Source organism: Planktotalea arctica (genome assembly GCF_002105285.1).
Lineage (GTDB): Bacteria > Pseudomonadota > Alphaproteobacteria > Rhodobacterales > Rhodobacteraceae > Planktotalea > Planktotalea arctica.
The window spans coordinates 1-41,993 of the sequence record NZ_MUHR01000017.1; the positions used below are offsets into that span (position 1 = coordinate 1).

Consider the following 41,993-nt stretch of genomic DNA (forward strand, 5'->3'; position numbering starts at 1 on the left):
CAAGCGCTTTTTTCAGGAATTGATCAAAAAGTTCGCTTTTCCTATTTAACGAACGAAAACAACAATTTGAAGGGTGATTTGGGCAAGATGATTGCGCGAACATGTGAAGCGGCTTGGTTGACGTAAGCCTAATGTGGATAAACCCCCGTGTTATCCACAGACTCAACCCATACGCCATCTTGGAAGGGCGAATTTTTTACTCGGAATCCGTAGTGCAAGCAGGATCAGAACGATTCCCATATAGATCAGTGGTTCTAACTGAAGCCCTTTGGAGAGCATGATGAAGTGCAGAGCTCCAAGCACGGCTATTCCATAGGTTAGTTTATGAAGCTTGCGCCAACGCACCCCCATTCGACGCACACTGTATGCGTTTGAGGTCACCGCCAGCGGTATCATCAGCGCGAACGCACCCATGCCGACAGTTATATATGGGCGCTTCACAATATCCGCCCAAATCTGACTGGCGATCTGCACATCAAGCACAAGCCACACCAGCAGATGCAGCGCCACATAGACAAAGGTCATGATACCGATAGCGCGGCGGAACTTCAGAAGGTTCACGCCTAGATATTTGCGCAAAGGCGTGATGCACAGCCCGGCAACCAGCAGCTTCAATGCGAATTCACCTAACTCATGCTCCAATGCTTTGATCGGCTCTGCCCCAAGGCCACCGCTCAAACCAAGAAAGAGAAAGTACCCCGCAGGCAAAATGCCAAGAACATAGACGAGCCACGCAGGAACGCGGCGCGCCGTTTGGTTTACCCTGTCTTTAAGCATCAGAAGTTTTTACTCAGATCCATACCAGTATACAGGCTGACCACCTCATCTTCATAACCGTTCATCATCAGCGTCGGAATGCGCTTGGAAAAAAGGCCGCCACCGATTTTGCGCTCGCTCGCCTGGGACCAGCGCGGATGATCCACCTTTGGGTTCACATTAGAGTAAAATCCGTACTCGCGCGCGTTGGCGACATTCCAGCTTGTCGGCGGCTCTTTATCCATAAGGGTGATCTTCACCACGGACTTGATCGACTTGAACCCGTATTTCCACGGCACCACCAAACGAAGCGGCGCGCCGTTCTGGTTGGGCATGTCTTTACCATAGATGCCGCTTGCCATGATCGTTAGCGGGTGCATCGCCTCGTCAAGGCGCAGACCCTCTACATAAGGCCATTCCAACACGGGGAAGCGTTGACCGACCATTTCCTCGGGGCGGTAAAGCGTTTCGAACGCCACATATTTCGCACCCGATTGCACACCCGCAAGCTCCAGCATGTCTTTCAACTCGAAGCCGTTCCAAGGCACCACCATCGACCAGGCCTCGACACAGCGGAACCGGTATATGCGTTCCTCGATCGTCATCTTCGCCATGATATCGGCGAAATCATATTCACCGGGCCTGTCCACCAGACCGTCGATCGTGACGGTCCAAGGCGTCGTCGTCAGCTTGCCGGCGTTCTTGACAGGATCGTCCTTGCCCGTGCCAAACTCGTAAAAGTTGTTATAAGTTGTAATGTCCTCGAAGCTGTTAGGCTCAAGCGCCTCCTTTGCCAGCGCAGCGCGCGGACCACCTATGGCTGCGGCAAGGCCCAGACCCGCTGCAACCGCCATGATCTGACGGCGGTTCAAGAACACCGATTGCTCCGTTACGTCCGAGTCTTTCAGTGTATTCTTCCAGCGATAGGCCATTGGGGCACTCCTTTGTTGCGATCGACATAGACGCAGAGCGATCACAGACCAATGGCACGGCTTTCACGATGCCGTGCTGAGACTGCAACAAACGCCCTTTCCCTTGGCCAAAATCCGATGCACTCTGATCGACGAAGGACAATATTATGAACGACAGACCTTTAGGAGCATTGGTTCCGAACTGGACACCGCCCCCAGCACCTGAGCCAATGACACTTGAGGGGCGCTATTGCCGCCTTGAGCCGTTAGATGCAGAAAAGCATGCAGCACTGCTGTTTAATGCGTTCCAAGGGCATGATGCACACTACGACTATCTTCCCACAGGGCCATTTCATTCAGCGGCGCAATATCATCGCTGGGTCAAGGATGTGACGTCCGACCCGGGCAACCTGTTTTTCGCGGTCTTCGATCTGCGCGCTGGCGCTTATCTTGGCGTGCTGAGCTATCTGCGTATTGCGCCCGAAGCCGGCTCGATCGAGGTGGGCAACATCAACTTTTCCAGCGCTATGCAGCGCAGCCCTGTTTCGACCGAAGCGATCTATCTGACGATCAAGTGGGCGCTCGACGCAGGCTATCGCCGGTTCGAATGGAAATGCAACGCGCTCAACGCACCCTCGCGCCGCACGGCGCAGCGACTTGGTTTCAGCTTCGAGGGCGTGTTCCGGCAAGCGCTCGTGGTCAAAGGGCGCAATCGCGATACCGCATGGTTCGCAATCATCGATGCGGAATGGCCTGCGCTGAAAGAGGCCTATCGCGTCTGGCTTGATCCCGCGAACTTTGATTTGCAAGGACAGCAGCGCGAACGCCTGGGCGATTTGACCGGCCTCGTGCGCGCTGCGAGCGATCCCACGCTCTAGATCACCATTTGCGCCGTGACCCGTTGGCGTACCAAACCGGCAAGGCGCGCTTGATGGCTGTGAATCGTTCTGCCTTCTGCACGCGCACGCGATAGGCGCCGCGCCGCGCGGCTGAGCTGATCGTCTTGCGCACTTTTTGCCACGCCCTGAATGAACTGCGCCACATAATCGAGCGTTTTCATATCCGCCTCGGCCGTCAGCATTTCGGCGGCGTGGGCCATATCATCGCGATACGCCATCGGATCAGGCTCGACCTGCTCGTCAGTGATCGCTCGCAGGCCCACCGGGCGCATTTCTTCGGGAACCGCAGACAAGACCGCAGATTGAAACACCGATAGTGACGATAGCGGCTTGGCTATGAAGCCGTCCGCCCCCGCCGCCATGGCGATCGCTTCATTCATATCATCGCCACTAATCGCCAGAATTGCGGAAATGCGTGGTTCGACCTGCGAAAGCTCGTGGATAAGGCCCGCGCCCGATCCATCGGGCAGGCCAAGGTCGATGATCACCACACTAGGGCGATATACCTGTAAATGACGGCGCGCTGAGCGCAGGGAATCCGCCCGCCGGATGCGCGCACCGCTGCGCAGACACAAAAGGCGCATCGCATCGCATGCAAAACGGCTGTCTTCCACCACAAGTATCGTCAGGCCAAGCAAAGGGCGCGTCGCCGTCGGCGCAGGTGTCAGCAACGTGTAATCCAACTCATTCATGATATCCTCGCAACATTAGCATCTCTGAATGAAGCTAGGGCAACGATCCTAACAAGCCGTTAAGCTGCACGCACATGTCTTCCCCCCCCGCGTCTTTGCGCCGCTTGCCCAGATCAATGCACCGCTCCATATAGAACGCAAAGAAATGTGAACCGGAGATACCCAATGATCGGACGATTGAACCACGTTGCCATTGCTGTGCCTGACCTCGTCGCCGCCGCTGAGCAATATCGCGGTGCCCTTGGCGCAAACGTCGGTGCACCGCAAGATGAGCCTGACCACGGCGTCACGGTGATTTTCATCGAATTACCCAACACCAAGATCGAATTGCTCTATCCGCTCGGGACAGACAGCCCGATCAACGGCTTTCTGGAAAAGAACCCCTCGGGCGGAATTCATCATGTCTGCTATGAGGTCGATGACATCATAGCTGCGCGCGATAGTCTGGTGGCGTCGGGCTTGCGCGTGCTTGGCACTGGCGAACCAAAGATCGGTGCCCACGGCAAACCCGTTATCTTCCTGCACCCCAAAGATATGAATGGCGTTTTGACAGAGCTGGAGCAAGTCTAATGGGCATTACATCCGCACTCGTCCTCTTCGCCGTGATCTGGTTCATGACATTCCTAATCGTGATCCCAATCCGCCTGCAAACCCAAGGCGATGTCGGCGTCGTCGTGCCCGGCACCCATGCCGGATCACCCGAACATCACAATCTCAAGAAAAAGGCGTGGATCACCACAGCTATCAGCTTCGTTTTGTGGTGCATTATCGCAGGCACCATCACTTCAGGCATGATCAGTGTACGCGATCTGGACTGGTTCGACCGGATGAGCGAGCCGGCTGTGTCGCGTGAAACAGATGAGTAAAGGTCGCCGCGCCTAGGATCGGAATAAAAAGGTTCAAAAGGGGCACCGTCAAGGGCACCGCCATGAAGCACCCCGCGAGCCAGATTTTACCGAAGTTCTCTTTGCGTGCCTGCTTTGCGCCTGCGCGGCCCAAGCGGCGCATGGCGGCGATCTGGAAATATTCGCGTCCAAGCAGGAAACCGTTGAGCGCCCAGAATATGAAGATCGCCGCAAAGGGCAGCATGATGTAGACCAAGATCGCAAGGATATTGGCGCCGATCAGAATGCCCAGAAAATTAAGCGTGTCGCGCAGGGATTCATAAAGCGGGATCGGCGTAGCGCTTGGCAAGGTCGGGTAGTGCTTTGCCTCCACCGCTGACGCGACTTCGTCCAGAAAAAGCGATGTGATCGCGGAGGCGACAGGCACCATCAAGAAGGTCGACAAGAACAGCATCAGGAACAGCGACCCCCAACTGAGCAAATCGCCGAGCCAGTTGACTTCGCCGACAATAGGCAAACTCAGCCCGCCGTCGAGGGATTGATTCATGATCGTCAGGAACAGCGCGTAAAAGCCCGCAAGCAGCGCGATTGTCAGCGCGACACCCAGAAACAGCACGCGGCGAAAGCGGGGATCACCCATTTGCCCGAGCGCTTTGAAAAACGAAACAAGGATCATGTGTCGGTCCAATCTGTGATCGCATCCAGATCAGGGCGCGGACGCTCGGGCGGCACGGCTTTTTCCGTGCCGATGTGAATGATGCCCGCGACGCGCTCTTGCGCACCAAGGCCGAGGCCAGCCTGCACAAAGCTGCGATCATGCGAGGGCCAGCCAGACAGCCAATTCGCACCCCAGCCGCTTGCCAAGGCTGCGTTCAAAAGTGCAAGGCAAACGCCGCCCACTGCATAGGTCTGCTCGATCGCAGGCACCTTTTCAGAGGGCTTTTGCACTTCGATCACCGCAACCGCCAATTCGCCCGTAACGAACTGTGCCGCGCCCTTTTCGATTTTTTCCACGTCATAGCCTAGCTCTGCACCGCGCAAGCGAGCCAGCCCAGCCAAACGATCCATCGCGCCACCTTGTAGCACGATAAAGCGCCAAGGCTCCAGCTTGCCATGATCCGGCGAACGCGCAGCGGCGCTCAGGATCGGCAAAAGTTCGGCCTTGCGCGGAACGGGCGCTTGCAGGGTCTTCGCAGGACGCGAACGACGAGTCAGCAAAAACTCCATCGCGGCTGGATTTGGATCGGGCACATGCGCCTCCTTACTGGGTGAGGTCTACATCACCACGAACCGTGCAAAATTCAACCGCAAACCCGTACATCAAAGCGCAAGCGCGCGGCGCATCTGTGCGATCTCGCCGCTGACGAAGCGCTGATGCGCGGCCCCCGGTTGCCGCTTTTCATAAAGCGCAGCCATGGGATCCGGGGCATCTATGCGACTGCCGCTCAATTCCTGCATCACCGCGTGACCGCAAAACGGCACATAGGCCTCCGAATACCCACCCTCATGCGACATCATCAACCGCCCGTCGCAGATATCATCGGCAAGGTGCATCACCTGCTTGGTCATCTGGCGAAATGTATCAACTGTCGCCATCATCCGCCCAAGCGGATCGATGAGTGCGGCGTCGAAACCACAAGCAATGATGATCACATCGGGCGCGTAGGCACGAAGCTGCGGCAGGGCGATATGCTCCATCGCCTCGAGGTAACTGTTGTGTCCAGCCCCCGGCGGTAACGGAATGTTGAGGTTGAACCCCTCTCCCGCACCGGACCCGCGATCTTCAAAACTGCCTTTATCAATGGGAAAATTATTCTCCTGATGAATGGAAATCGTCATTACGTCCGCGCGCTCGTAGAAGATCGCTTCCGTGCCGTTGCCGTGATGCACGTCCCAATCAAGCACGGCGACACGTTTTGCCAAGCCACCCTCAAGCGCCGCTTCAATCGCGATCGCGATATTAGCCATCAGGCAAAACCCCATCGGTTGATCCTGTGTGCAATGATGCCCAGGCGGGCGCGACAGCGCATAGGCATTGCGCAGCTCGCCGCGCAGTACGGAGGACAAGGCACCCATGCTAAGCCCGACCGATTGCGCTGCAATCTCGTAGCCACCAGCGCCGAACGGACAGCGTAGCCCGATTTCACCGCCCCCCGCATCCGACATCGCCTTGAAGTGATCAAGCATGACAGCAGGATGTACGCGCAGCAAATCCTCGCGGCTAGCAGGCACCGCCCCTTGCATCGCCAACTCGCGGGACAGCCCCGTGATATCAAGCAGGTTCTTGAAACGCCGCTTGCTTTCGGGACTTTCCGGCAGGCCACCGTTCACCATCGGCTGCACCAGCCCTTGCACAGGCATCATATTGGCGTAATTTCCGCCTCCGTGCCAGAAACAGCTTTCGTCCCAGAAAAATCCCGTTGTCATATTTTCCACCTTACGCTTTTTCGTCACTCTCCCGATCAGGGCGCACACGATACACGCCTTCGGGTAAATCCAGCGCTGCGGCCAGATCGCGCAATTGCTCCATGCTCAGTGTGATCTTTTCCGCTTGCCCAAGACGCGGATTGAATTGCTCCAGCGTGATACACTCCGCATAAGCGTTGATGACCACATCCTCTTGCAGCGCCGCTGCGCCGTCATCGACAAGCGTGATCACCGATGCGTCAAATTCGTGTTCAATGCTAAACATAAGTCCAGCTTAGGGCGCACGCCGATCGCGGGCAACGCCAATCCGCGCGATTTCGTGACTGGTATTGACCTTGCCACGCGCTTATCTTGTACCTTGAAAGATCACCTGAAGGCAGACCTTTATCTATGAACATCCGTTTTCTGGCTCCGCTGCTCGCCCTCGCCTTGGGCGCGTGTAGCATCGCACCCAGCACACCCTCGGTCCCCAGCCCTGCGACACAGCCCGCGCCAGCCGCGCAGCGTGACGCCGCCACGACCCTGAGCGCAGAGCGCGCCGCGCGCCAGTTCGTAAGCGTAGTCAAAACTGTCGAGCCGGTGGCAGAAGCCGAATGCCGCGCTCGCACCAGGGGCATGAACTGCGATTTCAACATCGTCGTAGATGATCGCCCGGGCCAGGCCCCGAACGCCTTTCAAACGCTGGACAAGGCAGGACGCCCTGTGCTCGCCTTCAACATCCCGCTGATCGCGACGGTCAAAAACGCGGATGAACTCGCCTTCGTCATGGGCCACGAGGCCGCACATCACATCGAAAGTCACATAGCGCGCCAGCAGCGAAACGCGACTGCGGGCGCCGTGATTTTCGGCAGCATCGCCGCGATTACCGGTGGCGGAGATCAGATGGTGCAATCCGCGCAAGAGGTCGGTGCTTCGCTCGGCGCGCGCAGTTACTCCAAGGATTTCGAACTGGAGGCAGACCGCCTCGGCACGATCATCACCCATAAGGCCGGATATGATCCGGTGCGCGGCGCTGCATTTTTCACCACGATTGCCGATCCCGGCAACAGGTTCCTCGGCACGCACCCGCCCAACGCCGCACGGATCGAGATCGTGCGCAAGACTGCGGCCACGCTGAAATAGTGTTCCAGATCGCCCATGTGATCACCGATCGCGGCTCGAAATATGCAGTCAGCGGCGCACCTGCCCGCAGCAAATCGGACGCGCTGGCGCTGCTCAAGGATCTCAAGCGCAACAAGCGTTTCGTCAAAGCAACGCATAATACATGGGCCCTGCTTGCCACGCACGGCGGGCCGATCAAAAATGACGACGGCGAAAGCGGTGCAGGCGCGATCATCCTGCGCATGCTCGAGCGCGCGGAACTGAGCGATCATCTGATCATCGTCACGCGCTGGTACGGCGGCACGCATCTTGGCGGGGATCGCTTTCGCCGCGTTCAAGACTGCGTCAACGCCTATTTCGCCGCCGCGCCAGACCTGCCAGATCGCACACGCAGCGCAAAACTGATCTAAATCAAAGCGCGCCTTACTGATCTGACTAGTCTCCTCCTCGAGCTAAGCACAGGGATAGTTATGACAGATCGCACGTCACTCAAGAAACACGCCGCATTGCTAGACACCATGTCCAGCACACGCGGCATCGATCTTCAAAGCCGCGCGCTTGCCGGCGATGTGTCCATCGACGAAATCACGGATGCGGTCTTTGCCTGCACCAACTGCGCCTTTCCCGGGGCATGCGGTAAATGGCTGGCTGCACACAAAGGCGGCACTTCGCATTCGCCAAGCTATTGTGAAAACACCGATCTCCTTGCGCGCCTGTCGGTTTAGCGCGCTACTTAACGCTGCAAATTGATTGACAAAAGTCGCGTGTCGCCCCCTCCTGTCAGAAAATCTTTGGGAGGAGATGCCAATGCTAGGGCAAATGATGCAAGGCCGCTTGCTGATCTCGGCGCTGTTGGATCACGCGGGCACATATCACGCGAAAACTGAAATCACCTCGGTCGAAACCGATGGCAGCGTCACCCGCTCCAATTGGGGCGAGGTGCAGCGCAACGCCAAAAATCTGGCCAGCGCGCTCACAAAAATGGGCCTGAAGCCTTCCGCACGCTGCGCCACGATCGCATGGAACAACCGCCGCCATCTGGAGATCTATTTCGGCGTGTCCGGCGGACAGTTCGTCTGCCACACGATCAATCCACGTCTGTTCCCAGAACAACTGGTCTACATCGTGAACCATGCCGAGGATGAAGTGCTCTTTATCGACGCAACCTTCCTGCCGCTTGCCACTGCGCTGCGCGATAAAATGCCGACGCTTAAGGCGATTGTTCTGATGGGTACTCGCAACGAATCCGCGCTGGAACAAATCCCTGAACTGCAATTCTACGACGAGTTGATCGAGACCGGCGATGATGATTACGCTTGGCCCGATTTCGACGAGAACACGGCGTCCAGCCTGTGCTACACTTCAGGCACGACGGGCAATCCCAAGGGCGTGCTATACTCCCACCGCTCTACGATGCTGCATAGTTTCGCTTCTGCGCTGCCCGATTGCATCGGCTTTTCTGCGCGCGATATCATCTTGCCCGTCGTGCCCATGTTCCACGTCAACGCATGGGGCACACCTTATGCGGCAGCCATGGTCGGCGCACAATTGGTGATGCCGGGGCCGGGGCTGGACGGCTCCAGCCTGTTGAAACTCATTGATCGGGAAAAGGTCAATGTAGCGCTTGGCGTTCCGACGATTTGGCAAGGCCTGCTGATGGCCGCCAAAGATGCGGGCAGCACACTCGATAGCCTTAAGCGCACGGTCGTCGGCGGCTCTGCCTGCCCGCCCGTGATGATCGACACCTTCCGCGACGTTTATAATGTCGATCTGGTCCACGCTTGGGGCATGACCGAGATGAGCCCGCTAGGCACCTCTAACCAACCCCTTGCCAAACACGGCGCACTCCCGCTTGAGGCGCAACGCAAACTGCGCGAGAATCAGGGGCGACCACCCTTTGGGATGCAATTGAAAATCGTCGATGAGGACGGCAATGACCTGCCCCATGATGGTGCCGCCCAAGGCGATTTGCTGGTGCGTGGTCCTTGGGTGCTCACGGGTTATTTCCGCCCCGAGAAACCCGAAGCCCTTCGGGATGGCTGGTTCGACACCGGCGACGTCGCGCGCATTGACCCCGATGGTTACATGACGATCTGCGATCGCTCCAAGGATATCATCAAATCGGGTGGTGAGTGGATCAGCTCGGTCGAGCTGGAAAATATCGCCGCCGCCCATCCCGATCTGCTGGAGGCGGCCGTCATCGGCGCAGCGCATCCCAAATGGGACGAGCGCCCCGTGCTGGTCGCGGTAAAGGCCGAAGGGCGCGATCCCGATCCCGCCGATCTGATCGCCTTCTTCGAGGGTAAGATCGCCAGTTGGCAAAAACCCGATGCTGTCGTGTTCACCAATAGCTTGCCGCGCAATGCCACAGGCAAAGTTCTGAAACGGAACTTGCGCGAAGAGTTTGGGCAGGTCCTGATGTAAGCGCTGATCAAGAAGAAATTCTAAATTGGCGACGTTAGTCGGATAAACTGAGCCTGTCGGGTCAACCCACTGAGGATCAATTCGCTCTTCTATTATAGCTACGCGTTAAGCATGTCATTAATCTTGGACCGCATCATAACAAGGGTGCTTTGCCGGACGAGGCAAGCACCCTTGCCACTTTAGGGATGAGCTACATCTGCATCCCTGTGGAATTCGAAACCCCGACACAGGCAAATTTTGATCTCTTCGAAACCGCGATTGCGCAGCTAGCTGGCGAACGCGTACATGTTCATTGCATCGACAACGCCCGCATAAGTGCGTTCATGTATAAGTATGCTAAAATCAAAGGTGCGCGCGAGCAGGACGCCTTTGATCTTATGGATGGCATTTGGCGACCCGGGGAAGTCTGGTCAAAGCTGATCGGGCTAGAAATACCAAGAGAGCCTACAAACCTGTTTGCAGGCTATGACTATTAGCCCAAAAAGTTGCCAATATCAGTGCTCTGCAGCGCATCGCTAGCATGTGAAATCGCCTCTGCTTCACTCTTGAACGTAGGATCGAACGCAAAGGCTGATTTGGCGGCGTTCACGACTTCCACCTGCCAACCATTGCTGGTTTTCTCTGTCACGATGTCAAAGCTATGGCCCTCTACGGTGATCTGTTTTGGCGTGCTCATCTGGTTTGCTCCTGTTGCTTGGGGCCCACCTAACCCCAAACCCTATCGCGTCGCAAGAAAGCCGCCGATTTCGTCAAAAGTGGCACCCGAAGGCGCGCGGTGGGTCACGGCGACGGTGCCGACCACCTCATCGCCCGTAGCACCGCCGATCAGCCCGACAAAACTGCCGCTCGCTGGGTTCCACAGGATTTGACCGTTCACGATCTGGCCGCCCCCGGTAACGCCCTGAAAACTGCCGTCGCTGCTTAGGCTGGTTTCCTCCAGCACGAGCGTGCTGAGCGGATTGACCACATCGACGACATTATCAGGGCGCTGGCGAAAGATGCGCTCTGTGATGCGCCCCTCTATCGTTTCGCGCGCAAAATCCACGTCCAGCCGTGCCTTGCCATTGATGCGCCGCGTGCTGGTGAAGCCCGCATAATCCCCGTCAAAGCGAGCAGTGCCACTGAGGGGCATTTCGCTTGGACCAGTGCGCCCGTAGCTGGCGATGTTCAGCACATTGCCAGCCATACCGCCCGAGTAGATCACCAGCCGCGTGCCTTGGCCTTGCCCGAAATTGGCGTTGTGCACCCCCGCCGCGTCGCGCATGGCAAGCAAATCGCGATAATCTGCCGTGGGAAACCGGCCCATTTGCGCCGAAAGGCCGGGGGCGGTAATGGTGAACGTGCCCGAAATTGGATCGTAGTCGGCGCTCGCAAGGCCGCCAGCCAAACCGCCGGACGTAGAGAGCGTGCGCATGGTCTTGGCAATAGCGGCGCCGTCCGCATCACTCGCGCAGAGCACTGTGCAAGCCGCGCTCGCATCCTCGCCACTGCCGCTGGAGCAGGCAGCAAGCACGGGAGAGCACAGGGCGATGATCTTGAGGCTTCGCAGTAACATCACCCATGGCTACGCAAAGATGGTTAGCGAATCCTTAACGCGTTAACGATCAAGTACGCCCCAAAGATCGTATTCACCCGCCTCATCCACCGTGACGCTAACGATATCGCCAACGCTCAGATGCTCGAAACCCTCGTCTATGAACAAGTTACCATCAATTTCCGGCGCATCTGATTTGGTGCGGCAGGTGGCGGCGTCCTCGTCAATCTCGTCGATGATCACATCCATGCGCGTGCCGACCTTTGCCAAGAGCTTCGCCTCGGAAATGGCCTGCGCCTTTTCCATGAAACGGTCCCAGCGATCCTGCTTGACCTCGCCCGGCACATGATCCGCCAAAGCGTTGGAGCGCGCACCGGCGACGTTCTCGTACTGAAAACACCCGACACGGTCGAGCTGCGCTTCGGCCATCCAGTCCAGCAGGGTCTGGAACTCTGCCTCCGTCTCGCCGGGATAGCCGACAATGAACGTGCTGCGCAGGGTAATGTCAGGGCATTGCGCACGCCACGCTGCGATCTCGTCCAGCGTTTTGGCGCCAGCGGCAGGGCGCGCCATGCGTTTCAAGACATCGGGATGCGCGTGCTGGAAGGGAATATCAAGGTAGGGCAACAGGCCGCTCTCAGGGTCTGCCATCAACGGAATCAATTCTCGCACGGATGGATAGGGGTAAACGTAATGCAGCCGCACCCATGCACCCAGCTTGCCCATTTCGCGGGAAAGATCAGTGATGTGGCTGCGCACCTCGCCATCTTTCCACGGGTTCACGTCGTATTTGCGATCAAGCCCGTACGCGCTGGTATCCTGTGAAATCACCAGCAGTTCCTTGACGCCGCTCTCGAAAAGCCTTTCAGCCTCGCGCAGCACCGCATGGGCAGGGCGCGACACAAGACGTCCGCGCATATCGGGAATGATGCAGAACTTGCACTTGTGATTACAGCCCTCGGAAATCTTAAGGTAACTATAATGGCGGGGCGTCAACGACACGCCGCTCGCTGGCAGCAAATCCACGAAAGGATCGGGCGAGGGCGGCACGGCCACGTGCACAGCGTCCAGAACCTGCTCATATTGATGCGGTCCAGTAACGGCCAGAATGTTGGGATGGTGCTCACGGATGTAGTCAGGTTCCGCGCCAAGGCAGCCCGTCACGATCACTTTGCCATTCTCTTTCAATGCCTCGCCGATCGCATCAAGGCTTTCGGCCTTAGCGCTGTCAAGGAAGCCACATGTATTTACGATCACCGCATCCGCGCCCGCATAATCGGGCGAAATACCGTAGCCCTCGGCGCGCAGCCGCGTCAGGATACGCTCACTATCAACCAGCGCCTTGGGGCAACCAAGGCTGACCATGCCGATACGGGGCTGACCGGGGCGCGCAGCGTCAGGCAATCTGACGACAGGCGCGAGATCGGGGCGAAGCGAAGGAGGGTTTTGTGTCATGACGCGCTCCCTACACCGCGCGGCGCGCCTTGAGAAGAGGCGAGGCGCAGGAACAAACCCGCCTGCGGAGCGTTGATCCGTGCGAGCGACGTTGCAGCCACACCGGCCAACGCATAGACTCGCATGTAAAAGGCGGAGCAGATAAATGCGTTTCTTGATCAGACTTGTCGTGATCGTCCTCGTAGCGGTGGCTTTGGCCGTGATCGGCCTCTTGATGTTGCCGGGCGATCGCATCGCGCGCATCGCAGCGGATCAACTGAGCAAACAGACCGGACGCGTCGTCACGATTAGCCCTGACACATCAATCAGCCTTTATCCTACACTTGGCGTCACGACCGGACCCGCCAGTATCAGCAGTGCCGAGTGGGCTAAAAACGGGCCCTTGCTCACCTCCAACAGCCTCGCGATCGGCATCGACGTGCCTGCGCTTTTGGGCGGCACGATCCGCGTCACAAAACTGGAGGCGAAAAGCCCCCGCGTCATTCTTGAACGCGCAGCCGACGGGCGCGCCAATTGGGAGTTCTTCCCGAGCGACGCTACGCCAACCGAAACGCCCGCAGCCACCACAAGCGAGGATGGGCAAAGTTTCGATCTCTCGTTAGAGCGCGCGCTGATCAGTGATGCGTCCTTGCGCTATATTGATCATGGCACCGGTACAGATCAATCTTTCGAGAATGTCGATCTGGATCTCAGCTGGCCCGACATGGGCGGCGCGGCGCAGGTCATGCTGGGCGTCACGCCCTTTACCGAACGCCTCGTTTTAAATGCGAACGTCGCGGATGTCATGGGCCTGAGCAAGGGCGCGCAAACGGCGCTCAGGGGCACGCTGCAGGGCGCTGGCGCGAACATTGCTTTTGAGGGAACGGCGTCGATCAAACCCGAAGCGGCGATGCAGATCAACGCAGATATCCCGCGCGCCGGAGCGCTATTGCGCGCGTTGGGACAAGACCCTGCCGCGCTGGGCCTTTCCGGCGATTTCGATCCAAAGCTGTCCGTCAACAGTCAGGTCAGTTTTGATGGCACGCGCCTTGCCCTGCGCAAAATGGCGCTTGGGCTTGATGCAAGCACCCTATCGGGCGACGCGGATATCGTGCTGGCACCGGATGCGCCGCAAGTCACGGCCAAGCTGAACGCGGACATAAAGAACGCTGGCCAGTTGATGCGCATGCTGGGCCAGACGCCCGAAACCTTCGGCCTCGATCCCGCCTTTAATCCCAGCCTTGCCAGCGCGGTGACACTGTCGCTGAACGGCTCCAACATCACGGCGGGCCTCACCGGCCTTACCGCGTCGATGGAGGAGGCCCGCATGTCGGGCAAAGCTGATATCGCGCTGCAAGATGGAACGCCGAACATCACCGCGGATCTTGCGCTGAGCCTGCCCAACGCCGCGCGCAGCGCCGAACTTTTAGGTCAACCGCTTAGCAATTTCGGTCTTTCGCCCAGCGCGGTCCCCGCACTGAAAAGCAATATCACGGCAAACATCAAGGGCGAGAATATCAGCGCCACCTTGCGCGATCTAAGCGCGTCCATGGCAGGTGCGAATGTCTCGGGCGCAATGGACTTCGCTATCGCAGGCGGTGCCCCTGCCCTATCGGGCAATGTCACGGCGAACATCCCAAGCACCGCCAACCTGATGCGCGCGCTGGGCCAGACCGCCCCTGATCTGCCCCAAGGTTTCGGACGTGCGATCAAGGCAAGCACGGCCCTGTCGTTCAAGTCAAACCGGTTGGACCTGAGCGGACTTACCGTCTCGCTCGATCAGAACACGTTCAGCGGTGGCCTATCCATCGGGCTGGGCGGCGCTACCCCCAATGTCAACGCGACCTTGCAAGCGGGCGACCTTGATTTCAGCGCCCTGTCCGGCGGCGACAGCAGTGGCGCAAACGAAAGTACATCAAGCGGCGCAGGCTGGCCCACAACCCCGATCGACGCCAGCGCGCTCGGCGCAGTGAACGGCAACATCAAACTGACGGCAAGGTCGATCAATTTGGGCAACCTCCAACTTGGCGCAGCCGATCTGGGCGTCGCAATCGACAATTCACGCGCAGTCATTTCGATAAACGATCTGCGGGCATACCAAGGCAGTTTCGCAGGCAATTTCGTCGCCAATAACCGCAGCGGCCTGTCCGTGGGCGGCGATCTGCGCGCAAGTTCCGTCGCGCTTGGTCCCTTGCTCACTGCGCTTGCAGGTGTCGACAAGATCGCTGGCAACGGCAATCTCAACGTCTCGTTCCTTGGTTCGGGCGGCTCTGTGGATGCGATCATGCGCTCGCTCTCTGGTCAGGTGGCGCTTTCGGTGCCGCAAGGCACGATTTCCGGCATCGATCTTGAGGGGCTCATCCGCCAAGGCAACGCAAACGCGAGCCTGACCCAATTCACGAACCTTTCCGCCAACGGCGTAATCAGTGGCGGCAGCCTGCAAAACGACGATCTCACCGTCTCTACAGGGCGTGTGGATGCCAAGGGCGAGGGCTACATTAATCTGGGTGCGCAAACGTTGGATTATCTGATCACCCCGATCGCAAAGGATGTGGGCAGTCAGGATCGCATCGAAATTCCCGTGCGCATCAAAGGGCCTTGGTCCAATCCAACGATTCGCCCCGATCTCGAGGCAGCGCTAAACCTCGAAAACGAACGTAAGAAGCTGGAAGAACAAGCGCGTCAGGAGATCGAGCGCGAAAAGCAAAAGCTGATCGATCAGGCAGAGGCCGAGAAGGAAAAACTGCGCGCCAAGGCGCAGGCCGAAGCGAAAAAGCTGGAGGACAGGGCGCGCCAAAAAGTTGAAGACGCTGCCAAAAAGGCAGCTGAAAGAGCAGCACAGCAACTTGGCCTCGACAAAGCAGCGCAGAAAAAGCTCGAAGATGCGGCAAAGAACACCTTGGAAAAAGAGCTGGGCAAGGGATTGAAAAACCTACTCGGCGGCAACTGATCCTTGCGGCGGATACAGCTGGGACATAGGCCGCGAGCGCCCGTCGCCTTGCATGATACGCACGTGCTGGCGCCGTAGCAGGCGCGGTTCGGCCACGCCGACGGAATGGGCAATGGTTTCCACCTCTTTGACGATGCTCTTGGCATAGCGCGCCACACGCTTGTATTTATCCTCGACGACCAGCCCCTTCTGAAAGCGCGGATCATGGGTGGTGATCCCCGTCGGGCAGGTGTTCTTGTTGCATTTCAGCGCTTGAATGCAGCCCAGAGCAAACATGAAACCACGCGCAGAGGTGACGAAATCAGCTCCCGCCGCCAAGGCCCAGGCGATGTCACCGGGGTTCACCAGCTTGCCGCTGGCGATGATCCGGATGCGAGGTTTCAAGCCCGCTGCATCGCGCATATCGGCGACAAGCGGCAGAGCTTCGCGAATGGACATGCCCACCAGATCAATCAGCGGCATGGGCGCAGCCCCTGTGCCGCCCTCCCCACCATCGATAGTGATGAAATCGGGCGCGCTTTGCGGCCCCCGCGTGCCAATTTGGTCGAACAGGCCTTGCAGGCCGTCTTCGGTGCCCACGACGGTCTTGATGCCCACAGGCTTGCCCGTGACCTCGCGGATATGCTCAACCAGATCCAGCAGATCACCCCAATCATCCACCCCAAGATGGCGGTTGGGCGACAGGCTGTCCGATCCAGCGGCAATGCCGCGAATTTCGGCAATCTCGGGCGTCACCTTTTCGCCGGGCAGGATACCGCCCTTGCCGGGTTTTGCCCCTTGGGCCAGCTTGACCTCGAACATGCGCACGCTTTGATGCGCTGCCGCCTTGCGCAGCTTGTCATCGCTTAGACCGCCGTGTTCATCGCGCACGCCGTATTTCGCCGTGCCTATCTGGAAAATCACGTCGCAGCCCCCCTCTAGGTGGAACGGGCTAAGCCCGCCCTCTCCGGTGTTGAGCCAAACGCCTGCTTCCTTGGCACCGCGGCTAAGCGCTTGCACGGCGGGCTTTGAAATCGCGCCGTAACTCATGCCGGAAATATTGAAAAAGCTGGTTGCAGTGAACGGCTGGCGCGCCTGCTCACCAATCACCAAAGGTTCGGAACTGGCGAATTGATCATCCAGCGGCGGAAAGGCGGCATTGGCGAAGATCGGCGTGCCCACGATATTGAGATTGCGGGTCGAACCGAAGGCGACCGTATTGCCATGCCCCTCGCCTGCGCGCTTTACCCATTCGCGCTGCGCCCTGTTGAACGGCAATTCCTCGCGGTCCATCGCAAAGAAATACTGGCGAAAGAACTCGCCAAGCGTGGCAAACAAATGCCGGAACCGTCCGATCACCGGATAATTGCGCCGAATGGCGTCTTCAGTCTGCACTCGGTCCAGAATGAAAAGGATCAGACCTGTTAAAATTAGCACGCCGATTGTAAAGGCAAACAATAGCGCCAGACCCTCAAGAACATTCATCGCAAATCCCATGGCGCAATTCCCCCCGGCCCCGGTTTGATCTATAGCAAGGACGCCCCCGCCCATGCCATGACAGTGTTCAATTCGCGTGCAAGGTACAAGAGCGCGCAGATCAACGTGACCCAAGGAGCATCCCATGACCCGAATTTCCATCGCAGCCGCGTTTGCACTGACCCTTGCCACTCCGCTACTAGCCCAAGCCACCGTGACCTACACGAGCGCGCAGAGCTTTGACGACGTGGTCTTTGGGTTGGAAAGCGCCATTCTGGATCAAGGCCTCGTGATCGACAGCACCAGCCATGTGGGCGATATGCTGGAGCGCACGAAGGCCGACGTCGGCTCTGATCGCACGCTATTCCTGAATGCGGACGTCTATAGCTTCTGCTCTGCCAGCCTGTCGCGCAAAGTGATGGAGGCCGATCCGATGAACATCCAGTTCTGTCCCTACGGTATTTTCGTGATGGTTAGCCCTGATAGGCCAAACGAAACCACGATCGGCTATCGCACCATGCCCGAGGGCGCGATGAAAGAGGTAGAGGCACTTCTGGACAGCATCGCAAAGACCGCAATCGGCCATGAATAACGCCGGATCAATCACGCTCTGCTGACGCTGGGTCACAAGAAATTGAGTGGTTCTCGCGCGCGGCCTAAGCTTAGGCCGTGCGCGCGTTTCGTCAAGCATCATAGGCGGATTTCCCCGCAGATCCAAAGCCTCGCAGCCCCCGTATCCTAGTCAATACCACGTCTGGTATTGGACAAATTTTTTGAAGGATACACACCATGCTTCGTAGAACATATCTCGCTTTGACTGCCGCCGCTCTTATCTCCGGCCCTGCTTTTGCGGGTGGCCATTCCAAGGACATCGTCGATACAGCAGTTGGCGCGGGCACGTTTGGCACGCTCGTCGCTGCCGTTCAAGCCGCCGGCCTTGTCGACACCCTTAAGGGCGAGGGTCCGTTCACCGTATTCGCCCCTACGGATGATGCCTTTGCCGCTTTGCCCGAAGGCACTGTCGAAACATTGCTTTTGCCTGAGAACAAGGACCAGTTGACGGCGATCCTGACCTATCACGTCGTCGCAGGCAAAGTAATGGCTGCTGACCTGAGCGACGGCATGATGGCAACAACCGTGCAAGGCAGCGACGTCAAGATCATGACGGAAGGCGGCGTCACCGTCGGCGGCGCAAACGTCACGGCAGCTGACATCGAAGCGTCCAACGGCGTCATCCACGTGATCGACGCGGTGATCATGCCGAAAATGTAAAAACAGCCACCACTCACGAAAAGCAATTCCCCATCGGCGCAAGCCGGTGGGGTTTTTCTATTCAGGCGCTTTCTTGAACAAAGCAGCGTACCCGCTGGGCCTATCTTAGCCGATCCAGCACATTGCAATTTGACCGCGCGGGAGAGCGCCGATCACATCTTGCACAACACGCGGTTTATAGCCGAACTTCGCACCAAAACCTCTCAAAGGATGTTTTACGGATCGCAATATCCGACACTGGCAATGCGCACATATTTGGATGCGCAGACTCAAACAGGGACGACACATATTTACCAAAGCTACAACCACACTCGCGGCGCTCACCCTTGCAACGGCCAGTTTTGCCATGTCGGACGCTGACGCAAACGGGGACAAGATGCTGGATATGGACGAGGTGAAAGCCGCCTATCCGGAAATCAGCGAAGACCAGTTCACCCTGGCCGATGCCGACGGGGACGGCGTGCTGAGCGAGCAGGAACTCGCAGACGCGGCGCAAGCGGGCGTTCTGCCGAAACCGGGCGAGTAACGACGCCCCGGTAATCTTCCAACCGGTTAACCACTCACGCAGACATCTGGTTTGGAAGCGGGGGCGCAGTCTATGACCCTGCGCCCCCGCTATGCGGTTTGAGACCCAGAAGCGTTGGCAACTCGGACATATCCGCGAACAGTGCATCACAGATCGGGGCGAGCCGCTCTTTCGGCGTTTCCGCGTGAAAGCCGAAAGTGAACATGCCAGCAGCAACCCCTGCCCTCGCTCCACTCGCACTATCCTCGATCACGACGCAGCGGCTTGGCGCGATGCCAGCCTCGTTTGCCGCTTTGAGATAGACATCAGGTGCAGGTTTGGGATTTGCCACATCCTCGCGTGAGAATCTGCGGCCCTCAAAGCGCTCTTGCAAACCACATTTGGGTAAGGTCACCGCCATTTTCGCGTGCGGCCCGTTCGAGCCGATCGCATAGGGAATCCTAGCCGCATCGAGCGCGTCCAGAACAGCGATCGCGCCTGCCACAGGCTCGACCTCCTGCGCCAGAACCGCGTGCATTTCGGAATACATCTGATCGAGCCAGTCACCCGGCAGTTTCGCCCCCATATCAAGGGCAAGGTCCATGACCCCTTGCATCGTGCCGCCCACGAAAAGGTCCATGATGTCGTCAATCTCAAGTGGCAGCCCATGCTGGGAAAGGCTCTTCTGCATCACGCGATTGGTGATCATTTCACTGTCCACCAGCACACCATCACAATCGAAAATCACCATATCAGGGGGCATTATCATAAAAACGGCCACGCTTGTTGTTGCGTGGCCGTTCTTTCGTTTCATCGTCTAAGTGTCAAAGCACAGGTTGTTTCAATGTACGACCGCATCATCCGGACGCGGGCGATTGATACTCGCAACGGTATCGCCGATGATCAAACCCTCGACACCAGCGCTCACCGACAGCGTTGCGCCGTCGCCTACATCACCCGCAAGCAGCATTTCAGCCAATGGGTTCTGCAGCGCGCGCTGGATCACACGCTTTAAGGGGCGTGCGCCGAACACGGGGTCATACCCTTCATCCGCGAGCCATTTGCGCGCGGCATCGTCCAGATCGAGCGTGATCTTGCGGCCCGCCAGACGCTTGGCCAAAAGCCCAAGCTGGATGTCCACGATACCCGCCATATCCTCGCGTGCGAGGCGATCGAAGATGATCGTCTCATCGAGACGGTTGAGGAACTCGGGCCGGAAATGCGCGCGCACCGCATCCATCACGTCGCGTTTCGCATCGCTGCTGTCGGACCCTTCAGGCAACATGCTCAGCGCCTGCGCCCCAAGGTTGGACGTCAGAATGATCAACGTCTGTTTGAAATCCACGGTGCGGCCCTGACCATCAGTCAAAACGCCATCATCGAGCACCTGCAAGAGCACGTTGAACACATCCGGATGCGCCTTTTCGACCTCGTCGAACAGCACGACCTGATAAGGGCGACGGCGGACTGCTTCGGTCAACACGCCTCCCTCATCGTAGCCCACATAGCCGGGAGGCGCGCCGATGAGACGCGAGACCGAATGCTTCTCCATGAACTCCGACATATCAATCCGCACCATAGCGCCATCATCGTCAAACAGGAACTCGGCGACCGCTTTCGTCAGCTCAGTTTTTCCTACGCCCGTTGGCCCAAGGAATAGGAACGATCCAAGCGGACGGTTCTCGTCGTTGAGACCGGCGCGCGCACGGCGTACCGCATCCGCGACCGATTTCACTGCCGTATGTTGGCCAATCACGCGGCCATGCAGTGCGTCTTCCATGCGCAGCAGCTTGTCGCGCTCGCCCTCAAGCATCTTGGACATGGGGATACCTGTCCAACGCTCGACCACGCCTGCGATCTGCTCGGGACGCACGGCCTCTTCGACCATAACGCCGCCCTCTTCGCGATCTTCTGCTTCGCCCAACGCCTTTTCCAGATCAGGGATCACTCCGTAGGACAACTCGCCCGCTTTGGCGAGATTGCCCTCGCGCTTGGCGATATCCAGATCGGCGCGCGCACGGTCAAGCTGCTCTTTGAGAGCGCGCGCACCCGCCAGCTTGTCGCGCTCAGCTTGCCACTGCGCCGTCATCTCACTGGAGCGTTCTTGCAGATCGCCCAGATCCTTTTCGAGCACCTCAAGACGATCCTTGGAGGGTTGGTCATCTTCCAATTTCAACGCTTCCGCTTCGATCTGCTTCTGCATGATATCACGGTCCAGCGTGTCCAGCTCTTCTGGCTTGGAATCCACTTCCATGCGCAGACGCGATGCAGCCTCGTCCATCAAATCAATCGCTTTGTCCGGTAGGAAACGATCTGTGATATAGCGGTGCGACAGGGTTGCCGCCGCCACAAGCGCGCTGTCGGAAATGCGCACGCCATGGTGGAGTTCGTACTTTTCCTTGATACCCCGCAGGATCGAAATCGTATCCTCAACCGTCGGTTCCTCGACCATCACAGGCTGGAAACGCCGCGCAAGGGCTGCATCTTTTTCAACGTGCTTTCGGTATTCATCCAAAGTGGTCGCACCGACACAGTGAAGTTCACCGCGCGCAAGCGCAGGTTTCAAAAGGTTGGAGGCATCCATCGCGCCATCGGCCTTGCCCGCACCAACCAGCGTGTGCATTTCGTCGATGAACAGCACGATTTCACCTGCGGCTGCCGTGACTTCGCTCAGGATCGCCTTCAGGCGCTCCTCGAATTCACCCCGATATTTTGCACCCGCAATCAGCGCGCCCATATCAAGCGACATGAGGCGTTTGTTGCGCAGGCTCTCGGGCACGTCACCATTAACGATGCGCAGCGCAAGACCCTCGGCAATCGCCGTTTTACCAACACCGGGTTCACCGATCAGCACCGGGTTATTCTTGGTGCGGCGCGAGAGCACCTGCATGGTGCGGCGAATTTCCTCGTCGCGGCCAATGATCGGGTCGATCTTGCCCTGCTCGGCCAATGCCGTCAGGTCCGTCGCGTATTTCTTGAGCGCGTCATAGCCTTCTTCGGCGCTCGCACTATCGGCGGTGCGCCCTTTGCGAATGTCGTTAATGGCGCTGTTCAGCGTTTGCGCCGACACTGCGCCCGCTTCCAGCGCTTCGCGCGCTTTGGACTTCACCAGCGCGAGCGCTTGCAAGATACGCTCTACGGGAACGAAACTGTCTCCGGCTTTCTTGGCCAGCTTTTCCGCCTCGTCCAGAACCTTCGCCGTTTGGTTGTCCAGGTAGACCTGCCCTGAATCGCCACTCACTTTAGCAATCTTGCCAAGCGACACTTCAAGCGCTTCCACGACGCGCGCGGGGGCACCACCGGCACGGGTGATCAGGTTGGATGCAAGCCCTTGGTCATCATCCATCAAGGCTTTTAGAATATGCTCGGGGGTTAAACGCTGGTGATCTTCACGCTGCGCAATGGTTTGCGCCGCTTGGATAAATCCGCGCGAACGCTCAGTGAACTTGTTAAGGTCCATGGCCGTACTCCTTTATAAAGCACCCGACTGGATTTTGCGCCTGCTTTGCAGCGCGCTTGGCGTCGGGCCTCGTCATTAATGTGGGGGGCAAAGCAATCTGTATCAAGAGCAGGCTGCCACGATATTAACGCTCATTCGGACACATTTCGCCCAGATTGGCAGGTTTATGGTTCATATAGTTAACAAAAGATTACTCCCGAGCAGGAGTGGAAACAGGAGCAAGACAATGATGATCGTAAAGCGGATCGACGTGACGCCAATAAACGAATTCAGCCCCGAAACAGGTGGCAGCGGCAAGGTGTCGTTTATCACTGACACGGGCGACATGATCTTTGATTGCCAGGTAAAACCCGGCCGCGACGCGGAAAAACGCAATCCCATGCTAGCCTTCATTTCCGAAGCAATGCGCCAAGTACAGCGCATGCCGGAATACCGTATCAGCAAATCCTACGTGAAATTCGCCCCTGGCGTTCTGCCCGAAGGCTTCGCGAGCTAAATTTCCAGCGGCTTGACCTGCATACACCTTCCACGCAATAGGAGGGCGTATTCAGCAGGAGAAGCCAATATGTCAGATGATCGCCTTATCGTCGCCCTTGATGTGCCAAATGCGCTTGAAGGGCTGAAAATGGCCGAAACCTTGGGCGAGACAGTGTCGTTCTACAAGATCGGCCTTGGCATGCTGACAGGCGGCGGATTTGCCTTGGCGAACGAGCTGAAGGCAGAGATGGGCAAGCGTATCTTTCTGGATATGAAGCTGTTCGACATTGGCGCGACGGTTGAGGCGGCAGTCCGTGGCCTTGCGCAATTCGATCTCGATTTCCTGACGGTCCATGGCGATCCACATGTCATTCGCGCCGCCAAGGAAGGCGCGTCAGGCACAAATTTGAAAATCTTGGGCGTGACGATTCTAACGTCGTTGGATCGCAGTGATCTTGATGATTGCATGCTGCGCGACGGCGCTGTTCCTGATCTGGTGATCGAACGCGCGGGCCGTGCTTTTGACGCTGGCGCAGATGGTATCATCGCCTCGCCGCAAGAAGCGGCTGCTATTCGTGCTCTGCCCGAATCCAAAGGCCGTTTGATCGTGACGCCCGGTGTGCGCCCCAGCGGAGCCGCACTCGGCGATCAGAAACGTGTCGCGACCCCCGCAAGTGCAATTGCCGATGGCGCAGATCATATCGTCGTTGGCCGCCCAATCCGCGATGCGCAGGATCGCAAAGGCGCGGCAGAGGCGATCATCGCAGAGCTTGCAGCACTCTAGTCGTTGATATCCTTATCCCAGACTTTCACTTGGCCTTTGTGAACGCCGAGTAGCTGGCGTAGCAATATCCATGAAATCAGGGATACAACCGCAAAGACAAGAAATGTCATGGGAACGCTGAGGCTAACAGCCGTCCCGCCAAACAACAAGATGAGCCCGACAAGCGCTGCGCCTATTGCGAACCCTAGGAAGATAAAGCTCGGCAGGAAAACTTCCAGAATGGCCAAGCCGACGGCAGCGATCATCCAGAATACCCAAGAGGTCCACATCACTTGGACCCTCCCTTGAGCATCTTGAAGGCATCGCCGAACGCATCCATCGCGCTTGATGGCACGACAATTGTTTGCGAACCTGCGCTAGTTCCAAGCGCTTTCAACGCCTCGACCTGTTTCAAAGCAACCTGGTATTGCGCAGCTTCCATGCCGTTGTCTGCAATCGCTTTTGCCACAACACTTGTCGCGTAGGCCTCAGCATCCGCAGAAATGCGGCGGGCTTTGGCGATTTGCTCTGCTGCATAAAGTTCCGCGTCAGCAGATAGCTCGACCGCGCGTTTCGATCCTTCGGCCTCTGTCACCTGCGCGCGGCGCGCGCGTTCGGCGTTAAGCTGCTGCAACATCGCATCGCGGGTCGCTTGATCGAGGTTCACGTCAAGCAGTTCGGCGCGCGTCACTTCGATACCCCAATCATCCACTGCGCTTTCGACCAGTTTCTTGATCTCGGAAATAAGCTGCGTGCGGTTAGATTGCACCTCGTCTAACTCCATCTTGCCGATCTCAGAGCGCACCATCCCCGCCACCGTCGTCGCAATCGCGCCGTCCACATCGCGGATACGGTAAACTGTCTTTTCAGGCTCTAGAATGCGGTAGAACACCGAAGTTTCCACCTGCACCAACACGTTGTCCGCCGTGATCGCATCCTGCGAAGCATTGGGAAGCTGGCGTTCCAGAATGGAAATCTTATGCGCCACCTTATCGAGGAACGGCACGATCAGGTTGATCCCAGGCCCCAGAACCGAGCGCAGACGACCAAAGCGCTCCACCACAAATTTCTCCGATTGCGGTACGATGCGAACGCCCAGCAGGATACAAATAATGATAAACACGGCGAGCAGCACGATGAACGTGTTCTCGCTCAGGAAATTCAGGGCTATTTGATCAAACGACATGGGCGTCTCCTAAAAGGTAATTCTTACATAAGCGTTGACGTGGCAAAGTACAAAGACTGGATGTTTGAATTCACCTCTCGCGCAGCGTAGGGTTGCTCCCTGATCCAAGCCCAAACGAGACGGCGAAATGCCCGCACTTTGCAGAGATTGTCTGAGAGACTTCAACAGCGGCGCGCGCTGCCCGTCCTGCCGCTCTGCGCGCGTGGTCTCGCACCCCGAATTGATGACGCTTTCCATCGCGCATATGGATTGCGATGCTTTCTATGCCAGCGTGGAAAAGCGCGATGATCCAACCCTTGCGGACAAGCCCGTGATCATAGGCGGGGGGCGGCGCGGCGTCGTGTCTACCGCTTGCTATGTTGCGAGGATCAAGGGCGTGCGCTCGGCAATGCCGATGTTTCAAGCGCTCAAACTTTGTCCCGATGCGGTGGTAATCCGCCCGCGGATGGAAGCCTATGTAGAAGCGTCCAAAGCGATCAAAGCAATGATGCTGGAACTGACCCCAGCCATTGAACCGCTGTCCCTGGACGAGGCGTTCATGGATCTGCGTGGAACAGAGCGTTTGCACGGCGCACCCCCTGCGGCGATGCTCGCGCGGTTGATCAAACGCATGCGCGATGAATTGGGGCTAAGCGGTTCAATCGGACTTTCGCATAACAAGTTCCTCGCCAAGGTTGCCTCCGATCTGGACAAACCACGCGGCTTTTCGGTGATAGGCGAAGCGGAAACCAGCGATTTTCTTGCAGGCAAGCCTGTGCGCATGATCTGGGGCGTCGGCCCTTCGGCGCAGGCATCGCTGGAAAAGGTGGGCATTCGCACCTTCGATGATCTGCTGCGCTGGGAAAAAGCAGATCTGGTTGCGCGTTTCGGCGGCACGGGCGAGCGGCTTTATCATATTGCGCGCGGGGAAGATTTCCGACGTGTTTCAGCCCATACGCCCGTCAAAAGCATCTCCAAAGAAACGACGTTCAACGATGACACCTCCAGCCTCGATATTCTTGATGGACATATTTGGCGACTGTCCGAGCAGGTCGCGGACCGCGCCAAGGCCAAAGGGCTGGCGGGACGCGTCGTTACACTCAAACTCAAACGTGCAAATTTCTCTGCCATCTCCAAGCGGATTTCCTTGCGCGAACCAACGCAACTTGCCGATCGCATCTACCGCGAAGCCCGCGCGCTGTTTGATAGCGTTGGCAACCAAGGGCCCTACCGCCTGATCGGAACGGGAATTTCCGATCTGAGCGATGCGGACGGGGCCGAGCCCGGCGGCGATCTGCTCGACCCCAACGCCGAGAAGCGGTTTAAGGCGGAACGCGCCACGGATGCCATTCGCGCGCGTTTTGGCGCGGATGCGATCAAAAAGGGGCGCGCGCTGCGCTAATTCATAGGCTGGGGTTTATTCCGCCGCCAAAGGTACAATGCGCTCGCGCCCGATATCAGCGATCTCTTTCAACACTCCGTTCAGCGAAGATTTCACCGTCTCGAACGCGCTATTGGGCGTCAAAGAGGCTTCGTTCATATAAATCGAACGATCAATTTCGATCTGAACCGCATGCTGGCTGCGCGAGGGGCGGCCATAGGTCTGGGTGATATAGGCCCCCGCAAAAGGCGTGTTGCGCGCGACAGTAAAGCCTGCAGCGGTAAATGCCGCTTCGATCTGATCCACGATGATCCCACTGGCAGATGCACCAAAGCGATCCCCGAGCACCACGTCGGGGCGGGTTTGATTGCCACGATTGAATCCATCGAGGGCTTCGCGCGGCATGGAGTGAACATCGACCAGAATCGCATGGCCAAACACCTGATGCGCCTCATTCAATATGCTTGAAAGCTGCGCATGATAGGGGTGCCAGAAATCATTGAGACGTTTGTTCGCCTCTAGCCGGCTCATCTTGCCACGATAAATCGCGCGGCCATTGGCCACGACGCGCGGTATGACCCCGAGGCCAGAGGCGATCCGCGGGTTATGGCCGTTTCTGCGCACACCCTCAATCAAAGCCGGATCAAGCTCTTCTACGCTGCGGTTCAAATCGACGAAAGCGCGCGGCACAGTGGCCGCCAACAGCGGCGCGCCGAATTCGGGCGCTCGGTCGATCAGCAGATCAACAAAGGCATCCTCGGACGAGCGGATCAGCAAATCGCTCAGAACGGAGCGGCGCATGAAGGACCAGGCATATTCGCGGCCACTGTGCGGGGATGCGAATACCACGCTAGAACCAAGCGCTTCGGGCCGAAATAATTTGAAGCCTGATCGTGGCATGAATGCTCCTATCCGATAAAACTGATTATAACGCTATTCATCCAATTACCAAAAGCCCTTGATCCTTGTTCCGACTCCTTTTATAGCCCGCTTATCGGCGCGAAATTTTGCGCCCCTTTTATTTGGGGTAATGGTTTTTCGTTGGTTTCATGGGCGATTAGCTCAGTGGTAGAGCACTTCGTTGACATCGAAGGGGTCACAAGTTCGAACCTTGTATCGCCCACCATGAATTTTTTGCCCAATTTCGGGCGTAACCACCGAGGCGCACGCAGCGCCGCGTAAGAGGAGAAGACCGATGAAGGTTAAAAACTCGCTCCGCTCGCTGAAGTCGCGTCACCGCGACTGCCGTATCGTGCGCCGCAAGGGCCGTGTTTATGTGATCAACAAAACACAGCCACGCTTCAAAGCCCGTCAGGGCTAAGAGCAATTCGCTTTTAGAATTACAAAAGGCCGCCTCTTTCGAGGCGGCCTTTTTGTTTGGGCTTTCAGGCTATTACAAAGAATGGTGAAGCCCGCAGCCAAAGGCCGCCATGGGATCAGGCAAAGACAGTTAAAGCACGAAGCCTTTTACTTGTTGTGGATTCCGCCGCCGCTGATCTTCGACAGTGACAGCTGGATCCTAGCGTTCGGATTGCATTACGTTTATTGAACTCGGCAGGCTGCGACATATTCATATCGCACCACGATAAACACGTCTTGCCGAGCAGTTAGGATTAGCGAGACGTGGATTTTTTCGTTTTAGTCGAAAAACGGCGCTCGAATGAAAGGCCTGATTGAATGAAGAAACTTGCCCTTGATGCAGCAGACATCCGCATTCTCAGCGCGCTTCAGCAGCATGGGCAATTGAGCAAGGCCAAGCTAGCCGAAATTAGCGGTCTTTCCGCGACACCATGCTGGGCCCGACTATCCAGATTGAAAGCTGGCACTCAAAAGGAATAACCCCGTGACCACATCTGACATCCTGCTGCGCGATTTGGACGTGAAAAATGTATCGCGGCGCAATGCCTGTTCCGAGGCGATGCTGACGGAACTGGATGCCGCCTTTGTAGACGCAGGAGTCGACATAAAGGTGCGTATTATTGTTCTGGCAGCCAATGGTCCTTTCTTTTGTGCAGGTCATGACCTTAAGACGTTAACCGCCGCCCATTCGAACGAGGATGGTGGCAAAGTCTACTTTGCAAATGTGATGGTGATGTGCGCAGCCGCGACCAAGCCAAAGAGATCGCGCAAAAGGCAAACGCAGATCAAATGGCTCCGGCTTAATGCGCCGGAGCTTTTTGTGTCCTGTCAGGCTGGCAAAACCTTTGATTTCTGCTCGCCCAAACCGGCAATTCCCAAGGTCACAACCTCGCCGCCATGCAGATATTGCTGCGGTGACTGGCCCATACCCACACCGGGAGGTGTTCCGGTTGAAATCACATCGCCCGCCTGCAGGCTCATGAACTGGCTGCAATAGGAAACGAGGTGGGGAATCTTGAAGATCAGCGTCGAAGTTGAACCGGTCTGCATCCGCTTGCCATCCACATCCAGCCACATATCCAAGTCATCCATGTCTGCGATCTCATCAAGTGTCACAAGCCAAGGTCCAGTTGGCCCAAAGGTGTCGCAGCCTTTGCCCTTATCCCACGTTCCCGCACGGTTAAGCTGAAAATCACGCTCTGACACATCATTGATCACACAAAAACCAGCGACATGATCCATCGCGTTGGCCTCGTCGATATAGGACCCCGGTTCACCAATAACGACGCCCAGTTCGACCTCCCAATCCGTTTTGACCGAGCCGCGTGGGACTTGAATATCATCATTCGGGCCGACCACGGCAGAGGTCCATTTGTTAAAGATGATGGGCTCTTCAGGGATCGGCATGCCCGCCTCTTCGGCGTGATCAGCGTAGTTCAGGCCAATGCAAACGAATTTGCCGATACTCCCGACACAAGCGCCCAGGCGCAGATCGTCTTGGGGTGTTCCGTCAACCAGTGGCAGCGTTTCCGGATCAAGCGCGTGCAGGGCTTTCAGGCCAGAGGGGCGTAATGTACCGCCAGAAATGTCCGGCACGACGCCCGACAAATCCCGCACGCGGCCCGATGCGTCCAGAAGTCCGGGTTTTTCTGCGCCTGGTGCGCCATAGCGGAGAAGTTTCATTTCATGTCCTCTTGTTTAGTAGAAAATTTGGTTTCTTCACGCTGTGCCGCTCACAGGTTAGGGCCATGTCTGCCAGTACAGAAAAGCCAAGTACACCTCAGGCGACCTTATCCGTGGCAGTGATTCCCGAAATAGCCTGAATAAGGCTCTCCTCGGTGACCTCTTGCGAGGCGAACGTTCGCATAACCTTACCTGAGAACATCGCGACGATCCGGTCGCTGACGTGCAGTACTTCGGGCATCTCGGAGCTAACCACGATGACAGCATAGCCTTGTGCAGCCAATTCACGGATCAGGTTGTGAATCTCGGATTTTGATCCCACGTCGATGCCGCGTGTCGGCTCATCCACCATCAGCACTTTGGGATGCATCGACAACCATTTGCCAATAACGATCTTTTGCTGATTGCCGCCAGACAGATTGCCTACCGTCTGCTTCCAGCCCGGCGTGCGAATATCGAGCTTGTCTTTGTATTTATCAAAAATCTCTGTCTCGGCTCCGGTCGCGACAAAGGGGCCGGATGACAAATCACCCACTTGCGGCAGGGTCATGTTATCACGGCAATTCATGCCCAGTACCAAGCCTTGGCCCTTCCTGTCCTCGGGCACCAATGAAATACCCTTGCTGATTGCATCGGCGGGGGAAGACACGTGCACTTCTTCACCATCTAACAGAATTGTTCCGGCACTGGGGTTCCGCAATCCAAACAATGTCTCAACGATCTCGGTGCGCCCCGCCCCGACTAGACCGTAAAAGCCCAAAACCTCACCACGGCGGACCTCAAAACTAACGTCTTTGAATAAGTCTCCACAAGAAAGGCCGCGCACTTCTAGGGCTACATTGCCCATCTCGTGATGGCTTGCATTGCGCGACAGATCGAGCGCGCGGCCGATCATCAACTGCGTGACCTCTTCTTCGTTGGTGTTGCGGGTCTCAAGGGTGCCACGGTAGGATCCGTCCCGCAGAACGCTAATCCGGTCGGTGATCTTGAAAATCTCTTCCATCCGGTGAGAAATATAAATGATTCCAACACCCTGGCTTTTTAAGTCGGAGATGACATCAAACAGCACGACTTTCTCGGCGTCGGTCAGGGATGCTGTGGGTTCATCAAAAATGACCGCCTTTGCGTCCACGGTAAGCGCACGGGCGATCTCGACCATCTGCTGATTGGCAATCGACAGATCACCAACAATCGTTTTGGCGCTGAACCCCACCTTCAGTTTTTCAAGGATCGCATCGGTTTGCGTATAAAGCTTGGCCCAATCCACCCGCCCGAAGGAAAGTTGCGGTAACTCGCCCAGATAGATGTTCTCTGCGACACTCAGTTCTTCCGCGAGGCTGAGTTCCTGATGAATAAACACAATGCCCTTTGATTTCGCCTGTAAGGGCGAGGTCATGACGGTTGGCATTTCCGCTACGATGATCTGGCCTTCTTCGGGCTGATAGATGCCGCCCAAAACTTTCATCAACGTTGATTTTCCAGCGCCGTTTTCCCCCATCAGGGCGTGGACTTCACCGGGCATCACCGACAAGGAAACACCATCAAGCGCGCGAACGCCGGGGAAGGTTTTGACGATCCCTTCAAGGCGCAAGGCGGGTGGCTGTCCAGTCATATCTTCAACTCCTCTTTGCCCTTGGCGTTCAACTGGCGGTCTAGGAACAGAACCGCGATCAGGATCAGGCCAATCACAAGGTTGACGGTCGATGTATCAGCACCGATGTGACCCAAGCCCTTGCGCAACAACTGAATTGCCAGAACGCCGCCCAATGTGGATACGATAGACCCTGCCCCACCGGTCAATTTAGTGCCGCCCAGAACTACGGCCGTAATGACCCAAAGCTCGTAGAGTTGGCCGTCATTGGGATTGACCGACCCGGATTCAGAATAAAATACCACCGCCGACAAGGCCGCCAGAAAGCCGATGATCATGAAATTGATCAACATGTGCGGACCAACCTTGATGCCTGCATTTACCGCCGCCTCGCGGTTGTTCCCGATGGCATAGGCGTTGCGCCCGTGCACCGTGCGCGTCATCACGTACCAGATGATCAGTGTCACCACCGCCAGAAACCAAGTCGCTGTGTGAAAACCCAGAAATTGCGCCTCAGCGAAGTCTACCAAGGTCCAGTTCAGGCTAGAGGTTGGGTTTTCGCCATTGTACATGAACACCAGTCCGCGAAAGCCCAGCATGGACCCTAGCGTTACGATGAAAGCGTCAACACCGGTTTTCCAGACGATCAACCCGTTGATCGCACCCAAGACGACACCCGTCAGTAATGCCAGAGCCCAAGACACAGGGATCACCCAATCGCCCAAGCCTGCAAAGACAGCCCACGTCATACTGTCGAGCAGTATCACCGCCGACAGCGCAAAAGTGGCACCGACGCTCAGGTCGATATTCCCGTTCACCATGATGATCGTCATGCCCATGGCGATAATGCCGATGGGGGCCGATTGCTTGAGCAAAAGTAGCATATTATCGACATCCATGAAGGCCTTGTCTGACAACGACATGAATTCACCCGCCACGCTGAAGAAAATCAATTCAAGGACGATAAAGCCCCAGATCGCGCCGTTCTTGAGAAATTTGGACAGTTTTCCAGCTTCCATTTTTCCGCTCCCTTACGCGATATTTGACCAAAGCTTGCCGCGTTTGGCTGCAATATCGAGCCAGACCGCAAGAATAATGATTACCCATGTCACGACGAACTGGACATAGAACTGAAGACCGACCAGCAGCAAACCGTTCTGGATAAAACCAAGGATCAGCACCCCGATCACAGTTTTGAAGATGGTTCCGGACCCGCCGAGCAAGGACGCACCGCCCAAGATTACGGCGGCAAGAACATCAAGCTCAAGCCCTTGTCCGACGGTGTTTTGCGATCCCAACGAGCGGCTCGCCTGAATAAGCCCGGCTACGGCAACACAGAAGGCGGACATCACATAGCACAAGAAGACTACGCGTGCGCGCTTGATCCCCGAAAAGGTCGCAGCAGTCCCGTTTCCACCTACGGCATAAACTGTGCGTCCGAAGGGCGTCTTTGCCAAGATGATGCCCAACAGCGCCGCCAAGAGTACAAAAATCAGAATGGGTACAGGAATTCCCAGAGCAGATCCTTGGCCAAATACGGCGAACCAAGTACCTTCTTTATCAACGATATCCATGTTCTGACCACCCGAATAGGTCAGGGTCAGGCCATGAATTGCCGACAACATGCCCAAGGTCACAATCAGAGAATTCAGCTTAAGGTATCCAACCAAAAATCCGATGAACGCACCAAGACACAGGGTCATTGCAAACATCGCAGGAATAGCAAGCGCCGGACCGATCTTGTCGTGCAGATCAAGCACCACAATGGTAGAGAACGACATCATCGACCCGACAGACAAGTCGAGGTTGCCGCTAATGACAACAAAAGTCACGCCAAGCGCCATAACCCCTAGAATGGCCGACGAACGCACCACACCCATAACATTGTCAGGGCTCAAAAAGCGTTCGTTTGCCAAAGTAAAGCCGATGATGAACACCGCAAAAGCAATCAAAATGCCTTGCCGTGCCAAAAACCGTCCGATGTCTGCTTTCGACATGCTCGCCATATTTCCCTCCCATGGGCCAAAGGCCCGGCCATTGTTGGCCATTTCGTCAGACCAATGTCATCCCACCATCGATCATGACGATTTGTCCGGTCATGTAATCACTATCTTTGGACGCCAAATACGTCGTTGTTCCTGTGATATCTTCCGTCTTTGCAACGCGCCCCCGCAGGATTTCCGATGAGAATTCCTCCATCGCCTGTCCTGGCCGGTCGGCGGCACCAATCTCCATCAAGTCCTGATCAACTTGTTCCCACATCTCGGTGGCCACCACACCGGGCGCAAAGCCTGTGACGGTAATGTTATGCTTTGCCAAATCGCGTGCACCCGATTGGGTTAACGCCACGACGGCGAATTTACTGGCACAATACGGGGCAACATTGTCAAACCCCTGACGGCTGGCGATGGATGCCGTGTTGATGATTTTGCCACCAGTGCCCTGGGCAATCATTTGATGGGCCGCTTCTTGCATGCCAATCATGCAGCCCAATCCATTGACCCCCATGATAAAGTTCCAGTTATCTTCGGTCACTTCAAGAAAGTTCATCGGGCGGTTCACGCCAGCATTGTTGAATTTCACATCAAGCTTACCAAAGACCCGAACCACATGCGCGATCATCGCTTTGACTGACAAGCGGTCCGTTACATCGACCTGCGCGTAGGTGACCTTGCAGCCATGCTGCGTCGCTCTGTCAATATTTGCATCCGCAACTTGTGCAACCTTATCGCCATTGATGTCTGCAAAACATACGTCAGCACCTTCAACCAATAGTGCCTCGGCAATTGCGCGCCCGATACCTTGCGCCGCACCTGTCACAATACATGACCTACCAGTCACACGCCCCATGACGCGTCCCCCCGTAAAACGTTAATGAGTGTAGAATTGGAACGGGGCGCCGAAACGCCCCGCAACATGGGGGGTATTTAGAACACAGGCTTTGTGAACTCCGCCTGGTTATCTTGCGTGATCTTTGGTGTGTCGAAGTAGTTGAGGAACGGAAGCTCTTTACCGCCAATCAGATCAATTGCGGACTGAAGCGCTGCTTCTGCGTCATCAACGGGCGACTGATAGATCGAACCCCAGTATTCGCCGCGCTCCATGGCCTCATAACCAACTGCGAAGTTGGTTGCGCCGACGAAGGTGATCCCTTCGGCACGGTCTGCCGCAAGTGCAGCGTTCAGGGCGCCAACACCCATGTTATCATCGCCAGCATAGACACCGTCGATGTCGTCATACTTCACAAGAAACGCTTCCATAACCTGCTGGGATTTTTCACGGTTCCAGTCGCCGGGCTGTGTCTCAACCAGCGTGACGTTCGGGCACACTTGTGGCAAACGATCGTCGAAGCCTTGTTGGCGCTCAATGGCGGTCGTGTAGCCAGGCTGGCCAGAAATCTGCACAACGCGCGCTTCGTTTTCGATTCCGAGGTCCTTGAACCGATCACACATGATTTCAGCGGAACGCGACCCTTGCGTGACGTTGTCGGGGCCAGAGAAGGTTGCGACGAATTCGAAACCGGCTTCGGCGATATTGGAGTTCGTTACAACAACCGGAATGCCAGCAGAATGCGCCTTGCGCACAGCTGGGATCACCGCTTCACCGTTTGTCGGCCAGATAATAATGGCATCAACTTCCTGCTGGATCAGGTCTTCCATCTGAGCGATCTGGCGGGCGACATCGCCACCGGCATCAAGGACGACGACTTCGACACGCTCATTTGCTTCAGCTGCTGCGATGAACGATTTTTCATATGTTGTCTGGTAGCTATCGACGCCGACGTTGTTCTGGGTGATGCCAATGCGCATTGGGCTGTGGCTATCCGCGTAAGCTACACCAGCGATAGTCAGTGCTGTCGTTGCAGCAGTTGCAGTCAGGATTGTGCGTAGTTTCATCGTTTTCTCCTCCAAGAAATTAGTAGACTTTTACGTCTGCTCCCCGCTCTCCCAAGGGGGAATCACCATTCGGAATCCCGATGTGATCTCTTCAACCTTGCCGTGAGCGTCCCACCACAACCTCCAAAATAATATCCATTCTGAGGACTAATAAGTCCATTTTGGATATTTTTGCGATACATTTCGAAGCCATTCCCACACCACAATGAGGCGTAGCTCATGACGATTCCAAAATCACCCGAAACGGACAAATCACGTGGCCGGGGCCAATCGCGCCATCGCCACACTATCAAGAAGGTAGCGACAGAAGGTATGAATGTCATGAGGGCGGATAATTTCAATCAGCTCATGCCGCCTCAGGCAAAAGCTGATATGTTGAGCGTTCTGTCCTTCATGCAAGGCCTTGGCGATGAGTTAGAGAATTCGTCCGAATTGTTTGCGTCCACGCCGAACCTACGCATTACAATGCATCTGATACGAGGGCATCTTGAGGGGCGACTCTCGACGATGACATCCCTGATCGGAGCCAGCCGTGCGCCCTACGCAACGGCCAATCGCCGCATAAAAGATATGCAAGAAGCAGGGTTAATTGATCAGCGACCGCGTACTGCAACCGGAAAGAGCTTTTCATTGCATCCAAGCATTCATCTGCTGGAACAATGGACACAGTTAACGAGCCGCGTGCACCGCCTTGCAAGTGCACAATTCAGCGGCACCGCTACAGCAGAAACATCCGACTACTATTTTGGCGGATCATACCTGAGTGCGAAATCGATTCCTCCAATGAAGGTCCTCGCCGAGCCGCTCAAGCTGACGGGGGGGCTGCGCGTACTGGTACATGGCGATCCGACCTTCATGGTGATGGACAACCTCAAACGCCAGTTTGAACAGACCATCGGCACGCAGATTCATCAACGTGCCTTTTCCATTGATCGCCTGCACGAAGAAACAGTGCGCAACGCAAGCCGTAAATCGAGCAATTACGACATCATTGCCGTTGATCTGCCTTGGGTCGGCGGCTTCGCTGAAAAGAACGTGTTGATGCCTCTTGATGAGGTCATGGATATTGCCCGTATCGATCCATCCGATTTCCACACAGCTGGCTGGCAAGCCGCCCACTGGGGCGGTCGCGCGTACGGTATCCCGGCACAAACGACTCCGGAACTCTTGTTCTACCGCAAAGATCTTTTTGCGCAGGCAGGGCTTGAACCACCCACAACCACCCAAGAGTTACTGAACGCCGCAAAGGCGCTGCACGATCCACAACGCGGGCAATATGGCATAGCGTGGAACGCGGCGCGCGGGACGGCATTGGGTCACACGGTCCTGATGACATTGGCAGATTTTGGTCAGCCCATCCTTGACCTGACCCCGAATGCTGGCGGCTTTGATACCCAGCATCTTGCCAACCGTGACTATCGCTTCACGATTGATACCCCTGCGGCATTGGAAGCGGCAGAGTTTCTCAAAGATCTGCTCAACTATTCGCCCCCCGATATTCTTTCGATGTCATGGTATGAACGCATTCGCCCCTATGCCGCGGGGCGGATTGCTATGGCTTACGGTTACACGCTGCTTGCCCCCTATTTTGAACTTGATGAGGCGTCGCCTGCCAAGGATCAGACCGGATACCTGCCACACCCTGCGGGACCTAACGGGGCGCCTATCTCACCAGTTGGCGGCTATCTAATGGGAATACCCGCCAACCTGCCAAAAGAACGTGTTGCAGCGGCGGTCGAGGCCTTGCTGGTCTTCACCTCACCCTCGGCACAAAAGCTGTATGTCCAGAACGGAAGTCGTACCAATCCACGCTATTCAGTGGGTTCAGACTCCAGCGTTCGCCGTCTGTCCCCGATATTCGAAGCGATCGACGGGATGTCCTGGCGCGACGAACTTCAGTTCTGGCCGAGGCCACCGATCCCCGAAATCAACAAAATCATCCAGATTTGTGGAGAAGAATTTCACGACATGCTGCGCGGTATCATCAGCCCCCAAGACGCACTGCACCGCGCTCAGCAAAGAGCGGACGCAACCCTACAACCACCAATATAATCATGACGTCAGGAGAAGACACCCATGGACCCCAACCGCCTCAAAGGTAAAAACATTCTCATCACAGGTGCCGCACGCGGCATGGGCGAGGCCAACGCACGTTCCTTTGCTGAACAAGGGGCCAATGTCTGTATCGGTGATCTATACCTCGACATGGCAAAAGCTGTCGCAGATGAGATCAATGCAGCTGGCAATGGTATGGCGATTGCCGTCAAAATGGATGTCACCAAACGTGAAGATAACGCCACCGCCGTGGCCGCGACTGTCGCAGCGTTCGGATCAATCAACGTAGGTGTGTTCAACGCTGGCCTGAACAAACCCCGGTTCTTCATGGATATCGATGAAGACAACTGGGACATGATCATGAACGTCAACACCAAGGCGATGTGGCTGGGTATGCAGGAAACCGCGCGCCAGATGATCGAACAGGGGCCAATGGACGGTCACCCTTACAAGTTGATCAACGTCGGCTCCATCGCTTCGCGCAAGCCGCTAATTGATGTCACAGTTTATTGCACATCAAAATATGGCTGTCTGGCGCTGACACATTGTGGTGCCCTTGGTCTTGCAGAGCACAATATCACTGTAAACGGCTACGCACCGGGCGTCGTTGTGACCCCGCTTTGGGAACAGCTCGACAAGGACCTTGTTGATATCGGCTTCAAGGAAAAGGAAGGCCAGGCCTACGACGACATCGTGCGCGATGCGTTACAGATCAAGCGCGTATCTTACCCCAAGGACATCGTCGGCACCGCATCCTTCCTTGCGTCAGACGACAGCGACTACATGACCGGCCAGATGATCCACGTCGATGGCGGCTGGTGCATCCAATAACGGCCCACCCTTTTCAAATCGCAAATGCAGACGAGGCCTAGCGCCTCGAAGGAGCCTTCAATGTCAGAACGTCCGAGCAATGCCCTTATGCCAAACCTGCTCACCCCAATGGATCTTGAGCCGAATTGGGAATGGCGCGACAAGCTGCCGGCCCATGGCCACATGTCCGTGGATTTTGAAAATCGGGTAAACCACGACCGCTTGCGTCGTTACCGTCTTGCACGGACCCGTCAGTCCCTCCAAAACTCGAACGCGGGCACGCTACTTTTGTTTGATGTGAACAATATCCGCTACGTATCGGCCACCAAGATCGGTGAATGGGAACGCGACAAGATGTGCCGCTTCTGTCTTTTGACTGGTGATGACAGCCCATACGTTTGGGATTTTGGATCCGCGGCAGAGCACCACAAACGCCATTCCGATTGGCTGGAACCCAGCCACTGCCTTGCTGGCGTTGTCGGCATGCGCGGAACCATCCCGCCGGAATTCGGATTGATGCAGAAATATGCCAAGCAGATCGCCGGATTGATCCGCGATGCAGGCATGGGCGATATGCCCGTTGGTGTGGACTATGCTGAAACGGCGATGTTTCACGCGCTGCAACAAGAAGGTCTCAATGTGGTCGATGGCCAACAGATCATGTTGGCAGCGCGCGAAATCAAAAATACGGATGAAATCCAGCTTTTGACCCAAGCCGCTGCTATGGTCGATGGCGTCTATCACATGATCTACGAAGAGCTGAAGCCGGGCATCCGCGAGAACGACATCGTCGCCCTATCCAACAAGATGCTCTACGAGATGGGCTCCGACGACGTCGAGGCGATCAACGCCATTTCCGGTGAGCGCTGCAACCCGCATCCGCATAACTTCACCGACCGTCTTATCCGGCCCGGCGATCAGGCGTTCTTTGATATCCTGCAATCCTACCAAGGCTATCGCACCTGCTATTACCGCACATTCAACGTTGGCCGCGCAACACCCTCGCAAACCGACGCCTATACCAAGGCCCGCGAGTGGATTGATGCCTCCATCGCGATGATCAAACCGGGAGTGTCCACGGATAAGGTGGCCGAGGTTTGGCCAACAGCCCAAGAGCTTGGCTTTGCGAATGAAGATCAAGCCTTTGGTCTTCAATTCGGTCACGGGCTTGGGCTGGCATTGCACGAACGGCCCATCATTTCACGCGCGGTATCGATGGATCATCCGATGGAGATCAAGACCGGCATGGTCTTCGCTCTGGAAACTTACTGCCCTGCAACCGACGGCTATTCCGCTGCGCGGATCGAAGAAGAGGTCGTGGTGACGGAAACAGGGTGCGAGGTCATCAGCCTCTTCCCTGCGGAAACACTGCCGATCGCGAACCGGTACTGATATGGGCAACCCATTTGACCTGACCGGTCGAAAAGCATTGGTCACTGGCGGAGCAACCGGCATCGGCGAGGGCATTGCCCTCGGCCTTGCGGCCGCCGGGGCCGATGTAGCACTGACCTATCGCAGCCATCAACCCGACGACACTATGGCAAAGATCAAGGCGTTGGGTGTCAAAGGTGCCACCATGAAAGCCAACTTCTCCGGCATGGATGAAGCCGCGGCCGAGGATGTGGTACGCTTTGCCGATGACGAATTGGGCGGGCTTGATATTCTGGTCAATAACGCCGGGATCATCCACCGCGAAGACAGCACTGACATGCTGCTTGAGGATTGGCGGCACGTGCTGTCGGTGAACCTTGATTCTGTATGGCTGCTGTCTCAGGCGGCGGGCAAGCGCATGGTGGCCCAAGGCTCGGGCAAGATCATCATCGTTTCCTCTGTATTGGCATCGCAAGGCGGTCTGCGTGTTCCAGCATATGTTTCCAGCAAACACGCTGTAGTCGGTCTAACAAAGGCACTTTGCAATGAGTGGGCACCGCACGGTGTCAACGTCAATAGCATCGCACCTGGCTACACCGCCACAGACAACACGCAAGCGCTGCGCGACGATCCGGACCGCTCAAAAGCGCTGCTCGAACGCATTCCAGCGGGCCGTTTTGCCGACCCTTCAGAAATCGCAGGTGCTGCGGTTTTTCTGGCGTCTGACGCCGCCAATTATTGCCACGGAAGCGTGGTCACAGTCGATGGTGGCTGGCTCGCCCGCTAGGAGAGAGACTATGGAACAATCACTTAAAGGGAAAATCGCTCTGATCACTGCAGCCGGAGCAGGAATCGGACGCGCCAGCGCTGAAGCGCTTGCCGCGCGCGGCGCACAGGTCGTCGCGACGGATCTGAACGGCGATCTGGTTACCGATCTGGCAGATACCTGCCCTCACATCACAGGCCACGCGCTGGACGTGCTGGACGCTGAGGCGATTCACACACTTGTCGCTTCTGTCGGACCTGTCGACATACTGCTCAATTGTGCGGGCTGGGTACATGATGGCACGATCCTTGATTGCGATGACGACGTCTGGGATCGTGCCTTTGATCTGAATGCAAAGGCGATGTATCGCATCACACGTGCGGTGTTGCCCGGGATGCTCGCCAAAACGTGCGGGTCGATCATCAACATCGCCTCTATCGTCTCTAGTGAGAAAGGCGCACCGCGCCGCTTCGCCTATGGTGCGTCAAAGGCGGCAATTATTGGCATGACCAAGTCCATCGCTGCTGACTTCGTCAAGGACGGTATTCGCTGTAACGCAATCTGTCCTGGCACCGTGCAAAGCCCGTCTTTGAACGACCGCCTAAACGCGACCGGTGATTTCAACAAAGCCCTAGCTGCTTTCAAAGAACGCCAACCTATGGGGCGGCTTGGCCAACCCGAGGAAATCGCCGAAATGGTATGCTATTTGGCAGGTGACATGTCTGCCTTTACCACAGGGCAGGCTTTTGCCATCGATGGTGGATGGTCAATTTGATGGGACTGGACCGTGCAGCTTCAATCGATGATCTGCGGCTACGCGCCAAAAATCGCATCCCGCGCTTTGCGTTTGATCTGGTGGATGGCGGAGCCGAAAGCGAGCGCAATATGCGGCGCAACACAGAAGCGTTCGAGGAAGTTGAACTTACGCCGCGCTATATGGTCGATGTATCCAACATCGACATAAGCGCGACCGTGTTCGGGCAAACCTTCGACGCTCCCCTTGGCATGGCACCGATCGGTATGCTTAACGCATTCTGGCCGGGTGCCGACCTGACGCTCGCGCAGCTATGTAAGGCGAAAAACATTCCTTATACCGCCAGTTCTGCCTCTTCGACCACGCTGGAGGAACTTGCCGAAGCTGCCGATGGCAACGGTTGGTTCCAGCTGTACGTGTCTCGTGATCCAACTGTGACCGAAGGCTTGATCGCACGAGCAGAAGCGGCTGGCTACACAACATTGATGGTCACCGCGGATGTCCCAGCCGCAGGTAAGCGTGACCGCGACATCCGTAACCAGCTTGCTGTGCCCTTCCGGTTTACGCCCGAAGTGATCTTGCAGTGTGCAATGAACCCGCGTTGGGCCCTGACCAGCCTGAAACATGGAAAGCCAAACGTGGCGAACTATGCCGACCTTTTGCAAAGCGCGACGTCCTACGCGGATGTGCAAAAAACCTTGATTACACCGGGGTTCACCTGGGAAGACCTCAAACGCCTGCGTACGCGCTGGAAAGGCCGGCTTCTGGTCAAGGGAATCCTGCATGCCCAAGACGCCCTATCCTGCACAGAATTGGGCTGCGATGGGATAATCGTGTCTAACCATGGCGGCCGTCAGGTGGCCTTTGGCCCTCCAACGATCGAAGCATTGCCCTCCATTGCCGAGGCTGTCGCAGGCCGCATGACCATTATCCTCGACAGTGGCATCCGGCGCGGCGCAGATATCTTGCGCGCAAAGGCCCTTGGGGCCGACTTCGCGCTCGCAGGTCGTGCGTTCGCCTATGGTGTTGGTGCAGGTGGTAACGCAGGCGCGCAACACGCGTTTGAAATATTACAGTTGGAGCTGATCCGCGCTTTGGGGCAACTTGGCATCCCGTCTTATGAGACTATCGGTGCGTCTGAACTCAGCACATTCAAAGCAACGACGTCTTCGGATCAATCGTCTATTCAGCTTGATTACCCCTGAATTCAAAATCCAATTTTGGTTTTAGGCGGGCCTTGCGGGTTTCACTAATTCC

The 41,993-nt window shown here is 56.6% G+C and carries 44 protein-coding genes, 1 tRNA gene and 2 pseudogenes; 25 read left to right on the forward strand and 22 right to left on the reverse strand.

All coding sequences use genetic code 11. The annotated features are described in order from the left end of the window. Positions 1-162 precede the first annotated feature (162 nt). The gene (gene msrQ / locus B9P63_RS15405) at positions 163-777 is read right to left on the reverse strand and encodes a protein-methionine-sulfoxide reductase heme-binding subunit MsrQ (RefSeq protein WP_085310421.1); all 615 of its coding nucleotides are present in this window, start codon (positions 775-777) and stop codon (positions 163-165) included. Further along, positions 777-1,688 (reverse strand): protein-methionine-sulfoxide reductase catalytic subunit MsrP, encoded by a 912-nt coding sequence (gene msrP / locus B9P63_RS15410; RefSeq protein WP_085310423.1) that lies wholly within the window; start codon positions 1,686-1,688, stop codon positions 777-779. The genes msrQ and msrP overlap by 1 nt, the downstream gene beginning before the upstream one ends. A gap of 146 nt (positions 1,689-1,834) precedes the next feature. Here msrP and B9P63_RS15415 point away from each other — a divergent pair, with 146 nt between their 5' ends. Next, positions 1,835-2,545: a GNAT family N-acetyltransferase gene (locus B9P63_RS15415; RefSeq protein ID WP_085310425.1), complete on the forward strand. Its 711-nt coding sequence runs from the start codon at positions 1,835-1,837 to the stop codon at positions 2,543-2,545. Here the strand turns inward: B9P63_RS15415 and B9P63_RS15420 are convergent. Then, the gene (locus B9P63_RS15420) at positions 2,542-3,258 is read right to left on the reverse strand and encodes a response regulator (RefSeq protein WP_085310427.1); all 717 of its coding nucleotides are present in this window, start codon (positions 3,256-3,258) and stop codon (positions 2,542-2,544) included. The genes B9P63_RS15415 and B9P63_RS15420 overlap by 4 nt on opposite strands. A gap of 165 nt (positions 3,259-3,423) precedes the next feature. Between B9P63_RS15420 and mce the strand changes: the two genes are divergently transcribed. Beyond that, positions 3,424-3,828 carry a methylmalonyl-CoA epimerase gene (gene mce / locus B9P63_RS15425; protein ID WP_085310429.1) on the forward strand — a complete coding sequence of 135 codons (405 nt, stop codon included), beginning with the start codon at positions 3,424-3,426 and terminating at the stop codon, positions 3,826-3,828. Beyond that, on the forward strand, positions 3,828-4,124 hold the full coding sequence (locus B9P63_RS15430) for a DUF1467 family protein (RefSeq protein ID WP_085310430.1): 297 nt from the start codon (positions 3,828-3,830) through the stop codon (positions 4,122-4,124). Before mce ends, B9P63_RS15430 begins: the two co-directional genes overlap by 1 nt. Here B9P63_RS15430 and B9P63_RS15435 read toward each other — a convergent pair. From B9P63_RS15435 to B9P63_RS15450, 4 genes are all read right to left on the reverse strand, one after another. Further along, positions 4,054-4,779, reverse strand: a complete 726-nt coding sequence (locus B9P63_RS15435) for an EI24 domain-containing protein (RefSeq protein WP_085310432.1) — start codon at positions 4,777-4,779, stop codon at positions 4,054-4,056. The genes B9P63_RS15430 and B9P63_RS15435 overlap by 71 nt on opposite strands. Then, positions 4,776-5,354 (reverse strand): nitroreductase family protein, encoded by a 579-nt coding sequence (locus tag B9P63_RS15440; RefSeq protein ID WP_085310434.1) that lies wholly within the window; start codon positions 5,352-5,354, stop codon positions 4,776-4,778. Before B9P63_RS15440 ends, B9P63_RS15435 begins: the two co-directional genes overlap by 4 nt. 69 nt (positions 5,355-5,423) lie before the next feature. After that, a complete protein-coding gene (locus B9P63_RS15445) occupies positions 5,424-6,530 on the reverse strand; it encodes a class II histone deacetylase (protein WP_085310498.1) in 1,107 nt (368 codons plus the stop codon). Between the two features lie 10 nt (positions 6,531-6,540). After that, complete coding sequence (locus tag B9P63_RS15450; protein ID WP_085310436.1) at positions 6,541-6,795, reverse strand: hypothetical protein; 255 nt, start codon at positions 6,793-6,795, stop codon at positions 6,541-6,543. 125 nt (positions 6,796-6,920) lie between these two features. Here B9P63_RS15450 and B9P63_RS15455 point away from each other — a divergent pair, with 125 nt between their 5' ends. The 5 genes from B9P63_RS15455 to B9P63_RS15475 all read left to right on the forward strand — a co-directional run bounded on the left by B9P63_RS15455 (position 6,921) and on the right by B9P63_RS15475 (position 10,531). Next, positions 6,921-7,652 carry a M48 family metallopeptidase gene (locus B9P63_RS15455; RefSeq protein WP_085310438.1) on the forward strand — a complete coding sequence of 244 codons (732 nt, stop codon included), beginning with the start codon at positions 6,921-6,923 and terminating at the stop codon, positions 7,650-7,652. Further along, on the forward strand, positions 7,652-8,041 hold the full coding sequence (locus B9P63_RS15460; RefSeq protein ID WP_085310440.1) for a YigZ family protein: 390 nt from the start codon (positions 7,652-7,654) through the stop codon (positions 8,039-8,041). The genes B9P63_RS15455 and B9P63_RS15460 overlap by 1 nt, the downstream gene beginning before the upstream one ends. Before the next feature lie 60 nt (positions 8,042-8,101). After that, a complete protein-coding gene (locus tag B9P63_RS15465) occupies positions 8,102-8,356 on the forward strand; it encodes a DUF6455 family protein (protein ID WP_085310442.1) in 255 nt (84 codons plus the stop codon). Between the two features lie 82 nt (positions 8,357-8,438). Continuing rightward, positions 8,439-10,055 (forward strand): long-chain-fatty-acid--CoA ligase, encoded by a 1,617-nt coding sequence (locus B9P63_RS15470; RefSeq protein WP_085310444.1) that lies wholly within the window; start codon positions 8,439-8,441, stop codon positions 10,053-10,055. A gap of 185 nt (positions 10,056-10,240) precedes the next feature. After that, the gene (locus B9P63_RS15475) at positions 10,241-10,531 is read left to right on the forward strand and encodes a protein-tyrosine phosphatase family protein (RefSeq protein WP_085310446.1); all 291 of its coding nucleotides are present in this window, start codon (positions 10,241-10,243) and stop codon (positions 10,529-10,531) included. Here B9P63_RS15475 and B9P63_RS15480 read toward each other — a convergent pair. From B9P63_RS15480 to rimO, 3 genes are read right to left on the reverse strand one after another with little or no spacing between them, the layout of a single operon-like run. Beyond that, positions 10,528-10,731 carry a hypothetical protein gene (locus B9P63_RS15480; RefSeq protein WP_085310448.1) on the reverse strand — a complete coding sequence of 68 codons (204 nt, stop codon included), beginning with the start codon at positions 10,729-10,731 and terminating at the stop codon, positions 10,528-10,530. The two genes, B9P63_RS15475 and B9P63_RS15480, sit on opposite strands and share 4 nt — an antisense overlap. 42 nt (positions 10,732-10,773) lie before the next feature. Beyond that, on the reverse strand, positions 10,774-11,610 hold the full coding sequence (locus B9P63_RS15485) for a hypothetical protein (RefSeq protein ID WP_085310450.1): 837 nt from the start codon (positions 11,608-11,610) through the stop codon (positions 10,774-10,776). 42 nt (positions 11,611-11,652) lie between these two features. Then, positions 11,653-13,044, reverse strand: coding sequence for a 30S ribosomal protein S12 methylthiotransferase RimO (rimO, locus tag B9P63_RS15490; RefSeq protein WP_085310452.1), 1,392 nt, complete (start codon positions 13,042-13,044; stop codon positions 11,653-11,655). Between the two features lie 145 nt (positions 13,045-13,189). Here rimO and B9P63_RS15495 point away from each other — a divergent pair, with 145 nt between their 5' ends. Beyond that, entirely contained in the window at positions 13,190-15,973 is a 2,784-nt protein-coding gene (locus tag B9P63_RS15495; protein ID WP_085310453.1) for an AsmA family protein, read from the forward strand. Here B9P63_RS15495 and B9P63_RS15500 read toward each other — a convergent pair. After that, positions 15,956-17,449 (reverse strand): FMN-binding glutamate synthase family protein, encoded by a 1,494-nt coding sequence (locus B9P63_RS15500; RefSeq protein WP_085310500.1) that lies wholly within the window; start codon positions 17,447-17,449, stop codon positions 15,956-15,958. The two genes, B9P63_RS15495 and B9P63_RS15500, sit on opposite strands and share 18 nt — an antisense overlap. Positions 17,450-17,573: 124 nt before the next feature. Here B9P63_RS15500 and B9P63_RS15505 point away from each other — a divergent pair, with 124 nt between their 5' ends. From B9P63_RS15505 to B9P63_RS15515, 3 genes are all read left to right on the forward strand, one after another. After that, entirely contained in the window at positions 17,574-18,020 is a 447-nt protein-coding gene (locus B9P63_RS15505; RefSeq protein ID WP_085310455.1) for a DUF302 domain-containing protein, read from the forward strand. Positions 18,021-18,217: 197 nt separating this feature from the next. Next, complete coding sequence (locus B9P63_RS15510; RefSeq protein WP_085310457.1) at positions 18,218-18,700, forward strand: fasciclin domain-containing protein; 483 nt, start codon at positions 18,218-18,220, stop codon at positions 18,698-18,700. 259 nt (positions 18,701-18,959) lie between these two features. Next, entirely contained in the window at positions 18,960-19,226 is a 267-nt protein-coding gene (locus B9P63_RS15515) for a hypothetical protein (protein ID WP_245830712.1), read from the forward strand. Between the two features lie 70 nt (positions 19,227-19,296). Here the strand turns inward: B9P63_RS15515 and B9P63_RS15520 are convergent, their stop codons facing one another. Both B9P63_RS15520 and clpB read right to left on the reverse strand, forming a co-directional pair. Continuing rightward, positions 19,297-19,974 (reverse strand): HAD family hydrolase, encoded by a 678-nt coding sequence (locus tag B9P63_RS15520; RefSeq protein WP_085310504.1) that lies wholly within the window; start codon positions 19,972-19,974, stop codon positions 19,297-19,299. A 72-nt stretch (positions 19,975-20,046) separates the two neighbouring features. After that, a complete protein-coding gene (clpB, locus tag B9P63_RS15525; protein WP_085310459.1) occupies positions 20,047-22,665 on the reverse strand; it encodes an ATP-dependent chaperone ClpB in 2,619 nt (872 codons plus the stop codon). Between the two features lie 226 nt (positions 22,666-22,891). Here clpB and B9P63_RS15530 point away from each other — a divergent pair, with 226 nt between their 5' ends. Both B9P63_RS15530 and pyrF read left to right on the forward strand, forming a co-directional pair. Beyond that, positions 22,892-23,161 carry a hypothetical protein gene (locus B9P63_RS15530; protein ID WP_085310461.1) on the forward strand — a complete coding sequence of 90 codons (270 nt, stop codon included), beginning with the start codon at positions 22,892-22,894 and terminating at the stop codon, positions 23,159-23,161. 69 nt (positions 23,162-23,230) lie between these two features. Next, positions 23,231-23,926: an orotidine-5'-phosphate decarboxylase gene (gene pyrF, locus B9P63_RS15535; RefSeq protein WP_085310463.1), complete on the forward strand. Its 696-nt coding sequence runs from the start codon at positions 23,231-23,233 to the stop codon at positions 23,924-23,926. Here the strand turns inward: pyrF and B9P63_RS15540 are convergent. Both B9P63_RS15540 and B9P63_RS15545 read right to left on the reverse strand, forming a co-directional pair. Next, the gene (locus tag B9P63_RS15540; protein WP_085310465.1) at positions 23,923-24,195 is read right to left on the reverse strand and encodes an NfeD family protein; all 273 of its coding nucleotides are present in this window, start codon (positions 24,193-24,195) and stop codon (positions 23,923-23,925) included. The genes pyrF and B9P63_RS15540 overlap by 4 nt on opposite strands. Beyond that, the gene (locus B9P63_RS15545) at positions 24,195-25,091 is read right to left on the reverse strand and encodes an SPFH domain-containing protein (RefSeq protein WP_085310467.1); all 897 of its coding nucleotides are present in this window, start codon (positions 25,089-25,091) and stop codon (positions 24,195-24,197) included. The genes B9P63_RS15540 and B9P63_RS15545 overlap by 1 nt, the downstream gene beginning before the upstream one ends. 127 nt (positions 25,092-25,218) lie before the next feature. On the opposite strand from B9P63_RS15545, the gene B9P63_RS15550 reads away from it, so the two are divergent. Continuing rightward, the gene (locus tag B9P63_RS15550; protein WP_085310468.1) at positions 25,219-26,472 is read left to right on the forward strand and encodes a DNA polymerase IV; all 1,254 of its coding nucleotides are present in this window, start codon (positions 25,219-25,221) and stop codon (positions 26,470-26,472) included. A gap of 15 nt (positions 26,473-26,487) precedes the next feature. Here B9P63_RS15550 and B9P63_RS15555 read toward each other — a convergent pair whose 3' ends face one another. After that, entirely contained in the window at positions 26,488-27,351 is an 864-nt protein-coding gene (locus tag B9P63_RS15555; RefSeq protein ID WP_085310470.1) for an N-formylglutamate amidohydrolase, read from the reverse strand. Between the two features lie 151 nt (positions 27,352-27,502). On the opposite strand from B9P63_RS15555, the gene B9P63_RS15560 reads away from it, so the two are divergent. The 4 genes and pseudogenes from B9P63_RS15560 to B9P63_RS19580 form a co-directional block, all read left to right on the forward strand. Continuing rightward, positions 27,503-27,577 (forward strand) — tRNA-Val (locus B9P63_RS15560). Positions 27,578-27,646: 69 nt separating this feature from the next. Then, positions 27,647-27,772 carry a type B 50S ribosomal protein L36 gene (gene ykgO, locus B9P63_RS15565; RefSeq protein WP_009828855.1) on the forward strand — a complete coding sequence of 42 codons (126 nt, stop codon included), beginning with the start codon at positions 27,647-27,649 and terminating at the stop codon, positions 27,770-27,772. Between the two features lie 356 nt (positions 27,773-28,128). Next, a pseudogene (locus tag B9P63_RS15570) lies at positions 28,129-28,272 on the forward strand (Lrp/AsnC family transcriptional regulator); the annotation flags it as partial. A 58-nt stretch (positions 28,273-28,330) separates the two neighbouring features. After that, positions 28,331-28,495: pseudogene (locus tag B9P63_RS19580) on the forward strand (enoyl-CoA hydratase-related protein); the annotation flags it as partial. A gap of 143 nt (positions 28,496-28,638) precedes the next feature. Here B9P63_RS19580 and B9P63_RS15580 read toward each other — a convergent pair. The 6 genes from B9P63_RS15580 to B9P63_RS15605 all read right to left on the reverse strand — a co-directional run bounded on the left by B9P63_RS15580 (position 28,639) and on the right by B9P63_RS15605 (position 34,980). Beyond that, a complete protein-coding gene (locus B9P63_RS15580) occupies positions 28,639-29,493 on the reverse strand; it encodes a fumarylacetoacetate hydrolase family protein (protein WP_085310474.1) in 855 nt (284 codons plus the stop codon). A gap of 97 nt (positions 29,494-29,590) precedes the next feature. Further along, positions 29,591-31,105, reverse strand: coding sequence for a sugar ABC transporter ATP-binding protein (locus B9P63_RS15585; protein ID WP_085310476.1), 1,515 nt, complete (start codon positions 31,103-31,105; stop codon positions 29,591-29,593). Next, positions 31,102-32,103: an ABC transporter permease gene (locus B9P63_RS15590; RefSeq protein ID WP_085310478.1), complete on the reverse strand. Its 1,002-nt coding sequence runs from the start codon at positions 32,101-32,103 to the stop codon at positions 31,102-31,104. Before B9P63_RS15590 ends, B9P63_RS15585 begins: the two co-directional genes overlap by 4 nt. A 12-nt stretch (positions 32,104-32,115) precedes the next feature. Continuing rightward, positions 32,116-33,090 (reverse strand): ABC transporter permease, encoded by a 975-nt coding sequence (locus B9P63_RS15595; protein ID WP_085310480.1) that lies wholly within the window; start codon positions 33,088-33,090, stop codon positions 32,116-32,118. Between the two features lie 46 nt (positions 33,091-33,136). Then, positions 33,137-33,934, reverse strand: a complete 798-nt coding sequence (locus tag B9P63_RS15600; protein ID WP_085310482.1) for an SDR family oxidoreductase — start codon at positions 33,932-33,934, stop codon at positions 33,137-33,139. Between the two features lie 77 nt (positions 33,935-34,011). Then, positions 34,012-34,980 (reverse strand): sugar ABC transporter substrate-binding protein, encoded by a 969-nt coding sequence (locus B9P63_RS15605; protein WP_085310484.1) that lies wholly within the window; start codon positions 34,978-34,980, stop codon positions 34,012-34,014. Between the two features lie 570 nt (positions 34,981-35,550). Here B9P63_RS15605 and B9P63_RS15610 point away from each other — a divergent pair. The 6 genes from B9P63_RS15610 to B9P63_RS15635 are packed head-to-tail and all read left to right on the forward strand — an operon-like array spanning position 35,551 to position 41,941. After that, positions 35,551-37,032 carry an ABC transporter substrate-binding protein gene (locus B9P63_RS15610; protein ID WP_342743605.1) on the forward strand — a complete coding sequence of 494 codons (1,482 nt, stop codon included), beginning with the start codon at positions 35,551-35,553 and terminating at the stop codon, positions 37,030-37,032. A gap of 24 nt (positions 37,033-37,056) precedes the next feature. After that, positions 37,057-37,866, forward strand: coding sequence for an SDR family NAD(P)-dependent oxidoreductase (locus B9P63_RS15615; protein WP_085310488.1), 810 nt, complete (start codon positions 37,057-37,059; stop codon positions 37,864-37,866). A gap of 60 nt (positions 37,867-37,926) precedes the next feature. After that, positions 37,927-39,237 (forward strand): M24 family metallopeptidase, encoded by a 1,311-nt coding sequence (locus B9P63_RS15620; RefSeq protein ID WP_085310490.1) that lies wholly within the window; start codon positions 37,927-37,929, stop codon positions 39,235-39,237. A gap of 1 nt (position 39,238) precedes the next feature. Next, positions 39,239-40,003 (forward strand): SDR family oxidoreductase, encoded by a 765-nt coding sequence (locus B9P63_RS15625; RefSeq protein WP_085310492.1) that lies wholly within the window; start codon positions 39,239-39,241, stop codon positions 40,001-40,003. A gap of 10 nt (positions 40,004-40,013) precedes the next feature. Beyond that, positions 40,014-40,757 carry an SDR family oxidoreductase gene (locus tag B9P63_RS15630; RefSeq protein WP_085310494.1) on the forward strand — a complete coding sequence of 248 codons (744 nt, stop codon included), beginning with the start codon at positions 40,014-40,016 and terminating at the stop codon, positions 40,755-40,757. Next, entirely contained in the window at positions 40,757-41,941 is a 1,185-nt protein-coding gene (locus B9P63_RS15635) for an alpha-hydroxy acid oxidase (protein WP_245830714.1), read from the forward strand. Before B9P63_RS15630 ends, B9P63_RS15635 begins: the two co-directional genes overlap by 1 nt. Positions 41,942-41,993: the final 52 nt, after the last annotated feature.

What these genes read in the sequence shown, in the direction of transcription:
- msrQ (WP_085310421.1), bottom strand. Translation starts at nt 777, where the DNA reads ATGCTTAAAGACAGGGTAAACCAAACGGCGCGCCGCGTTCCTGCGTGG.
- msrP (WP_085310423.1), bottom strand. Translation starts at nt 1,688, where the DNA reads ATGGCCTATCGCTGGAAGAATACACTGAAAGACTCGGACGTAACGGAG.
- B9P63_RS15415 (WP_085310425.1), top strand. Translation starts at nt 1,835, where the DNA reads ATGAACGACAGACCTTTAGGAGCATTGGTTCCGAACTGGACACCGCCC.
- B9P63_RS15420 (WP_085310427.1), bottom strand. Translation starts at nt 3,258, where the DNA reads ATGAATGAGTTGGATTACACGTTGCTGACACCTGCGCCGACGGCGACG.
- mce (WP_085310429.1), top strand. Translation starts at nt 3,424, where the DNA reads ATGATCGGACGATTGAACCACGTTGCCATTGCTGTGCCTGACCTCGTC.
- B9P63_RS15430 (WP_085310430.1), top strand. Translation starts at nt 3,828, where the DNA reads ATGGGCATTACATCCGCACTCGTCCTCTTCGCCGTGATCTGGTTCATG.
- B9P63_RS15435 (WP_085310432.1), bottom strand. Translation starts at nt 4,779, where the DNA reads ATGATCCTTGTTTCGTTTTTCAAAGCGCTCGGGCAAATGGGTGATCCC.
- B9P63_RS15445 (WP_085310498.1), bottom strand. Translation starts at nt 6,530, where the DNA reads ATGACAACGGGATTTTTCTGGGACGAAAGCTGTTTCTGGCACGGAGGC.
- B9P63_RS15450 (WP_085310436.1), bottom strand. Translation starts at nt 6,795, where the DNA reads ATGTTTAGCATTGAACACGAATTTGACGCATCGGTGATCACGCTTGTC.
- B9P63_RS15455 (WP_085310438.1), top strand. Translation starts at nt 6,921, where the DNA reads ATGAACATCCGTTTTCTGGCTCCGCTGCTCGCCCTCGCCTTGGGCGCG.
- B9P63_RS15465 (WP_085310442.1), top strand. Translation starts at nt 8,102, where the DNA reads ATGACAGATCGCACGTCACTCAAGAAACACGCCGCATTGCTAGACACC.
- B9P63_RS15470 (WP_085310444.1), top strand. Translation starts at nt 8,439, where the DNA reads ATGCTAGGGCAAATGATGCAAGGCCGCTTGCTGATCTCGGCGCTGTTG.
- B9P63_RS15475 (WP_085310446.1), top strand. Translation starts at nt 10,241, where the DNA reads ATGAGCTACATCTGCATCCCTGTGGAATTCGAAACCCCGACACAGGCA.
- B9P63_RS15480 (WP_085310448.1), bottom strand. Translation starts at nt 10,731, where the DNA reads ATGAGCACGCCAAAACAGATCACCGTAGAGGGCCATAGCTTTGACATC.
- B9P63_RS15485 (WP_085310450.1), bottom strand. Translation starts at nt 11,610, where the DNA reads ATGTTACTGCGAAGCCTCAAGATCATCGCCCTGTGCTCTCCCGTGCTT.
- rimO (WP_085310452.1), bottom strand. Translation starts at nt 13,044, where the DNA reads ATGACACAAAACCCTCCTTCGCTTCGCCCCGATCTCGCGCCTGTCGTC.
- B9P63_RS15495 (WP_085310453.1), top strand. Translation starts at nt 13,190, where the DNA reads ATGCGTTTCTTGATCAGACTTGTCGTGATCGTCCTCGTAGCGGTGGCT.
- B9P63_RS15500 (WP_085310500.1), bottom strand. Translation starts at nt 17,449, where the DNA reads ATGGGATTTGCGATGAATGTTCTTGAGGGTCTGGCGCTATTGTTTGCC.
- B9P63_RS15505 (WP_085310455.1), top strand. Translation starts at nt 17,574, where the DNA reads ATGACCCGAATTTCCATCGCAGCCGCGTTTGCACTGACCCTTGCCACT.
- B9P63_RS15510 (WP_085310457.1), top strand. Translation starts at nt 18,218, where the DNA reads ATGCTTCGTAGAACATATCTCGCTTTGACTGCCGCCGCTCTTATCTCC.
- B9P63_RS15515 (WP_245830712.1), top strand. Translation starts at nt 18,960, where the DNA reads ATGCGCAGACTCAAACAGGGACGACACATATTTACCAAAGCTACAACC.
- B9P63_RS15520 (WP_085310504.1), bottom strand. Translation starts at nt 19,974, where the DNA reads ATGATAATGCCCCCTGATATGGTGATTTTCGATTGTGATGGTGTGCTG.
- clpB (WP_085310459.1), bottom strand. Translation starts at nt 22,665, where the DNA reads ATGGACCTTAACAAGTTCACTGAGCGTTCGCGCGGATTTATCCAAGCG.
- B9P63_RS15530 (WP_085310461.1), top strand. Translation starts at nt 22,892, where the DNA reads ATGATGATCGTAAAGCGGATCGACGTGACGCCAATAAACGAATTCAGC.
- pyrF (WP_085310463.1), top strand. Translation starts at nt 23,231, where the DNA reads ATGTCAGATGATCGCCTTATCGTCGCCCTTGATGTGCCAAATGCGCTT.
- B9P63_RS15540 (WP_085310465.1), bottom strand. Translation starts at nt 24,195, where the DNA reads ATGTGGACCTCTTGGGTATTCTGGATGATCGCTGCCGTCGGCTTGGCC.
- B9P63_RS15545 (WP_085310467.1), bottom strand. Translation starts at nt 25,091, where the DNA reads ATGTCGTTTGATCAAATAGCCCTGAATTTCCTGAGCGAGAACACGTTC.
- B9P63_RS15550 (WP_085310468.1), top strand. Translation starts at nt 25,219, where the DNA reads ATGCCCGCACTTTGCAGAGATTGTCTGAGAGACTTCAACAGCGGCGCG.
- B9P63_RS15555 (WP_085310470.1), bottom strand. Translation starts at nt 27,351, where the DNA reads ATGCCACGATCAGGCTTCAAATTATTTCGGCCCGAAGCGCTTGGTTCT.
- ykgO (WP_009828855.1), top strand. Translation starts at nt 27,647, where the DNA reads ATGAAGGTTAAAAACTCGCTCCGCTCGCTGAAGTCGCGTCACCGCGAC.
- B9P63_RS15580 (WP_085310474.1), bottom strand. Translation starts at nt 29,493, where the DNA reads ATGAAACTTCTCCGCTATGGCGCACCAGGCGCAGAAAAACCCGGACTT.
- B9P63_RS15585 (WP_085310476.1), bottom strand. Translation starts at nt 31,105, where the DNA reads ATGACTGGACAGCCACCCGCCTTGCGCCTTGAAGGGATCGTCAAAACC.
- B9P63_RS15590 (WP_085310478.1), bottom strand. Translation starts at nt 32,103, where the DNA reads ATGGAAGCTGGAAAACTGTCCAAATTTCTCAAGAACGGCGCGATCTGG.
- B9P63_RS15595 (WP_085310480.1), bottom strand. Translation starts at nt 33,090, where the DNA reads ATGGCGAGCATGTCGAAAGCAGACATCGGACGGTTTTTGGCACGGCAA.
- B9P63_RS15600 (WP_085310482.1), bottom strand. Translation starts at nt 33,934, where the DNA reads ATGGGGCGTGTGACTGGTAGGTCATGTATTGTGACAGGTGCGGCGCAA.
- B9P63_RS15605 (WP_085310484.1), bottom strand. Translation starts at nt 34,980, where the DNA reads ATGAAACTACGCACAATCCTGACTGCAACTGCTGCAACGACAGCACTG.
- B9P63_RS15610 (WP_342743605.1), top strand. Translation starts at nt 35,551, where the DNA reads ATGCAAGAAGCAGGGTTAATTGATCAGCGACCGCGTACTGCAACCGGA.
- B9P63_RS15615 (WP_085310488.1), top strand. Translation starts at nt 37,057, where the DNA reads ATGGACCCCAACCGCCTCAAAGGTAAAAACATTCTCATCACAGGTGCC.
- B9P63_RS15620 (WP_085310490.1), top strand. Translation starts at nt 37,927, where the DNA reads ATGTCAGAACGTCCGAGCAATGCCCTTATGCCAAACCTGCTCACCCCA.
- B9P63_RS15625 (WP_085310492.1), top strand. Translation starts at nt 39,239, where the DNA reads ATGGGCAACCCATTTGACCTGACCGGTCGAAAAGCATTGGTCACTGGC.
- B9P63_RS15630 (WP_085310494.1), top strand. Translation starts at nt 40,014, where the DNA reads ATGGAACAATCACTTAAAGGGAAAATCGCTCTGATCACTGCAGCCGGA.
- B9P63_RS15635 (WP_245830714.1), top strand. Translation starts at nt 40,757, where the DNA reads ATGGGACTGGACCGTGCAGCTTCAATCGATGATCTGCGGCTACGCGCC.